The sequence below is a fragment of the Pseudomonas sp. AL03 genome (assembly GCF_029960815.1).
Classification (GTDB): Bacteria; Pseudomonadota; Gammaproteobacteria; order Pseudomonadales; family Pseudomonadaceae; genus Aquipseudomonas.
Genome location: NZ_JASBRE010000020.1, coordinates 1 through 57,671 on the forward strand (window position 1 = coordinate 1; position 57,671 = coordinate 57,671).

Annotated in this window: 49 protein-coding genes and 3 pseudogenes (1 of these 52 running past the window's edge); 34 read left to right on the forward strand and 18 right to left on the reverse strand. The window is 60.0% G+C overall.

The window, feature by feature from the left end; all coding sequences use genetic code 11:
* The 4 genes and pseudogenes from QK293_RS19025 to putP form a co-directional block, all read right to left on the reverse strand.
* A pseudogene (locus QK293_RS19025) lies at positions 1-1,204 on the reverse strand (type IV secretion protein Rhs); the annotation flags it as partial.
* A complete protein-coding gene (locus QK293_RS19030) occupies positions 1,204-1,941 on the reverse strand; it encodes a DUF4123 domain-containing protein (RefSeq protein ID WP_282379964.1) in 738 nt (245 codons plus the stop codon). The pseudogene QK293_RS19025 and the gene QK293_RS19030, both read right to left, overlap by 1 nt.
* Complete coding sequence (locus QK293_RS19035) at positions 1,931-3,949, reverse strand: type VI secretion system tip protein VgrG (RefSeq protein ID WP_282379801.1); 2,019 nt, start codon at positions 3,947-3,949, stop codon at positions 1,931-1,933. Before QK293_RS19035 ends, QK293_RS19030 begins: the two co-directional genes overlap by 11 nt.
* A gap of 239 nt (positions 3,950-4,188) precedes the next feature.
* The gene (putP, locus tag QK293_RS19040; protein WP_282379803.1) at positions 4,189-5,673 is read right to left on the reverse strand and encodes a sodium/proline symporter PutP; all 1,485 of its coding nucleotides are present in this window, start codon (positions 5,671-5,673) and stop codon (positions 4,189-4,191) included.
* 462 nt (positions 5,674-6,135) lie between these two features.
* Here putP and putA point away from each other — a divergent pair, with 462 nt between their 5' ends.
* The gene (putA, locus tag QK293_RS19045) at positions 6,136-10,086 is read left to right on the forward strand and encodes a trifunctional transcriptional regulator/proline dehydrogenase/L-glutamate gamma-semialdehyde dehydrogenase (RefSeq protein WP_282379805.1); all 3,951 of its coding nucleotides are present in this window, start codon (positions 6,136-6,138) and stop codon (positions 10,084-10,086) included.
* 226 nt (positions 10,087-10,312) lie between these two features.
* A complete protein-coding gene (locus QK293_RS19050) occupies positions 10,313-12,115 on the forward strand; it encodes an acyl-CoA dehydrogenase (RefSeq protein ID WP_282379807.1) in 1,803 nt (600 codons plus the stop codon).
* 127 nt (positions 12,116-12,242) lie between these two features.
* On the opposite strand, the gene QK293_RS19055 is transcribed toward QK293_RS19050, so the two are convergent.
* The 3 genes from QK293_RS19055 to QK293_RS19065 form a co-directional block, all read right to left on the reverse strand.
* Positions 12,243-14,180 carry a methyl-accepting chemotaxis protein gene (locus QK293_RS19055; protein WP_282379809.1) on the reverse strand — a complete coding sequence of 646 codons (1,938 nt, stop codon included), beginning with the start codon at positions 14,178-14,180 and terminating at the stop codon, positions 12,243-12,245.
* 100 nt (positions 14,181-14,280) lie between these two features.
* Positions 14,281-14,583, reverse strand: a complete 303-nt coding sequence (locus QK293_RS19060; protein WP_282379811.1) for a cell division protein ZapA — start codon at positions 14,581-14,583, stop codon at positions 14,281-14,283.
* Positions 14,580-14,810, reverse strand: coding sequence for a hypothetical protein (locus QK293_RS19065; RefSeq protein ID WP_282379813.1), 231 nt, complete (start codon positions 14,808-14,810; stop codon positions 14,580-14,582). The genes QK293_RS19060 and QK293_RS19065 overlap by 4 nt, the downstream gene beginning before the upstream one ends.
* A 275-nt stretch (positions 14,811-15,085) precedes the next feature.
* Between QK293_RS19065 and QK293_RS19070 the strand changes: the two genes are divergently transcribed.
* From QK293_RS19070 to selO, 4 genes are all read left to right on the forward strand, one after another.
* Complete coding sequence (locus tag QK293_RS19070; RefSeq protein ID WP_282379815.1) at positions 15,086-16,711, forward strand: methyl-accepting chemotaxis protein; 1,626 nt, start codon at positions 15,086-15,088, stop codon at positions 16,709-16,711.
* 246 nt (positions 16,712-16,957) lie between these two features.
* Complete coding sequence (locus QK293_RS19075; RefSeq protein WP_282379817.1) at positions 16,958-18,700, forward strand: potassium/proton antiporter; 1,743 nt, start codon at positions 16,958-16,960, stop codon at positions 18,698-18,700.
* A 34-nt stretch (positions 18,701-18,734) separates the two neighbouring features.
* Entirely contained in the window at positions 18,735-22,085 is a 3,351-nt protein-coding gene (mscK, locus tag QK293_RS19080; RefSeq protein ID WP_282379819.1) for a mechanosensitive channel MscK, read from the forward strand.
* Positions 22,086-22,133: 48 nt separating this feature from the next.
* Positions 22,134-23,597, forward strand: a complete 1,464-nt coding sequence (selO, locus tag QK293_RS19085; protein WP_282379821.1) for a protein adenylyltransferase SelO — start codon at positions 22,134-22,136, stop codon at positions 23,595-23,597.
* A gap of 6 nt (positions 23,598-23,603) precedes the next feature.
* Here selO and QK293_RS19090 read toward each other — a convergent pair whose 3' ends face one another.
* Together QK293_RS19090 and QK293_RS19095 are read right to left on the reverse strand one after the other, a co-directional pair.
* The gene (locus QK293_RS19090; RefSeq protein WP_282379823.1) at positions 23,604-24,005 is read right to left on the reverse strand and encodes a transcriptional regulator; all 402 of its coding nucleotides are present in this window, start codon (positions 24,003-24,005) and stop codon (positions 23,604-23,606) included.
* Complete coding sequence (locus QK293_RS19095; RefSeq protein ID WP_282379825.1) at positions 24,002-24,298, reverse strand: type II toxin-antitoxin system HigB family toxin; 297 nt, start codon at positions 24,296-24,298, stop codon at positions 24,002-24,004. Before QK293_RS19095 ends, QK293_RS19090 begins: the two co-directional genes overlap by 4 nt.
* Positions 24,299-24,493: 195 nt before the next feature.
* Here QK293_RS19095 and trxC point away from each other — a divergent pair, with 195 nt between their 5' ends.
* The gene (gene trxC / locus QK293_RS19100; protein ID WP_282379827.1) at positions 24,494-24,928 is read left to right on the forward strand and encodes a thioredoxin TrxC; all 435 of its coding nucleotides are present in this window, start codon (positions 24,494-24,496) and stop codon (positions 24,926-24,928) included.
* 7 nt (positions 24,929-24,935) lie between these two features.
* Here trxC and QK293_RS19105 read toward each other — a convergent pair whose 3' ends face one another.
* Entirely contained in the window at positions 24,936-25,706 is a 771-nt protein-coding gene (locus tag QK293_RS19105) for a ParA family protein (protein ID WP_282379829.1), read from the reverse strand.
* Between the two features lie 360 nt (positions 25,707-26,066).
* Here QK293_RS19105 and QK293_RS19110 point away from each other — a divergent pair, with 360 nt between their 5' ends.
* From QK293_RS19110 to QK293_RS19205, 20 genes are read left to right on the forward strand one after another with little or no spacing between them, the layout of a single operon-like run.
* Positions 26,067-26,786 carry a beta-ketoacyl synthase chain length factor gene (locus QK293_RS19110; protein WP_282379830.1) on the forward strand — a complete coding sequence of 240 codons (720 nt, stop codon included), beginning with the start codon at positions 26,067-26,069 and terminating at the stop codon, positions 26,784-26,786.
* Positions 26,762-27,574, forward strand: a complete 813-nt coding sequence (locus tag QK293_RS19115; RefSeq protein WP_282379832.1) for a lysophospholipid acyltransferase family protein — start codon at positions 26,762-26,764, stop codon at positions 27,572-27,574. Before QK293_RS19110 ends, QK293_RS19115 begins: the two co-directional genes overlap by 25 nt.
* Positions 27,552-27,827, forward strand: a complete 276-nt coding sequence (locus tag QK293_RS19120; RefSeq protein ID WP_282379834.1) for a phosphopantetheine-binding protein — start codon at positions 27,552-27,554, stop codon at positions 27,825-27,827. The genes QK293_RS19115 and QK293_RS19120 overlap by 23 nt, the downstream gene beginning before the upstream one ends.
* Positions 27,828-27,836: 9 nt before the next feature.
* Positions 27,837-28,091, forward strand: a complete 255-nt coding sequence (locus QK293_RS19125) for an acyl carrier protein (RefSeq protein ID WP_017336166.1) — start codon at positions 27,837-27,839, stop codon at positions 28,089-28,091.
* Positions 28,088-28,633, forward strand: coding sequence for a hypothetical protein (locus QK293_RS19130; protein WP_282379837.1), 546 nt, complete (start codon positions 28,088-28,090; stop codon positions 28,631-28,633). The genes QK293_RS19125 and QK293_RS19130 overlap by 4 nt, the downstream gene beginning before the upstream one ends.
* A complete protein-coding gene (locus QK293_RS19135; protein WP_282379839.1) occupies positions 28,630-30,312 on the forward strand; it encodes an acyl-CoA synthetase family protein in 1,683 nt (560 codons plus the stop codon). Before QK293_RS19130 ends, QK293_RS19135 begins: the two co-directional genes overlap by 4 nt.
* Positions 30,305-31,039 carry a glycosyltransferase family 2 protein gene (locus tag QK293_RS19140; protein ID WP_282379842.1) on the forward strand — a complete coding sequence of 245 codons (735 nt, stop codon included), beginning with the start codon at positions 30,305-30,307 and terminating at the stop codon, positions 31,037-31,039. The genes QK293_RS19135 and QK293_RS19140 overlap by 8 nt, the downstream gene beginning before the upstream one ends.
* Positions 31,036-31,983 carry a glycosyl transferase gene (locus QK293_RS19145; RefSeq protein ID WP_282379844.1) on the forward strand — a complete coding sequence of 316 codons (948 nt, stop codon included), beginning with the start codon at positions 31,036-31,038 and terminating at the stop codon, positions 31,981-31,983. Before QK293_RS19140 ends, QK293_RS19145 begins: the two co-directional genes overlap by 4 nt.
* Complete coding sequence (locus tag QK293_RS19150) at positions 31,964-33,508, forward strand: aromatic amino acid ammonia-lyase (protein WP_129439122.1); 1,545 nt, start codon at positions 31,964-31,966, stop codon at positions 33,506-33,508. Before QK293_RS19145 ends, QK293_RS19150 begins: the two co-directional genes overlap by 20 nt.
* On the forward strand, positions 33,501-33,926 hold the full coding sequence (locus QK293_RS19155; protein WP_282379849.1) for an acyl-CoA thioesterase: 426 nt from the start codon (positions 33,501-33,503) through the stop codon (positions 33,924-33,926). Before QK293_RS19150 ends, QK293_RS19155 begins: the two co-directional genes overlap by 8 nt.
* Positions 33,923-34,663, forward strand: a complete 741-nt coding sequence (locus QK293_RS19160; protein WP_282379851.1) for an outer membrane lipoprotein carrier protein LolA — start codon at positions 33,923-33,925, stop codon at positions 34,661-34,663. The genes QK293_RS19155 and QK293_RS19160 overlap by 4 nt, the downstream gene beginning before the upstream one ends.
* Complete coding sequence (locus QK293_RS19165) at positions 34,647-36,986, forward strand: MMPL family transporter (protein WP_282379853.1); 2,340 nt, start codon at positions 34,647-34,649, stop codon at positions 36,984-36,986. The genes QK293_RS19160 and QK293_RS19165 overlap by 17 nt, the downstream gene beginning before the upstream one ends.
* The gene (locus QK293_RS19170) at positions 36,983-38,143 is read left to right on the forward strand and encodes a sodium:proton antiporter (protein WP_282379855.1); all 1,161 of its coding nucleotides are present in this window, start codon (positions 36,983-36,985) and stop codon (positions 38,141-38,143) included. The genes QK293_RS19165 and QK293_RS19170 overlap by 4 nt, the downstream gene beginning before the upstream one ends.
* Positions 38,130-39,377, forward strand: coding sequence for an NAD(P)/FAD-dependent oxidoreductase (locus tag QK293_RS19175; protein ID WP_282379857.1), 1,248 nt, complete (start codon positions 38,130-38,132; stop codon positions 39,375-39,377). Before QK293_RS19170 ends, QK293_RS19175 begins: the two co-directional genes overlap by 14 nt.
* Positions 39,374-40,099: a class I SAM-dependent methyltransferase gene (locus QK293_RS19180; RefSeq protein ID WP_282379859.1), complete on the forward strand. Its 726-nt coding sequence runs from the start codon at positions 39,374-39,376 to the stop codon at positions 40,097-40,099. Before QK293_RS19175 ends, QK293_RS19180 begins: the two co-directional genes overlap by 4 nt.
* Positions 40,099-40,581, forward strand: a complete 483-nt coding sequence (locus QK293_RS19185) for a hypothetical protein (protein ID WP_282379861.1) — start codon at positions 40,099-40,101, stop codon at positions 40,579-40,581. The genes QK293_RS19180 and QK293_RS19185 overlap by 1 nt, the downstream gene beginning before the upstream one ends.
* Entirely contained in the window at positions 40,578-41,774 is a 1,197-nt protein-coding gene (locus tag QK293_RS19190) for a beta-ketoacyl-[acyl-carrier-protein] synthase family protein (protein WP_282379863.1), read from the forward strand. Before QK293_RS19185 ends, QK293_RS19190 begins: the two co-directional genes overlap by 4 nt.
* Complete coding sequence (locus QK293_RS19195) at positions 41,771-42,232, forward strand: hotdog family protein (protein WP_282379865.1); 462 nt, start codon at positions 41,771-41,773, stop codon at positions 42,230-42,232. Before QK293_RS19190 ends, QK293_RS19195 begins: the two co-directional genes overlap by 4 nt.
* Entirely contained in the window at positions 42,229-42,957 is a 729-nt protein-coding gene (fabG, locus tag QK293_RS19200; protein WP_282379867.1) for a 3-oxoacyl-ACP reductase FabG, read from the forward strand. Before QK293_RS19195 ends, fabG begins: the two co-directional genes overlap by 4 nt.
* Positions 42,957-44,183 carry a beta-ketoacyl-ACP synthase gene (locus QK293_RS19205; RefSeq protein WP_282379868.1) on the forward strand — a complete coding sequence of 409 codons (1,227 nt, stop codon included), beginning with the start codon at positions 42,957-42,959 and terminating at the stop codon, positions 44,181-44,183. Before fabG ends, QK293_RS19205 begins: the two co-directional genes overlap by 1 nt.
* 93 nt (positions 44,184-44,276) lie before the next feature.
* Here QK293_RS19205 and QK293_RS19210 read toward each other — a convergent pair whose 3' ends face one another.
* Positions 44,277-45,191, reverse strand: a complete 915-nt coding sequence (locus QK293_RS19210) for a LysR family transcriptional regulator (protein WP_282379870.1) — start codon at positions 45,189-45,191, stop codon at positions 44,277-44,279.
* A 132-nt stretch (positions 45,192-45,323) separates the two neighbouring features.
* On the opposite strand from QK293_RS19210, the gene QK293_RS19215 reads away from it, so the two are divergent.
* The 6 genes and pseudogenes from QK293_RS19215 (at position 45,324) to QK293_RS19240 (ending at position 48,512) form a co-directional block, all read left to right on the forward strand.
* Positions 45,324-46,091, forward strand: coding sequence for an iron-containing redox enzyme family protein (locus tag QK293_RS19215; protein WP_282379872.1), 768 nt, complete (start codon positions 45,324-45,326; stop codon positions 46,089-46,091).
* A complete protein-coding gene (locus QK293_RS19220; RefSeq protein WP_282379874.1) occupies positions 46,091-46,987 on the forward strand; it encodes an EamA family transporter in 897 nt (298 codons plus the stop codon). The genes QK293_RS19215 and QK293_RS19220 overlap by 1 nt, the downstream gene beginning before the upstream one ends.
* 19 nt (positions 46,988-47,006) lie before the next feature.
* Positions 47,007-47,318 carry a (2Fe-2S) ferredoxin domain-containing protein gene (locus tag QK293_RS19225; protein WP_282379876.1) on the forward strand — a complete coding sequence of 104 codons (312 nt, stop codon included), beginning with the start codon at positions 47,007-47,009 and terminating at the stop codon, positions 47,316-47,318.
* Between the two features lie 29 nt (positions 47,319-47,347).
* On the forward strand, positions 47,348-47,626 hold the full coding sequence (locus QK293_RS19230) for a hypothetical protein (protein ID WP_282379878.1): 279 nt from the start codon (positions 47,348-47,350) through the stop codon (positions 47,624-47,626).
* Between the two features lie 61 nt (positions 47,627-47,687).
* A pseudogene (locus QK293_RS19235) lies at positions 47,688-47,909 on the forward strand (beta-ketoacyl-ACP synthase); the annotation flags it as partial.
* Positions 47,910-48,074: 165 nt separating this feature from the next.
* Positions 48,075-48,512: an excinuclease gene (locus QK293_RS19240; RefSeq protein ID WP_282379880.1), complete on the forward strand. Its 438-nt coding sequence runs from the start codon at positions 48,075-48,077 to the stop codon at positions 48,510-48,512.
* Between the two features lie 42 nt (positions 48,513-48,554).
* On the opposite strand, the gene QK293_RS19245 is transcribed toward QK293_RS19240, so the two are convergent.
* The 4 genes and pseudogenes from QK293_RS19245 to QK293_RS19260 all read right to left on the reverse strand — a co-directional run bounded on the left by QK293_RS19245 (position 48,555) and on the right by QK293_RS19260 (position 51,291).
* Positions 48,555-48,998, reverse strand: coding sequence for a DUF2846 domain-containing protein (locus QK293_RS19245; protein WP_282379882.1), 444 nt, complete (start codon positions 48,996-48,998; stop codon positions 48,555-48,557).
* 324 nt (positions 48,999-49,322) lie between these two features.
* Positions 49,323-49,611: pseudogene (locus QK293_RS19250) on the reverse strand (addiction module antidote protein).
* Positions 49,612-49,759: 148 nt separating this feature from the next.
* A complete protein-coding gene (locus QK293_RS19255; RefSeq protein WP_282379886.1) occupies positions 49,760-50,026 on the reverse strand; it encodes a DUF6124 family protein in 267 nt (88 codons plus the stop codon).
* 362 nt (positions 50,027-50,388) lie between these two features.
* The gene (locus QK293_RS19260; protein WP_282379888.1) at positions 50,389-51,291 is read right to left on the reverse strand and encodes a LysR family transcriptional regulator; all 903 of its coding nucleotides are present in this window, start codon (positions 51,289-51,291) and stop codon (positions 50,389-50,391) included.
* 118 nt (positions 51,292-51,409) lie between these two features.
* Between QK293_RS19260 and QK293_RS19265 the strand changes: the two genes are divergently transcribed.
* Positions 51,410-52,684 (forward strand): MFS transporter, encoded by a 1,275-nt coding sequence (locus QK293_RS19265; RefSeq protein WP_282379890.1) that lies wholly within the window; start codon positions 51,410-51,412, stop codon positions 52,682-52,684.
* Positions 52,685-52,733: 49 nt separating this feature from the next.
* Here the strand turns inward: QK293_RS19265 and hemE are convergent, their stop codons facing one another.
* The 3 genes from hemE to gltB form a co-directional block, all read right to left on the reverse strand.
* A complete protein-coding gene (gene hemE / locus QK293_RS19270) occupies positions 52,734-53,801 on the reverse strand; it encodes a uroporphyrinogen decarboxylase (RefSeq protein WP_282379892.1) in 1,068 nt (355 codons plus the stop codon).
* 238 nt (positions 53,802-54,039) lie between these two features.
* Positions 54,040-55,458: an FAD-dependent oxidoreductase gene (locus tag QK293_RS19275; protein ID WP_282379893.1), complete on the reverse strand. Its 1,419-nt coding sequence runs from the start codon at positions 55,456-55,458 to the stop codon at positions 54,040-54,042.
* Between the two features lie 33 nt (positions 55,459-55,491).
* Positions 55,492-57,671: the 3' end of a glutamate synthase large subunit gene (gene gltB, locus QK293_RS19280; RefSeq protein ID WP_282379895.1), read on the reverse strand. The gene runs 2,266 nt beyond the window's last position; the window shows 2,180 of its 4,446 coding nt (coding positions 2,267-4,446); the start codon falls outside the window, past its right edge; it ends in the stop codon at positions 55,492-55,494.

Genomic DNA, 57,671 nt, shown 5'->3' on the forward strand with positions numbered 1-57,671 from the left:
TGTGAGTGGCGGTTTTATCGGCGGAATCGGCGCTGTCGCCGTTGGGGTTTTTCGCTTGGTCCGGGACGTTGTCGTGGTGTTCGTTTTGCTTGAGCGTGGTGTTGCGCTTGGCGTCCCAACGTAGTTGCATCCGACCTTGTTTCAGGCCCGCAGCCACACCGCGCGCGGCGACCGATTTGTATTGGTCGACGTACTTCATGAAGGTGTTGAGGATATTGAAAACAGCCTCGACGAAGCGCGTAGCCAGACCGGCGAGCACCATTCCGTACTTGATTCCACGAAGCTTCAAATAGGCTACGGCAGCGGGCATGCCGACACCCGTGAGAGCCAGCGCCGAAGCAATCAGAATGTCGATCAGTACCGAGACAATGGCATGGCTGGCGGCCTCTGCTGTGGTACCCGCAATTTCGCTAGACGGTAACGCCGAAAACCAAAGAGTCGCGGCACGAAACAGCAGGCAAAGCGCCGCTTCATCGCTGGCCAGCAACATGGCTTTTTCCATCGCGGCGGGTGATTGCTCCGCCAGATCGATAAGTTGCTGCGCACTGCTGCCGAGCCGTTCAAGGTGGGCGCCAGGATTTTTAAGGATTTCAAAGACGAGGTTCAGGCCATCCCAAACACCCATGACTGCTGCCCAACTTCCCGCCAGCATTCCGTTCCCAGCGGCCGCAAAAGTCGACTGCGACCATTGCGGTTTAAAGCCTTCCCATTCTTTGCGCAGCCACCCTTCCAACTCTTTGGTCAGGCCATCGTAGGAAGAGAAAAGATCATCAACTTGCTGCGGTGTGACTTCGTTGTGGACGTGAATGCGGTAGAACTTGCCCTCGTCCCCCTTGAACGTCCCTTTGCCATTTTCATCAAGCGTGACAGGCGTTGTTTTACCGCCGTCGATAGCAATCACATCAACCTGGATACTCCCAACGGGAACGTCATAAACCGATTCGAACTTGCTCTCGATTTCCAGCATCCCACCCTTCGGGCACTGCACGACGGTGGAGAGAAAATCGTCATCGCCACTGCTCACAGTGGTGCTGGTATTGCCGAACCGAATGATCCGCTCCATCCCCATTAGCGAAGGCAAATCAGTCGCGTGACTGGCCTTGTCTGCCGCCCGGCTCAACCAATGCTTAAGCTGTTCACGGTAGAGGGAAAGGGTGTTCGGGAAACTGTCGAGCTCCTGCTCGATACGCTCGATCTGATCCATCAGTTCAGCTCCGCCATCAGGTAGTCCAGCAAGGCGGTTTTGGGTGCTTGAGGCAGGTCCGGTGTCTCAAGAAAGATCGCGACCTTGTGCCGCAATACGCTTATCGAAAACCCTTCATAAAGATCAGGGCGTTCCTCGCTCAACCACTTCACCAAGTTGTTGATGCGGGTTGTTGCGGACTCCGCAGCGAGGTGTTTAAGCAGCGATTCAGAAACTTCCCACCAAGGAAAAACTCTTGCGGTTTTCAACGCACTGCCACCCATGGCGAGCGGCTGGCCATTGATCAAACAGCGGTCGATCACAGGCATTAACTGCGTGGCGTTAACTTCGGGAGACTTAAGGATCGACAGCAAATAACGCCCATCCCAAAAGCGGAAAAACACCGCGTTGCCGTTGGGCAAAAGGACTTGGGTAAGGCTGCGCAAATGCTCGACCAGCACTTCTTGAGAGGCCGAAGAAACCGCCAGCCAACCCCAATCGCTTGATTCGGTCGTGGCGACCCACTCCAGAAACTCACTGCAAGCGGCGACGATTCCGACATAGGGCATCACCGGTTCCCACTCGGCGTAAGCGCTGTCGGCCCAAATCGGGCTGGGTGCTTGAGCGATGCTCGAACGCTGCCAAGCTTTAAACGGTTCAGCGGAGCTCGCGTTGCTGAAAATGGCGAAGAGTTGCTCAGAAGATTTGAGGGGTTGGCTTACCAGCCAGTCGTGGGGCGACAAGCGATCAGGCTGCACAGACACCCTCCTTGCAACGCTCACATTCCTCACAGAACGGCGCATCACTTTTCAGGCTTAGAATCTGTGCAGCACTCAGCAGCGCCGCCGGAGCGGCAACGAGATTCAACAGCGTATCCGGCGAGGCTGGCGCAGCAGTCATGGCCGGCATCAACGCACCACCGACCTGAATCGGCACGCTGCTGAAAATCCCACCGGGACCAATGTTGATCCACTGCCCACCCGCCTGAATCGTCGCGCTGGCCCCGCCGTCGATCACCACTTGCTGGCCGGCGCTGACATGGAATTGCTGACTGGCATTCAGCGCCTGGCTGGTCACGCGAATGTGCCGGTCACCGACCACCACCAGGTGATCATCCAGCTTCACTTCGGTCTGGCGCTGGCCATGGGTGATGCGTTGCTCGTCGGCCTTCAGCTCATGGCGAGCGGTGCCGGTGACGACGATGCTGCGCTGGTTATCGACCTGCACCTGTTGATCGTTCAACACGTGTTGAGTCCAGTTTCGCTGGGCGCGCAGGTAGATTTCCTCGGCGCCTTTGCGATCCTCGATGCGCAATTCGTTGTAACCGCCGCCACCGGGACTACTTTGGCTGCGAAAAATGCTGCGGGTCTTGTCGGCGGGCAAGTCGAGCGGCACCGGTGTCGCCGCGTTTGGCAGGCAACCCATCACCAGCGGTTTATCCGCATCGGCGTCGATGAACCCGACCAGCACTTCCATGCCGACTCGCGGGATCAGCACGCTGCCGTAACGGTCGTGCGCCCAGCCGGTGGCCACGCGCAGCCAGCAACTGGAGTGTTCATTGAGCTGACCGTCACGGTCCCAGGCGAGCTGAACCTTGACCCGGCCGAACTCGTCGCAATGGATTTCGCTGTCGGTCGGACCGGTGACCACGGCAGGTTGATAGCCGAGCATGCGTGGCTTTTCCGGCCCGAGCGGCGGACGAAACGAAACGTCCCACGGGATTGCCAGAAAGGTATTGCGATAGCCCTGGAAATCTTCCGGGCTGTCGCTGGTGACCGACTCTTCCAGCACTTGCGGCTGGCGTCCACGGTGCTCAATTTCGGTGATCAACCACAGATCATTCCACGACTGACGCGGGTGCTCGGCGAGATGTAGGAAGTGCCCGCAGACCAACGCAGATTCGTCGCCCCGACCTTCGGCCTGACGGAAGTCGGCGTTGTGGCGTTCGAGTGCTCGTTGAGCCAGATGTTTGCCGTGTTCGCGATCAGTGAACTGGCCAGGAAAGTGATAATCCTCCAGCACCGGTCGCTGTTCGCTGTCGAGGCGGCTTTCAAGTTGCAGGCGCGGTTTGCGGAAGTCGTAATCGCGACGGGTTACCGCTGTCGTCCGGGTTTCCAGCCGCACGTTGAAACGCTTGACGGCTGGCGCATCCGCCGCCATTCCGCTGCCCGGCAGGTATAACGTCGGCTCGGACAGACGAGGGAAAACCGTCTGGTCATCACCAAACACCAGCAGGTGCCCGTCGAGGCTGTGCTGAAAGTGGTAGTGAATGCCGATCTCGGCACACAGCCGCTGGATGAACCCCAGATCGCTCTCGGCGTATTGCACACAGTACTCGCGCGCTGGGTAGTCGCTGCCGAGCCGAAACTCGAAGGCATCGCGCTGGATGCCATGGTCCTTGAGGATTTGCGCGACGATCGTCGGCACGCTTTTGTGCTGAAAGATCCGCTGATTGATGCGCTGGCCCAGGTACGCCAGTCGCGGTACGAGACTGATTTGGTAACCCGTGAGGCGTTGTCCGGAATCGCTTTGGCCGACCCGAAAAATCTGACCATGAATGCCGGAACCTTGAGCATCAAAACTCAGAAATGCCTGACGATGCAGCAAGCTTTCGAGTTCGATGTCCGGCCGTTCGCTGACCAGTTCCAGGTCAAAACGGTAGGGCTGGCTGATGGCTTCCTTGCCCGTGAACTCAAGCACTTTGAGCTCATTCTGGACGCCGTCGAGGGTCAACGTGAAACGCGGTTGATTGGCAGGAGCGAACATCCGATGTGTCTCTGCAGATTGAAGGCGGGCGATTCTGCATGAGCGGATAGGGGTGTTGAGGGAGGGACAGGAAAATCAGATTTGCCCTACTTTTTTAGGGAATCGTCCTTCAAAAATCGGAACAGTGACCTACAGACATACCCGTCAGATTGGTCGCACAGACAAAAAAAGGCCCGCGTCCATGAGGAAGCGGGCCTTTTTCATGTTCGGCGAAAGGTCAGAGCATCAGCTCATCCCCATCACTTGTTCAGGCGGAAATCTGCCTCGGCAGCAGCGAAGCGCTGAAGCATGCCTTTGGTAGGCTCGCCCATTTTACTGACGATGTAGATCGCCAGGCTGGCGAAGATGAAACCAGGGATGATTTCGTACAGACCCAGCAGTTCGAAGTGTTTCCAGACGATCACGGTGATCGCACCGACCAGGATGCCGGCCAATGCGCCGTTACGGGTCATGTCTTTCCAGATCACGGAGATCAGGACAACCGGACCGAACGCAGCACCGAAACCAGCCCAGGCGTAGCTGACCAGGCCCAGTACGCGGTTTTCCGGGTTAGCGGCCATCGCGATGGCGATCAGGGCAACCAGCAGCACCATGGCACGACCGACCCAAACCAGCTCCAGTTGGGACGCCGATTTACGCAGGAAGGTCTTGTAGAAGTCTTCGGTCAGGGCGCTCGAGCACACCAGAAGCTGGCAGCTCAGGGTACTCATTACCGCCGCCAGAATGGCCGACAGCAGTACACCGGCGATCCATGGGTTGAACAGGATTTTGGCCAGTTCGATGAACACGCGCTCTGGGTTTTCGGTCACAGGACCGGCCAGCTCCGGGTGCGCCGAAAAGTAAGCGATACCGAAGAAGCCTACAGCGACGGTGCCGCCCAGGCACAGGATCATCCAAGTCATGGAGATACGACGAGCGTTAGCGATCGACTTGACCGAATCCGCCGCCATGAAACGCGCGAGGATGTGCGGCTGGCCGAAGTAGCCCAGGCCCCAGCCCATCAGCGAAATCACGCCGATGAAAGTGGTGTTTTTCAGCATGTCGAAGTTGCTTGGATCTTGTGCTTCGATGGCCAGGAACGTGGTGTCGACGCCGCCAGTGGCCAGCAGCACAATGATCGGCGTCAGCAACAGAGCGAAGATCATCAGCGTGGCTTGTACGGTGTCAGTCCAGCTCACTGCCAGGAAACCACCGACGAAGGTGTAGGCAATCGTCGCTGCAGCACCGGCCCACAGCGCCGTCTCGTAGGACATGCCGAAGGTGCTTTCAAACAGACGGGCGCCGGCCACGATGCCGGAGGCGCAGTAGATGGTGAAGAACACCAGAATCACGACCGCAGAGATGATCCGCAGCAGGCCGCTTTTGTCTTCGAAACGGCTGGAGAAGTAATCCGGCAGGGTCAACGCATCACCGTTGTGCTCGGTCTGCACCCGCAGACGGCCGGCGACGAATAGCCAGTTCAGGTAAGCACCGACGATCAGGCCGATGGCGATCCAGCTTTCGGAGAGACCGGACATGTAGATGGCGCCCGGCAGGCCCATCAACAACCAGCCGCTCATGTCGGAGGCGCCGGCGGACAATGCAGTCACGACGCTGCCCAGGCTACGACCGCCCAGAATGTAGTCAGAAAGGTTATTGGTGGAGCGATAGGCCATGAAGCCGATCAGCACCATTGCTGCGATGTAGATCACGAAAGTGATCAGGGTTGGATTGCTAACGCTCATTAAGTTACGCCCTGGCTTTGTTTTTATGTAGCGGCGGCTGGTGAACCGCACGCAAACGACGACGTTTGACAGACGATTTCGGGTCCCGCGCATTTATGACTGATGTTTCCCCAGGAAAGCCATCAGCCGGGGCACCTGTCTTTTTTGACTGGTTGCACCTTGGGCGCGAATGCTATTCAACAAAGCAAATAAGGTGCAACCAGTTTCGTGAGAATAAGTTGCACCTAGTCGGATTTATCTGAAAAAGTCCTGTTTTTGCTCCCTTTTAGCGCAGTCCACGCGATTTACTAGAAGCAAAAGCACCAAGCAGGAGCGGTACGTTCGTACCGGAATTTAATTCCTGACGAACTGCTTATTATTCCGACAAAAAAAGGGTTGCACCCGGTTGCACCTCGAGAGTTGCGCAGCTAATCTTGCCGCCAGCTGATGCCACGCGGTCGTGGCAAACATGAGGATAAAAATATGGCTACCACCACCCTTGGGGTCAAACTTGACGACCCGACCCGCGAGCGCCTCAAGGCCGCCGCGACCTCGATTGATCGCACGCCGCACTGGCTGATCAAGCAGGCAATTTTCAATTACCTGGAAAAACTCGAGGGTGGTGCAACCCTGACCGAGCTGAGCGGTTTGACCAAGGATTCCGACGACGTCGTCGATGCGCCTCTGGATCACGCCCACCAATGCTTCCTCGAATTCGCCGAAAGCATCCTGCCGCAATCGGTGCTGCGCGCTTCGATCACGGCTGCTTACCGTCGCCCTGAGCCGGAAGTGGTGCCGATGCTTATCGAACAGGCGCGTCTGCCTGCTGCGATGGCCGAAGCCACTAACAAACTCGCCTCTTCGATTGCCGAAAAACTGCGCAATCAGAAAAGCGCCGGCGGCCGTGCCGGGATTGTTCAGGGCCTGTTGCAGGAATTTTCCCTGTCGTCCCAGGAAGGCGTGGCGTTGATGTGCCTGGCCGAAGCGCTGCTGCGCATCCCGGACAAAGGCACGCGTGACGCGCTGATCCGCGACAAGATCAGCACCGGCAACTGGCACCCGCACTTGGGCAACAGCCCGTCGCTGTTCGTCAACGCCGCTACGTGGGGCTTGCTGCTGACCGGCAAACTGGTCGCCACCCACAACGAAGCCGGCCTGACTTCATCGCTGAGCCGCATCATTGGCAAGAGCGGCGAACCGATGATCCGCAAGGGCGTCGACATGGCGATGCGCCTGATGGGCGAGCAGTTCGTCACCGGTGAAACCATCGCCGAAGCCCTGGCCAACGCCAGCAAGTTCGAAGCCAAAGGCTTCCGCTATTCCTACGACATGCTGGGTGAAGCCGCACTCACCGAGCACGATGCCCAGAAGTACCTGGCCTCGTACGAACAAGCCATCCACTCGATCGGCAAAGCGTCTCACGGCCGCGGGATTTATGAAGGCCCGGGCATTTCCATCAAGCTTTCGGCCCTGCACCCGCGCTACAGCCGTGCCCAGTACGAACGTGTGATGGACGAGTTGTACCCGCGCCTGCTGTCGCTGACCCTGCTGGCCAAGCAATACGATATCGGCCTGAACATCGACGCCGAAGAAGCCGACCGTCTCGAGCTGTCGCTGGATCTGCTGGAGCGTCTGTGCTTCGAGCCGCAACTGACCGGCTGGAACGGCATCGGTTTCGTGATCCAGGCTTATCAAAAGCGTTGCCCGTACGTGATCGATTACGTAATCGACCTGGCGCGTCGCAGCCGTCATCGCCTGATGATTCGCCTGGTGAAAGGCGCGTACTGGGACAGCGAGATCAAGCGCGCCCAGGTCGAAGGCCTGGAAGGCTATCCGGTCTACACCCGCAAGGTGTACACCGACGTTTCCTACATCGCCTGCGCCCGCAAACTGTTGTCGGTACCGGAAGTCATCTACCCGCAGTTCGCCACGCACAACGCCCACACCCTGTCGGCCATTTACCACATCGCCGGTCAGAACTATTACCCCGGCCAGTACGAGTTCCAGTGCCTGCACGGCATGGGCGAACCGCTGTACGAACAGGTTGTAGGCAAAGTTTCCGAAGGCAAGTTGAACCGTCCGTGCCGCGTGTACGCACCGGTCGGCACTCACGAAACATTGCTGGCGTACCTGGTGCGTCGCCTGCTGGAAAACGGCGCGAACACCTCGTTCGTCAACCAGATCGCCGATCAGTCCATCTCGATTCAGGCGCTGGTGGCCGATCCAGTGGCCAGCATCGAGCAGATGGCGACGCTGGAAGGCGGCTTCGGCCTACCGCACCCGCGTATCCCGCTGCCGCGTGATCTTTATGGTGCCGAGCGCGCCAACTCCAGCGGCATCGACATGGCCAACGAACATCGTCTGGCTTCCCTGTCCTGCGCCCTGCTGGCGACCGCTCATAACCACTGGAAAGCTGCGCCGATGCTCGGTTGCGCGTCCAGCACTGAAACGCCGGCGCCGGTGCTGAACCCGTCCGATCTGCGTGATGTGGTCGGCCATGTGCAGGAAGCCACCGTCGAAGACGTCGACAATGCGATCCAGTGCGCCTTGAGCGCCGCGCCGATCTGGCAGGCCACTCCGCCCGCCGAACGCGCCGCGATTCTGGAACGTGCCGCCGATTTGATGGAGGGCGAGATCCAGCCGCTGATGGGCCTGTTGGCTCGCGAAGCCGGCAAGACCTTCGCCAACGCCATCGCCGAAGTGCGTGAAGCCGTGGACTTCCTGCGTTATTACGCAGTGCAGGCTCGCAACGATTTCACCAACGACGCCCACCGCCCACTGGGTCCGGTGGTCTGCATCAGCCCGTGGAACTTCCCGCTGGCGATTTTCAGTGGTCAAGTCGCTGCCGCACTGGCCGCCGGTAACCCGGTATTGGCCAAGCCTGCGGAACAAACCCCGCTGGTCGCCGCTCAGGCCGTGCGCTTGCTGCTTGAAGCCGGGATTCCGGAAGGTGTGCTGCAACTGCTGCCGGGTCGCGGCGAAACCGTCGGTGCCCGTCTGGTTGGTGACGATCGGGTCAAAGGTGTGATGTTCACAGGCTCCACCGAAGTCGCTCGCTTGCTGCAACGCAACGTCGCCGGTCGCCTGGATGCTCAAGGTCGCCCGATTCCGCTGATCGCCGAAACCGGTGGCCAAAACGCGATGATCGTCGACTCCTCGGCACTCACCGAACAAGTGGTGATCGATGTTGTGTCCTCGGCGTTCGACAGCGCCGGTCAACGTTGCTCGGCGCTGCGCGTCTTGTGCTTGCAGGAAGACTCCGCTGACCGTGTCATCGAAATGCTCAAAGGCGCCATGGCTGAATGCCGTCTCGGCAATCCTGAGCGCCTGTCCGTGGACATCGGCCCGGTGATCGACGCCGAAGCCAAGGCGGGCATCGAGAAGCACATCCAGGCCATGCGCGACAAAGGTCGCAGCGTGTACCAGGTGGCAATCGCCAATACCGAAGAAGTCAAACGCGGCACCTTCGTGATGCCGACGTTGATCGAGCTGGAAAGCTTCGATGAGCTGCAACGGGAGATCTTCGGCCCGGTGCTGCACGTGGTTCGCTACAAGCGCAAAGACATCGATCAGCTGATTGGCCAGATCAACGCTTCCGGTTACGGCCTGACGCTCGGCGTGCACACGCGCATCGACGAGACCATCGCCAAGGTGATCGACAACGTCAACGCCGGTAACGTCTACGTAAACCGCAACATTGTGGGTGCCGTGGTCGGCGTGCAGCCGTTCGGCGGCGAAGGTTTGTCGGGCACGGGGCCGAAGGCGGGTGGTCCGCTGTACCTGTACCGTCTGTTGTCGACGCGCCCTACCGGTGCGATCGAACAGTCCTTCGCTCGCGGTGATGCTATCGCGGCCCCGGATGTTCGTCTGCGTGATGCCATGAGCAAGCCGCTGAAGGCTCTGCAAGCCTGGGCTGACAGCAACAAGTTTGCCGACCTAAGCGCCCTGTGCGTGCAGTTCGCGGCGCAATCGCAAAGCGGGATCACCCGTGTTCTGGCGGGCCCGACCGGCGAGCGCAACAGCTACGCCATCCTGCCGCGCGAACACGTGCTGTGCCTGGCGGAAGTCGAAGGCGATCTGCTGACGCAACTGGCGGCGGTATTGGCCGTCGGCGGTTCGGCGGTATGGCCGGAAGCTGAATTGACCAAGGCGTTGTTCGCACGTCTGCCGAAGGAAGTTCAGGCAAGGATCAAGCTGGTTTCCGACTGGAGTAAGGACGAAGTGCTGTTTGATGCGGCTCTGCATCACGGCCATTCCGATCAGCTGCGTGCGGTCTGCCAGCAGGTGGCCAAGCGTGCCGGTGCAATTGTCGGGGTTCATGGTTTGTCGCAAGGCGAGACCAACATTGCGTTGGAGCGTCTGGTGATCGAGCGGGCATTGAGTGTTAACACTGCTGCTGCGGGTGGTAATGCCAGCCTGATGACTATTGGCTAAACCCTCCTCGTGATCGTTCCCACGCTCTGCGTGGGAATGCCTCCTGTGACGCTCTGCGTCACGCCGTTTGGGGACGCGGAGCGTCCCGGGCTGCATTCCCACGCGGAGCGTGGGAACGATCATGTCCTACCCTCGTTTTGCCCCTCCATCACGCTCATCAATCATCCTGTTCACCCCGCCCTTCCCACGCCTAGACTCGGTCCATTCCAAAAAAAGGTAGGCCGACATGTCCGAGACGCTGCTCAGTTCCCGCAATCTGGCTTTCGAGCTGTATGAAGTCCTCGATGCCGAGGGCCTGACTCAGCGCGAGCGTTTCGCCGAGCACAACCGCGAGACTTTCGACGCCGCCATCGGCACCGCCCGCAACATCGCCGAGAAGTTCTTCGCCCCGCACAACCGCAAGGGTGACGAGAACGAGCCGCGCTATGAAGACGGCCAGGCGATTCTGATTCCGGAGGTGAAACCGGCGGTGGATGCCTTCCTTGAAGCCGGTTTCCTCAACGCCGCGCGCAGTTTCGACGCCGGCGGCATGCAACTTCCTACGCTGTTGTCCCAAGCCTGCTTCGCGCACTTTCAGTCGGCCAACGCGGCGTCGACCTCTTATCCGTTCCTGACCATGGGCGCGGCGAACCTGATCGAAAGCTTCGGCACCGAGGAGCAGAAACAGCGCTTCCTGCAACCGATGATCGACGGTCGCTTCTTCGGCACCATGGCCCTGACCGAGCCGCATGCTGGATCGTCGCTGTCGGATATTCGTACCCGCGCCGAGCCTGCGTCTGACGGCACCTATCGCTTGAAGGGCAACAAGATCTTCATCTCCGGCGGCGATCACCCGTTGTCGGAAAACATCGTGCACATGGTGCTGGCGAAATTGCCGGACGCACCGGCCGGGGTAAAAGGTATTTCGCTGTTCATCGCGCCCAAGTTTTTGGTCAACGATGACGGCAGTCTCGGCAAGCGCAACGACGTGCTGCTGGCCGGCTTGTTTCACAAAATGGGCTGGCGCGGCACCACCTCCACTGCACTGAATTTCGGCGATAACGGCGAGTGTGTCGGCTACCTTGTGGGCAAGCCGCACCATGGCCTGAGCTACATGTTCCAGATGATGAACGAAGCGCGGATCGGCGTCGGCATGGGCGCGGTGATGCTCGGTTACGCCGGCTATCTGTATTCCCTGGAGTACGCCCGCGAGCGTCCGCAGGGTCGCGTGCCGGACAGCAAAGACCCGAACACTGCACCGGTGGCGATCATTCAGCACGCCGACGTCAAACGCATGTTGCTGACTCAGAAAGCCTACGTCGAAGGCTCGTTCGACCTCGGGCTGTACGCGGCACGGCTGTTCGATGACACCACGACCCTTGAGACTGAAGCCGAGCGTAAACAGGCCCATGAGCTGCTGGATTTGCTGACACCGATCGTCAAGTCCTGGCCGTCGGAGTTTTGCCTGAAGGCCAACGAACTGGCGATCCAGATTCTTGGCGGTCACGGTTACACCCGCGAATACCCGGTTGAGCAGTACTACCGCGACAACCGTTTGAACCCGATTCATGAAGGCACGCACGGTATTCAGTCGCTGGACCTGTTGGGCCGCAAACTGGCGCAGAACGGTGGCGCAGGGCTCAAGCAACTGATTCGACTGATCGCCGACACTGCTGAGCGAGCGCAGGCGCATGAGTCGTTGACCGCGCTGCGTGAACCGCTGGAGAAACTGGTGGCACGCCTGCAAACAGTGACGATTGGTTTGCTGACGGATTTGGGGCAAGGCAAGGTCAACAGCAGCCTGGCGAACTCGGCGCTGTACCTGAAGGTGTTCGGGCACACGGTGATTGGCTGGCGCTGGCTGGAACAGGCGATTCGCGCCGAAGAAGGGTTGGCCAAAGGGAATGCGGCGGATGCGAGCTTCTATAAGGGCAAGCTGCAGGCGGCGCGGTATTTCCTGACGTGGGAAGTGCCGGGTTGCCACCATGAGCTGGCGATTCTTGAGGCTCGGGATGATGTGTGCCTGGGGATGCAGGATGAGTGGTTCTGATCCCTCACACTGATCGTTCCCACGCTCTGCGTGGGAATGCCTCAGGGGACGCTCCGCGTTCCAATGGGACGCGGAGCGTCCCGGGTTGCATTCCCACGCAGAGCGTGGGAACGATCAGTCACAAGTATCAGCTCAGTTTGAAACCACCCATCTGCCGCGCCAGATCATCCGCCAACCGCTGCAACGTCTGGCAATCCTCACGACAAGCCCTGACCTCCCCAGCCGTTGCCCGAGCCAAATCGGAAATCCCCTGCACGTTGCGGTTGATCTCTTCGGTCACCGCCGACTGCTCTTCCGTCGCGGTCGCTACTTGATGGTTCATGTCGCTGATCCGCTCGACCTGCCCGGTGATCGCCGTCAACGACGCCCCGGTGCGCTGGCTCGACTCAACCCCAGTGCCCGTCGCCGCCTGCCCCGAATGCATCGACGAGACCGCATTCTCCGCGCCTTGCTTGAGGCTGCCGATCATCTGCTGAATCTCATCAGTCGACGACTGAGTCCGCCGCGCCAACGTGCGCACCTCATCCGCCACCACGGCAAACCCACGGCCCATGTCCCCGGCTCGCGCCGCTTCAATGGCCGCGTTAAGCGCCAGCAAATTGGTCTGCTCGGAAATCCCGCGAATCACCGCCAACACCTGATCAATGGACGCCACTTGATGGGCCAGCTCACCCACCGCACTCGCGGCGAGGCCGATTTCGGCAGACATGCTTTCAATATGCCGGATCGATCCGCCCACCACTTCCCGCGCCTGCATCGCCTCATCACGGGCGTTTTGCGAAGCCATCGCGGCGTTACCGGCGTTTTGGGCGATTTCCTGCACCGTCAGGCCCATTTCGTGGACGGCGGTGGCGACCATGTCGGTCATTTCCTGCTGACGGCCGGAGCGTTCGGCGGTGTTGTCCACCACCCGCGCCACTTGGCCGACTGCCGTGCGCAAACGCTCGCTGGTGGTCAGCACTTCGCCAATCATGTCGCGCTGACTTTCCAGGAACCGATTGAAGCCACGCGCCAGGTCACCCAGCTCATCGGCGCGACTGGAATCTAACCTGTGGGTCAAATCTCCCCCACCGCTACCGATGGCTACAAGCGCCGCTGTTACCTGACGAATCGGGCGCACCAATCCGCGGGCCAGCAACACCACCAGCAACAGGCACACCAGCGCCACCGCCAGGCCGATGGCGCTGCTGGTCCACATGGCGCGGCGGGCTTCGGCGTAGATTTGCGACTGCGGCACTTCGGCCACCAGGGTCCAGCCCAAGTCCCTCAGCGGCAGGCTCAGCGCCAGATAATCTTCGCCGTCGCGGACAAAGCTACTGTTGGTGGCAACTTTTTGACCCATCACCGCTTGTGCGGCAGTTGCACCAATTTGCTCGGCCAACGTGCGTTTGCCGCTGAATTGCGCCTCGGGATGAACCTGGATCAAACCGTCGGAACGCACGAGATAGACCTTGCCGCGCTCACCGAAGTTGAAGTTGTGGATCAACTCCGACAGCTCTTTCATGCTCAGGCCAAGCCCGGCAACGCCCACGACTTTGCCGGCCTGCTCGACTTTGAGGTCGATGAACAGCGCCAATTCTCCGGTCGCGGTGTCATTGTCGATATTGAGGGTTCGCGGCTGATTGCTGTCGAGAAACGAGTAGAACCAGGCGTCTTTGGGGTTGGAGCGGCTGAGGGTCCGGTCCAGACCTTTTTCAGTGAAGTAATTGCTTGAGGGAGTGCCGACGATCAGCGCGGTAAAGGCCTTGTGCTCGGCGCGGATGCCTTCCAGATACCGCACGAACGTGGCGGTCTGGGCGCTGTTTTCGCCCCCGGCCAACCAGTCGCGCACCATGCTATTGCTGGCGATGTCCTTGGCGGCGGTGAGGGGTTGAACGAGGATTCGCTCGATGTCGTTGCGCATCGCTTCGATGCTCGACGGCAGCGCTTGTTCGACCAGATAGCGCTGGGCGAGACGGTTGACCACGAGGGTATAAACGCCAACCACGATCAGAATGCTGACCAGCAGGGCGGTGCCCATACTCAGGATCAACTGCCATTGAATACTGCGTCGCCAGAACTGCATGGAGCACCCCCAAAGAATAAGAGGCTGAAACACTGCAACAGCCGTGCCGATTGTATACAATGCAAACGACAATTTATTCCTTGGTTGTGCGCAAAGCCGATCAGGCCTGATTGATCGTCTTGGAGATCACTTCAACCGTGGCGCTGACTTGCTCTTGGTAACGGTCGAGTTCCTGCTTGTGCCGTTTCTGCATTTCGATCTGCTGGGAGCACAGATTCATCGCCGCCAGCACCAGCAAGCGGTCACCGATCAGCGTCGGGTACTTCTTTTTGGTGTCGGCCAGGGCAGCCTTCAGCATTAATGCGGCGTCCAGCAGGGTTTGCTCTTCCCCGGCCGGCGCCTTGATCGAATAGTCCTCCCCCAGGATCGAGACGACTTTTACCCCTGCGGCGCCGTGACTCATGCGCTGACTGGGCCGGCGCTGACGCGCTCAACCAGGGCCTGGATGCGTGCCGCAGTGGCACCTTGCTTCTCTTCCTGCTCCATCAGACTCAGCTGCAGGCTTTCGTTTTCATCCTTGGCCTGGGCCAATTCTGCGCTCAGGGTTTGGTGGGTGCCGAGCAGGGTCTGGTTCTGTTGCACCAGGTCGCTGACCAGCTGTTCCAATTGGCTTAGGGATGCTTCCAACATTTTGATTTTCCAAGCATTTTCAAGGGGCGCGTACGATAAAGAAAAGTCACCATGGATGCCAGGGTTATCCAGGCGCAAGGCCTTGATTTTGCTGGCGGGCGACCTTCCTCGCGAACTTTAAAGACTGTGATTGGCGGATCTGGTTCCTGCACTTCGTCGCCCGGGCGGTTGTGCGACAAATACGCGCAGAGGCTCAAGACTTTAGTCGTATGACCGATAAGTCACCCATACGTCAGTCTCAGCGCCGCACGGATGCGCTTTTTTCGGTAAACACCATGTCCCTTCGCAATATGAATATCGCACCGCGGGCGTTCCTCGGCTTCACCCTGATTGGCGCCATGCTGCTGATCCTGGGGGTGTTCGCCCTGAACCAGATGAGCAAGATTCGCGGCGCCGCCGAGGAGATTACCTCGAACAGCGTACCGAGCATCAAAAGCCTCGACGAGTTCACTCAACTGACCCTGCGCTTGCGCGTCTTGTCTTATCGCCTATTAGTGAACCGCGAGCCAGAAGTCCAGCAAAAAACCCTGGACCTGCTGGAAACACGTAATCAGCAGATCCGAGTGGCTCAGACGGTCTACGAAAAACTGATCGCCAGCCCACAGGAGCGTGCGGCCTATGATCAGTACGTGCAACTGCTGGGGCAGTACCGCCAGATCGAAGACCGCATGAAGAGCCTGTCGCGCAACAATCAAGTGGATGAACTGCGCACCCTGCTCAACACTGATTTGCTGACCAATTCCGAAGCAGTCAACACCGTGCTCAACCGTTTGCTGGAGATCAACACTCAGCAGACCGTCGACACCAATCAGCAAGCTGCCGACCAGTACGCCTCAGCATTCAATCTTGTGGTCACGCTGCTGGTGATCGCTACCGGCCTGACCCTGCTTTTCGCCTGGTTGCTGACCAACAGCATCACCAAGCCGATCGCCAATGCCCTGAGCGCCGCCGAAGAAATTGCCGAAGGCAACCTGACTCGCCCGATCACTGTCGACGGTGAGGACGAAGCCGGTCGTTTGCTGCTGGCCATGTCGAAGATGCAGGACAAGCTGCGCGACACCCTGCAACGGATTTCCGGCTCTGCCACGCAACTGGCGTCCGCCGCTGAAGAACTCAACAGTGTCACTGACGAAAGCGCCCGTGGCCTGACCCAGCAGAACAACGAAATTGAACAGGCCGCCACCGCCGTCAATGAAATGACCAGCGCCGTGGAAGAAGTCGCGCGCAATGCCGTCAGCACGTCCGAAGCCTCGAAGAACGCCACCACCTCTGCCGGTGATGGCCGTGACCTGGTGCAGGAAACCGTCAGCGCCATCGAACGCATGAGCGCCGATGTGCAGAGCACCGCGACCCTGATCGGCGACCTGGCCAATGAGTCCCGTGACATTGGCAAAGTGCTGGACGTGATTCGCGGCCTGGCTGACCAGACCAACCTGCTGGCGTTGAACGCGGCCATCGAAGCAGCCCGTGCCGGTGAAGCCGGTCGTGGTTTCGCCGTGGTAGCTGACGAAGTTCGTGCCCTGGCCCATCGTACTCAGCAGTCGACCAGCGAAATCGAACGCATGATCGGCAGCATCCAGAGCGGCACCGAGCACGCGGTGGATTCGATGCGCAACAGCACCGAGCGCGCCGAGTCGACGCTGAACATTGCCCGTGGTGCTGGCATGTCGCTGGACACTATTAACAGTGCGATCGTCGAAATCAACGAACGCAACCTGGTGATCGCCAGCGCCGCCGAAGAGCAGGCGCAGGTGGCCCGCGAAGTGGACCGCAATCTGGTGAACATTCGTGATCTGTCGGTGCAGTCGGCAACCGGGGCGAATCAGACGAGTGCTGCCAGCAATGAGTTGTCGCGGTTGGCGTTGGATCTGAACAATATGGTTGGGCGGTTTAGCCTCTAACCCGTAACTGATCGTTCCCACGCTCCCGCGTGGGAATGCAGCCCGGGACGCTCTGCGTCCCAGAAGCCGAACGCGGAGCGTCCGTTGAAGCATTCCCACGCAGAGCGTGGGAACGATCACCCTCCCTGTGCCTCCCGCTGCTGCAAAACCTTTTTGACAGCATCACATTTCAACAGGTTAGAATCGCTGGCACGCAGACTGCATGGTCAGTTTGTGCCCGCCTTTCAGCTTCCTGGAGTACTGCCTTTGAATGCGACGACCATCAACAGCCTGTTCTTGATCGGCGCGTTGCTGGTAGGTGCGAGCATTCTGGTGAGCTCACTTTCATCGCGCCTCGGTATCCCGATTCTGGTGATCATCCTCGCGGTGGGCATGTCGGCCGGTGTCGACGGTGCCGGCATTGTTTTTGATAACTACCCAACGGCTTATCTGGTCGGCAACCTCGCCCTGGCAGTCATCCTGCTCGACGGCGGCTTGCGCACCCGGGTTACCAGCTTCCGCGTGGCGTTATGGCCGGCGCTGTCGCTCGCGACGGTCGGGGTGTTGATTACCACCGGGCTGACCGGCATGGCAGCCGCCTGGCTGTTCAACCTGAACCTGATTCAGGGCCTGCTGATCGGCGCGATCGTCGGCTCCACCGACGCCGCGGCGGTGTTCTCGCTGCTCGGCGGCAAAGGCTTGAACGAACGGGTCACCGCCACCCTCGAGATCGAGTCCGGCAGCAACGACCCGATGGCGGTGTTCCTCACCGTAACCCTGATCGACATGCTCGCCAGCGGCCAGACCGGTCTGCACTGGAGTCTGCTCGGGCACTTTATTCGTGAATTCGGTATCGGTGCCGTCATCGGCCTGGGTGGCGGCTGGGTCATGCTGCAACTGGTCAACCGTATCCACTTGGCCACCGGCCTTTATCCGATTTTGGTCATTGCCGGCGGATTGGTCGTGTTTGCCCTGACCAACGCCTTGCACGGCAGCGGCTTTTTGGCGGTGTACCTGTGCGGCCTGGTTATCGGCAACCGCCCGGTGCGCAGCCGCCACGGCATTTTGCACATGCTCGATGGCATGGCCTGGCTGGCGCAAATCGGCATGTTCCTGGTGCTGGGGTTGCTGGTGACGCCCCATGACTTGTTGCCGATTGCCCTGCCCGCTCTGGGTCTGGCGCTGTGGATGATTCTGTTTGCCCGGCCGTTGTCGGTGATGGTCGGTCTGCTGCCGTTCAAGGCGTTCCATGGGCGCGAGAAAACGTTCATTTCCTGGGTCGGGTTACGCGGCGCGGTCCCGATCATTCTGGCGGTGTTCCCGCTGATGGCCGGCCTGCCCAACGCCCAGCTCTACTTCAACCTCGCGTTCTTTATCGTGTTGGTGTCGCTGCTGGTGCAGGGCACGAGCCTGCCATGGGTGGCGAAGCTTTTGAAAGTGACCGTTCCGCCGGAGCCTGCGCCGATCTCCCGCGCCGCCCTGGAAGTGCACGTCACCAGTGAGTGGGAGCTGTTCGTTTATCGCCTCGGCGCCGAGAAATGGTGCATCGGCTCGCCCCTTCGCGAACTGAAAATGCCCGAAGGTACTCGCATTGCAGCCCTGTTTCGTGGCCAGCAACTGCTCCATCCGTCGGGTAGTACGGTGCTCGAAGTCGATGATTTGCTGTGTGTAATCGGCCATGAACACAACCTTCCGGCCCTCGGAAAACTCTTCAGTCAGGCACCGCAACGAGGCCTCGATTTGCGCTTCTTCGGCGACTTCGTGCTCGAAGGAGACGCCCAGCTGGCCGCGGTTGCTGCGTTGTACGGATTGAAAGTGGAAGGCATCGATCCGGACATGTCCCTGGGCCATTTCATTGCCCAGAAAGTGGGCGGCGCACCCGTGGTCGGCGACCAGGTGGAGTGGAACAACACCATTTGGACCGTCGCGGTCATGGAGGGGAACAAGATCGGTAAAGTGGGCGTCAGATTCCCCGAAGGAAGTCGCCCCGGTCCGGGCTTGTTCCTCTAAACTCCATTCTTCGTCTCGCTTTCGATCGGTCTCTATGTCAACCCTGCGCACCTTTTTCATCATCGCCCTGCTGGGCTTGAGTCTTTCTGTCGGTACATTGCAAGCGGCCGAACCTCCGTCCAGCGAAGCCGTGCAGGCGAACCTGAACAAGATCGCCGACCGCAAACTGCCGGAAGCCGATCAGAAAGCCCTGCAAACCATCCTGCAAAACACGCTGACACAACTCAACAACCAGCGTGATTACGAGCAGAAGCTGGCCGATCTCAAACGGCAACTGGCCAGCGCCCCGAAGCAGAACATCGAGAACCAGCGAGAACTGACCAAGCTCAAAGCCACCAACGTGTTGCCGGTGCCGCAACGCTATGCCAAAGAGCCTATTCAGCAACTGGAGCAGATGCTCACTGAGCGCTCCACCCAGCAAAGCGATCTGCAGAAGGCCCTGGCCGACGCCAACAGCCTGGTCACTACCGCCCAAACCCGCCCCGAGCGCGCCCAAGCCGAAATTTCTACCAGCCAGACGCGCATCCAGCAGATCAACAACATCCTCAAGGCCGGCAAGGACAACGGCAAGACCGTGACCCCCGAGCAACGCGACCTGCTCAACGCCGAGCTCGCGGCGCTGAATGCCCTGATCCCGTTGCGGCGCCAGGAACTGGCCGGCAACAACCAACTGCAGGACCTGGGCAACAGCCAGCATGACTTGCTCTCGGAAAAATCCGATCGCCTGGATAAGGAAATCCAGGCGCTACAAACCTTGATCAACCAGAAGCGTCTGGCGCAGTCCCAAGAGACCGTGACGCAGCAGTCCATCGAAGCGCAGAAGTCTGGCGGCAGCACGCTGCTGGCCACCGAAAGCGCGGCTAATCTGAAGCTCTCGGACTACCTGCTCAAAAGCACTGACCGCCTCAACGAAGTCACTCAGCAGAACCTGCAGACCAAGCAGCAGCTGGACAACGTGACCCAAAGCGATTCGGCGCTGGACGAGCAAATCAACGTGCTCAAGGGCAGCCTGCTGCTCTCCAAGATTCTCTACAAACAGAAACAGGCCCTGCCACTCCTCAAGCTCGACCGCGACCTGGCCGACCAGATCGCCGACATTCGCCTCTATCAATTCGAAGTCAGCCAGCAACGGGAACTGCTCAGCAACCCGGCCACTTACGTCGACAATCTGCTGGCTACCCAGCCGCCGGAGCAGGTCACCCCGCCGCTGCGCAAAAGCCTGCTGGAACTGGCCACGACCCGCGCCGATCTGCTGGAGCGCCTGAACCGCGAACTGAGCGCGGTGCTCAACGAATCCATCACGTTGCAACTCAATCAGAAACAATTACTCAGCACTGCCCAAAGCCTGCGGGCGACCCTCGATGAGCAAATGTTCTGGATTCCCAGCAACAAGCCGCTGGACCTGGAATGGATGCGCGCCGTGCCGGAACGCTTGGAGCGTCAGGTCACCACCCTGCCCTGGGCCTCGAGCCTGAGCGAATTGAGTGACGGGCTGACCCAGCGGCCGTTGTTGTTCCTGCCGCTGGCGTTGCTGATCGGTGCCCTGTTGTGGCGGCGCAAGAACCTCTATGCCCGACTGAACAAGGTTCACCAGGACATCGGTCACTTCAAGCGCGACAGCCAGTGGCACACGCCGCAGGCGATTCTGATCAACATTTTGCTGGCGATGCCGGTGTCTCTGGGCCTGGCCTTGTGTGGCCTGGCCTTGCAAATCGACGCCCGCGGACAGAACGCGAACATGGGCGCGGCGTTGCTGCAAATGGCTCAGGCCTGGCTGGTGTTCTACACCGCTTACCGGATCCTCGCGCCAGGCGGCGTGGCCGAACTGCATTTCCGCTGGGAAAAACCCCAGGTCGAATTCCTTCAAGGTTGGGTCCGCCGGCTCGGGCTGGTGGTGATGGCCCTCGTCGCGGTGGTGGCGGTTGCCGAACTGCAACCCGCGACCCTGGCCGATGACGTGCTCGGCATGCCGGTGGTGTTGACCTGCTACGCCTTGATGGCCTGGCTGCTCAGCCGCTTGCTGATCAGCAGCCCGACTCACCAGAACGCTTCGCTGTTCCGCAAGGCCGTGGGGATCATGTTCACCGTCCTGCCGGTCGCGTTATTCGTGGCGGTGTGCTTCGGCTATTACTACACCGCGCTGAAGCTCAGCGACCGGTTGATCAACACCCTGTACCTGCTGATGTTCTGGCTGGTGATCGAAGCCACTTTCGTCCGAGGCCTTAGCGTGGCGGCACGGCGTCTGGCCTACCAGCGCGCCCTGGCCAAACGCCAGGCCGCGAAAGAGGCCGGCGACGGCGAAGCGGTGATCGAAGAGCCGACGCTGGATATCGAGAAGGTTAACGAACAGTCCCTGCGCCTGATCCGTCTGGCGCTGCTCGGCGGCTTCATCGCGGCGCTGTATTGGGCCTGGTCCGACTTGATCTCGGTGTTCTCGTACCTGGACAACGTCACCCTCTACGAATACACCAGCGGCACCGGCGCCAACATGAGCATGGTGCCGATCAGCATTGGCGACATGCTCGGCGCGCTGATCATCATCGGCATCACCTTCGCCCTCGCCCGCAACTTGCCGGGCCTGCTGGAAGTGTTGGTGTTGTCAAAGCTGAACCTGGCTCAGGGCAGTGCGTACGCCACCACCACGTTGCTGTCTTACGTGATCGCTGGCGTCGGTTTTGTCTCGACCCTGTCGACGCTTGGCGTGAGCTGGGACAAGTTGCAATGGCTGGTGGCGGCGCTATCGGTAGGTCTCGGTTTCGGGATGCAGGAAATTTTCGCGAACTTCATCTCCGGGATCATGATCCTGTTCGAACGCCCGGTGCGGATCGGCGACACGATCACCATCGGCAACCTGTCGGGCACGGTGAGCAAGATCCGTATCCGCGCCACGACCATCACCGACTTCGACCGCAAGGACATCATTGTCCCGAACAAGACGTTCATCACCGGGCAACTGATCAACTGGTCCCTGACCGACACCATCACCCGAGTGACCCTCAAACTCGGCGTCGATTACGGCTCGGACCTGGACCTGGTCAAGGAATTGCTGCTCAAGGCTGCCCGTGAAAACCCGCGTGTGCTGAAGGATCCCGAGCCTCACGTGTACTTCCTGAACTTCGGCGAAAGCACCCTCGATCATGAACTGCGCATGCATGTGCGCGACCTCGGCGACCGTAACCCGGTGCTCGATGAAGTCAACCGCTTCATCAACCGCGAGTTCAAGAAGCAGCACATCAACATCTCGTTCCGGCAGATGGAGGTTTATCTCAAGAACCTTCACGGCCAGGAATACAAAATGGTACCCATCGAGCCTGAAGCCAAAACCATCGTGCCGCTGGTTGACGGCAAATCACCGCTAGAGCCACCACCGGCCAAGCTCGACTAAGCGGCTTATCCCTAGCAGAATGCTCGGACATTCTGCTGGAGATGGCCCTTGAAAGCCCTCGACGAACTGACCTTCGATAATCGTTTCGCCCGCCTGGGCGATACGTTTTCCGCCCACGTGCTGCCCGAACCCATCGACAACCCGCGTCTGGTGGTGGCAAGCCCCGCCGCCATGGCGCTGCTCGACCTCGACCCTGCCGTGGCCGAAACCCCGGAGTTCGCCGAACTGTTCAGCGGCCATAAGCTCTGGGCCGACGCGGTCCCGAGGGCGATGGTCTATTCCGGTCATCAGTTTGGTTCCTACAACCCGCAGTTGGGCGATGGTCGCGGTCTGCTGCTGGGCGAGGTCTACAACGAGGCCGGCGAGCATTGGGACCTGCACCTCAAGGGTGCCGGCCAGACACCCTTTTCGCGCATGGGTGATGGGCGGGCGGTCCTGCGATCCTCGATCCGCGAGTTCCTCGCCTCCGAAGCGCTGAATGCCCTGAACATCCCGACCACCCGCGCGCTGTGCGTGATCGGCTCCGACACGCCGGTCTGGCGCGAGAAACAGGAGCGCGCGGCCATGGTCCTGCGCCTGGCGCCGAGCCATGTGCGTTTCGGGCATTTCGAGTATTTCTACTACACTAAACGTCCCGAGAAGCAGAAAGAGCTCGGCGAGCACGTGCTGGCCATGCATTTCCCGGAATGCCTGGAACAGCCTGAACCGTACCTGGCGATGTTCCGTGAAATCGTTGAGCGCAACGCTGAACTGATCGCCAAATGGCAGGCCTATGGGTTCTGCCATGGGGTGATGAACACCGACAACATGTCGATCCTCGGCATTACCTTCGACTACGGCCCGTTCGCCTTCCTCGATGATTTCGACGCTAACTTCATCTGCAACCACTCCGATGACCAGGGTCGTTACTCCTTCAGCAACCAGGTGCCGATCGGCCAGTGGAACCTCAGCGCCCTGGCCCAGGCCCTGACGCCCTTTATCAGCGTCGAAGCCCTGCGCGAAACCCTCGGCCTGTATTTGCCGCTGTACCAGGCCCATTACCTGGACCTGATGCGCCGCCGCCTCGGCTTCACCACGGCCGAAGACGATGACCAAAAACTGCTGGAACAGCTGCTGCAACTGATGCAGAACAGCGGCGTCGACTACAGCCTGTTCTTCCGCCGCTTGGGCGATGAGTCACCTGAACTGGCCGTCGCCCGTTTGCGTGATGACTTCGTCGACATCAAGGGATTCGATGCCTGGGGTGAGCGCTACATCGCCCGGGTTGCTCGTGACGGCGAGGTTGATCAGACACAGCGCCGCAAACGGATGCACGCCGTCAATCCGCTGTACATCCTGCGTAACTACCTGGCGCAGAAAGCCATCGATGCGGCGCAGAGTGGCGACTATTCCGAGGTACGTCGGCTGCACGCAGTGCTGAGCAATCCGTTCGAGGAGCAACCAGGGATGGAGAGCTATGCCGAACGGCCGCCGGAGTGGGGCAAGCATCTGGAGATCAGTTGTTCGTCGTGAGGCTGGTCAGATAAAGGTCTCCACTGACACACCGAAGCGCTCGGCCAACCAGCGGATCTGCCGCAGGTTGAGTTGACGCTTTCCGCTCAGAATCTCGGAGACAACAGACTGGGCGCCGACACCGGGCAAGTCGCTTTGGCTCAGACCGTGCTCGCGCATCAAGTAGCCGAGGACGTCGACACCGCTGGGCTTCGGCATTGGGTGATGCTTGTGATCCCATTCCTCGATCCAGTCACCGATGATATCCACAAGACTCATCAGCGGATGGGACTCGTCATCACCGGTCATCTCGAGCAACTCGTCCAGCGCCCGCGCCAACATGTCATAGTCGTCTTCATTTTTTGGTTTGCGCAGCACAGGCGAGACAAACTCCCAATGCTCGGCAGCTCTTTTGATCAGAACACTCATGCTCTTTCCTCCTTCCATTTTCCGCGATCATATTCGCGGTGATCCAGCACATGCTTGATATAAAGCTTTTGCGATCGATACCTGACAAAAGCGATCAGCCGCAATTTATTGCCACCGATATCGAAAACGTGATGCTCACCCACCTTGTCGACAGCAGGAAAGATGGCTCTCATCGCCGCAAAATCCGATGGCTTACTTCCTTTGGCCAATTGATACCAATAATCCAATGCGGTGGCTGTATTTGGCCATTTGGTCTTGGCTTCACGTATTCGTTTTTCGGAAATGACATGCATGCAACATCCTTATCGCATTCTGCTATGGGTAGTTAATCACAGACCAAAAATATCGCAAGTTGCGATAGTAGTGCGCAGACCAACGGTCTCGCCCAGCACGACTCAGCCTAGTTTTATCGCCTGACGCTGCACGATTGAAATATGAGCAAACGTCTCCAAATAGGAGTGATCGGCTTCTTTAACAGGACCATCCGCATGACTGACCCACTCCTCATCCCCTGCCCCCACTGCAACGGCCTCAACCGCATCCCCGCCGAGCGCCTCAACGACCACCCAAAATGCGGCCGCTGCAAGGCCGAGGTCTTGCTGAACAAACCGTTCGAGTTGAAGCAAAGCGATTACGCCAGCCAGATCAAAGGCGATCTACCGTTGCTGGTGGACGTTTGGGCGAATTGGTGTGGGCCGTGCAAGTCGTTTGCGCCAGTGTTTGAGCAGGCGGCGGTGCAATTGGCGGGCAAGTGTCGGCTGGCCAAGCTGGACAGCGAGGCGAACCAGCAGCTCTCGACGCAGCTAGGGATCCGTTCGATCCCGAGTCTGATTCTGTTCAAGGACGGCCGGGAAGTCGCACGCCAGAGCGGGGCCTTCCCGTTGCCGCAGTTGATGAGCTGGTTGCGTAGCCAAGGGATCTGACGAACAGTCAGGTGTTTTCCAGCAGGTTGTGCAGATCGACGAATTGCTGCGTCAGTTTATGACGCGGATCGAGGTGGATCAGCGGCGTGTTGGCCTGGTGGGATTCACGCATGCGCACCGAACTACCCAGGTACACCGGCAACACCGGCAGGCCTTCGGCGATCAGTTCGTCGAGGATTTGCTGGGGCAGACTGGCGCGAGCCTGGAACTGGTTAACGACAATCCCTTCGACTTCCAGCCCTTCGTTGTGGTCCTCCTTCAATTCTTCGATCTCTGCCAACAGGCCGTACAGCGCCTGACGCGAGAAGCTGTCGCAATCGAAGGGGATCAGCACACGATCAGCGGCAATCAAGGCTGAAACGGCATAGAAATTCAGCGCTGGCGGAGTATCGAGGTAGATCCGGTCGTAATCGCCGTCCAGTTCCTCAAGCAATTTGCGCAGCTTGTTGATCTTGTGTTTGGCCTCAAGCTTGGGCTGCAAGTCAGCCAGTTCGGCGGTAGCGGTGATGACGTGGAGGTTGTCGAACGGGGTTTCGTAGATATCGACCTGGTTTTTCTTCGAGAACGGTCCGGAAGACAGGGTTTGTTTGAAAAAGTCCGCAATGCCCATCGGAATATCATAACCGGTGAGCCCTGTCAGGTACTGAGTGGAGTTGGCCTGAGCATCGAGATCCACCAATAGGGTGCGATAGCCCTCGCTCGCGCTAACCGCCGCCAGATTGCAGGCAATGCTGGATTTGCCTACGCCACCTTTCTGATTGAACACCACGCGCCGCATGTCAAAACCTCCGTGTATCAAAGAATGACCGAGTGTAGTAGTCCACGGCGCTGCTTAGCTACCTCGCCGGCATCGGGACTACACAGTCAGGTGTGATCTCACGCGGAAAAAACCATGAACTCATGCATTCCTTGCTGGCAAAGCCGACAAACAGGCCGGCCCCTGTGTGGATAATGGCCAAATGACAGCCGCGCACGAACTAGCCAGTACATTTCATTGAGCAAAATGTAACCATCATTTGCTACACGCTCGCCGCAACGGGATAATGCGCGCCACTCGGCGCCAAGCGCCACGAAAGGTAGTTCGCTTTTTTTGCGTCTCACCGCGTCAAGGAAGCCCGCAGGGGCGGGATGAGTTTCTGTGATCAACTTCAACATCGCCCAATGGCGCGCGTGGGCCCCTGGGCTCGAAAGCGTGGACGATTGGCAGGCCTGGAGCCGACAACCGGTCGTGCTTGCGAGCAGCGATGCCGCCCCCGACGTCTCGTTTCTGCCGGCCATGCAGCGCCGTCGACTCAGTCGTCTGGCGCGGATGGCATTCAGTGTCGGCTGGCCTTTGGCCGATGGTCGGCAGGACCTACCGTTGGTCTTTATTTCTCGCCACGGCGAAACACCACGCACCTTCGATATTCTCAGCGATCTGGCTGCCGATCAGCCGCTGTCGCCGACTCAATTCAGCTTGTCCGTGCACAACGCGATCATCGGCCTGTGGTCGATCATGCGGGGTGAAACCAGCGAAATGACTGCCCTCGCAGCAGCCGGCGATGGCCTTGAACACGGCATGCTAGAGGCCGCGGCTTTGCTTGGCGAAGGCGCACCCGCGGTACTGCTGATCGTCACCGAAGAGCAACCGCCCGAAGCCTACTCGACCTGGATCGACGACGTGCCGTTCCCTTACGCGGTCGGTCTGCTGATCACCCCCGGCAACGACTGGCAGCTGTCCCTGAACAGCACCTCGGATGAGTTGTCCAAAGCCCACTGGCCCCATGCCCTGAACCTATTGAGTACCCTGCTCGGCCAGCAGACAACCTGCCAACATGCCTGGAAAAATCGTGTATGGACCTGGCAACGCAACCTGTAGTCGATAAAAACCGCGACGCCTATTACTGGCGCCTGCTGGCTACCGCCGCAAGCTTCACCCTGTTCGGGTTGGGTGGGCTGTGCCTGCGCCTGGTGGTTTTCCCGCTGCTGAACTGCCTGCCCGGCGATGCCCGGACACACCGGCGGCGAGCACGGCAGACCGTCGCTCGCCTGTTCTGGTTTTTTGTGCGATTCATGGCTCGCACCGGCGTGCTGACTTACGACATCCAGGGCGCCGAAAAACTCGGTCGGCCCGGGCAAATGATCATCGCCAATCACCCGTCGCTGATCGATGTGGTGTTCCTGATCGGCCTGGTGCGCCACGCCAACTGCGTGGTCAAGAAAAGCCTCTGGGAGAACCCTTTTACCCGCGGCCCGCTAGGCAGCACCGAATACATCAGCAACGACGGCAGCATGGACATGCTCGATGCCGCTGCCGATGCGCTTAAAAGCGGCCAGACCCTGATCATCTTTCCCGAAGGCACGCGCACCCAACCGGGTCAGCCGCCGGCGTTCCATCGGGGTGCTGCGGCGATCGCGCTGCGCGGTGCGAAAATCCTTACCCCAGTAATCATCAAGGTCAGTCCGACCACATTGACCAAGGCCGAACCCTGGTATCGGATCCCCAAACGTCGCGTGCACTTCAGTTTCCGTGTCGGGGCCGATATAGACCCACAAGCCTTCGCCGCGCTGGGCCCTGCTCCACAGGCCTCGCGCAAGCTCAATGACTATTTGCACACTTACTTTATTAAGGAGCTCGCCGAAGATGAGCGATCTGCACACTGTTAGCCTAATGCAGGAAATAAAACTGCTGATCATCGACGCCCTCGGCCTGGAAGACATCAGCGTCGAAGACATCGGCGACGACCAGACGCTGTTCGGCGAAGGCTTGGGCCTGGATTCGGTAGACGCCCTGGAACTCGGCCTGGCGATCCAGAAGAAATACGGCATCAAAATCGACGCCGACGCCAAAGACACCCGCAATCATTTCAGCAACGTGACGAGCCTTGCGGCGTTCGTCACTGCAAAACAGGCAGCTTGAGACCGGACCATGCAAACTCGTGACGACATTTTCAACACTCTGCGCGATGCTCTGGTCGAGCTCTTCGAGCTGGACCCCGAGCGCGTGAGCCTCGAATCCAACCTGTATCAGGACCTGGAAATTGACAGCATTGACGCGGTCGACCTGATCGATCACATCAAACGCCAGACCGGCAAGAAAATCGCCGCCGAAGAATTCAAAACGGTGCGCACGGTCAGCGACGTGGTCGAGGCGGTCTACCGTCTGGTTCAGCCGGCCGCATGAGTCGATTGATCGGCCTTGGCCTGCTGCTGGCGGGTCTGCTGTACCCCTTCGCGGTGTATTTCGGCCTGGAGCATTTCGCCCCATGGCAGTTCGGTCTGCTGCTGGGCAGTCTGTGGCTGGCTCGGGCACTGCTCGGCGCGCGTCGTCCTGGCAGCTTGTGGATGGCGATCACCGCGATCGTTTTTTGCCTGTTGCTGGCGCTGTTCGACAGCCCGCTCTTGCTGCGCTGGTACCCGGTGCTGATCAGCGCTTTCATGCTCGGGCTGTTTGGCCTGAGCCTGAAATACGGCCCACCGATGATCGAGCGTCTGGCGCGTATGCATGAACCGCAACTGCCGGCCAAGGCGATTGTTTATACGCGCCAGGTGACGATCGTCTGGAGCGTGTTTTTCCTCTGTAACGGTTTGCTCGCCGCCGCCCTGACCCTCTGGGCGCCGCTAAGTTGGTGGATGTTGTACACCGGTCTGATTTCCTACGGATTGATGGGCCTGCTGTTTGCCATTGAATGGCTTATACGACAACGGGTACGAGGCCACCCATGAATTGGATAAAACTTGAGCACCTGTTGCTCAAGGCGCAACCCGAACGTGCCGTGACGGCCGAACCGACGCTGAATCACGCGCAACTGTGCGTAAAGGCGTTGAGCCTCGCCGCGGGCCTGCAAGCCCAGGGTGTGCGGCGCATTGCCGTGCACCTTGAGGACGCCACCGACCTGGCGATTGCCCTGCTGGGTGCCTGGCGTGCCGGGGTCAGCGTGCTGCTACCCGCGGACCTGCAAGCCCAGACTCGACAGCGCTGGTCGACCGAAGTCGATCTGTGGCTGACCGATCAGGCCGATGACGCGCACCTGAGCGATTACCGGCATCCGCCGTTGATGGCCGCTGCACTGGATCTGGATCGCTGTTCGCTGAGCCTGTGCACCTCCGGTTCCAGTGGCGAGCCCAAGCGCATCGACAAAACCCTGCGCCAACTGGCCAATGAAGTCGAAGCGCTGGAGCGGCTCTGGGGCGCCGATCTTGGCGCGGCTTGCATCATCGGCAGCGTCGCCACTCAGCATATTTACGGATTGTTGTTTCGAGTGCTGTGGCCGCTGTGCGCCGGGCGCTCGTTTATGCGCAAGCAGCTGGCATTCCCTGAAGACCTGCAGCGCGCCAGCCGCGAACACCCGGCGTTTGCCTGGGTCGCCAGCCCGGCGCTGCTCAAGCGCATGGGCGACAACCTCGACTGGCCCGCATTAAGCGCGGTTCGCCGAGTATTTTCCTCCGGCGGTGCATTGCCGGCCGAGGCCGCGCAAAGCCTTCAACAACGCCTTCAGCAATGGCCGACGGAAATCCTCGGCAGCTCGGAAACCGGCGGCATCGCCTGGCGTCAGGGTAACGATCTCTGGCAGCCCTTTGCCGACATTGAATTGAGCCAGGACATAGACGGCGCTCTGCTCATTGCTTCGCCGTACTTGCCGCACGGCCATATCGAACACACTGCGGACGCCGCGCGAATCGCTGCCGACGGCCGATTCGAACTGCTCGGGCGGCTGGACCGGATCGTCAAACTGGAAGAAAAACGTATCTCGCTACCGATGCTTGAACAGGCCCTGATGGCCCACGGCTGGGTCGCCGAAGCGCGTCTTGGCGTGGTTCAGGAAAACCGCGCTTCGTTGGGTGTGCTGCTGGTGCTGACCGAGTCAGGCCTGCATGCCTTGCGTAATCAGGGTCGGCGCACCCTCACGCAAGAACTGCGGCAGCATCTGAGCCAGCATTGCGAGGCCTTGGCCTTGCCACGCCGTTGGCGCCTGCTGCGGCATCTGCCGCTGAACGCTCAGGGCAAACTGCCCCAGGCCACCGTTGAAGCCCTGCTGCTGGCGCCGCGCCCCAAGGCCCCGCAAGTGCTGGAGCAGATCGAAGTCGATGGCGAGTGGAGCCTGCAACTGGCGGTACCTCCCGACCTCGCTTACTTCAGCGGCCACTTTCCCCAGGCGCCGGTATTGCCCGGTGTGGTTCAAGTGGAATGGGCGTTAACGCTGGGCCAGCAATTGATGGACCTGCCTGCAAGATTCGCCGGCATGGAAGTGCTGAAATTCCAGCAACTGGTGCGCCCCGGCGATGAAATCCAGCTGCACTTGCGCTTCGATCCGACGCGCAGCAAGTTGTATTTCACCTATCGCAACGAGACCGCGACCTGCTCCAGTGGGCGGATTTTGCTGGAGGCAGCAGGCGATGCATAACCCCTGCGCCGTGGTCCCGGTCTACAACCATGAAACCGCCATCACCACCGTGGTTGATGCGCTGCTCGCAAGCCGACTGCCGTGCATTCTCGTGGACGATGCCAGCAGCCCGGCCTGTGCAAAGGTGCTCGATCAACTGGCCCGGCGCGACAAGGTGTTCCTGATCCGTCTCGCCACCAATCAAGGCAAGGGCGCCGCCGTCATGACCGGCATGCGCGAAGCCTCGCGCCTGGGCTTCAGCCATACCTTGCAGGTGGACGCCGACGGTCAGCATGATCTGCAAGACGTCCAGACCTTCATCGAACAGTCACGCGCCCATCCCGAAGCGGTGATCTGCGGCTATCCGCAATACGACGCCAGCGTGCCGAAAGGTCGCTTGTACGCCCGCTACCTGACTCACGTCATGGTCTGGATCAACACCCTGTCGTTGCAGATTCGCGATTCCATGTGCGGCTTCCGCGTCTATCCGTTGCCACCGACCCTGGCGCTGATTGATTCGGCGAAGATCGGCAAGCGCATGGACTTCGACTCGGACATTCTCGTGCGACTGGCCTGGCGCAATCTCCCCATGCAATGGCTGCAAACCAAAGTCCATTACCCATTGGATGGCGTCTCGCATTTCCGCCTGTTCCACGACAATGTGCTGATCACGAGCATGCACACCCGGCTGTTCTTCGGCATGTTGCTACGGGCACCGGTGATTCTCTGGCGACGGTGGCGAGCATGAGCAGCAACGTGGACAAAAAGCACTGGGCTGACCGCCAGGAGCGCGGCAGTTTCTGGCTAATGAAGCTCACGGCGTTCGGTGCAAAGGTGCTGGGCCGTCGGCTGCTAAGCCCGCTGCTGTACGGCATCGTTCTGTACTTTTTCCTGTTCGGTCGCAGCGCTCGCCGCAGCGCCTGGCAATACCAGCAACGGCTCGCCGACTGGAGTGGTCGCAACGAATTGCGCCCGACCCATTGGCGGGTGTTCGGCCAGTTCATGGCCTTCGCCGATTCCATGCTCGACAAACTCGACGTGTGGAACGGCAAGCTGAGCATCGAGCAGATCGAAATCATCGACCCGGCATTGCTGCGCAATCAACTGCGCGGCACCCGCGGGCAGATGCTGGTGGGCGCGCACCTGGGCAATCTCGAGGTCTGCCGTGCGTTGGCCGAGATCGGTGAAAAAGTCACGATGAACGTGTTGGTGCACACCAAGCACGCCGAGCAATTCAACCGTTTGCTGGGCGAAGCCGGCGCGACCAATCTGCGACTGATCCAGGTCAGCGAGCTGGACCCGCTGATCATGCTGCAACTCCATGAGCGCCTGGAACGCGGCGAGTGGCTGGCGATTGCCGGCGACCGCGTGCCGCTGCATGGCGGGCGTAGCGTGACCGTGGATTTCCTCGGCCATCAAGCCGCGTTCCCTCAGGGGCCATGGTTGCTGGCCGGCCTGCTGAAATGCCCGATCAACCTGATGCTGTGCCTGAAAAAACCGACGGGCGATTATCGACTGACCCTCGAACCGTTCGCCGAGGCCGTGGTGTGGAAACGCAGCGACCGCGAGCAGGTCATTCATCAGTGGGCCTCCCGCTATGCCGAACGCTTGGGTCACTATTGCCTTGAAGCGCCTCAACAATGGTTCAACTTTTACCCTTTCTGGAAGACCGATGACGACGCCAACGCTTGAGCCGGTAACCTTCGGCGAACTCCCTTTGCGCATCGAAGACGTGCTGGCCCTGGCCAATCGTCAGGTGCCGACGCAGTTGCAAGGCGACCCTGCGTACCGCGAGCGTATCGCCAAGGGCGCGCGATTCCTCGACTCCCTGCTGGACAAGGAAGGCGTGATCTATGGCGTGACCACCGGTTACGGCGATTCCTGCGTGGTCGCGGTGCCGCTGCATCACGTCGAGGCGTTGCCCCGTCATCTGTACACGTTCCACGGCTGCGGCCTGGGCAAACTGCTCGATGCACAAGCCACTCGCGCGGTATTGGCGGCACGTTTGCAGTCGCTGTGCCACGGCGTATCCGGGGTGCGCGTGGAACTGTTGGAACGCCTGCAAGCCTTCCTCGAACACGACATTCTGCCGCTGATTCCGGAAGAAGGTTCGGTGGGCGCCAGTGGTGATCTGACGCCGCTGTCCTACGTCGCCGCGACCTTGTCCGGCGAGCGTGAAGTGATGTTCCGGGGTGAACGCTGGCAAGCCGCCGACGTGCACCGCGAACTGGGTTGGGAGCCGCTGGTACTGCGCCCGAAAGAAGCCCTGGCCTTGATGAATGGCACCGCTGTCATGACCGGCCTCGCCTGTCTGGCCTATGCCCGCGCCGATTACCTGCTGCAATTGGCCACCCGCATCACCGCGTTGAACGTGGTCGCGCTGCAAGGCAACCCCGAGCACTTCGACGAGCGCCTGTTCGCCACCAAGCCGCATCCGGGACAAATGCAAGTCGCCGCGTGGTTGCGCAAGGATCTGGCGATCGACGCGCCGACCGCGCCTCTGCATCGCCTGCAAGACCGCTATTCCCTGCGTTGCGCGCCCCACGTCCTCGGCGTGCTGGCCGACAGCCTGAACTGGCTGCGCTCGTTCATCGAGATCGAACTCAACAGTGCCAACGACAACCCGATCATCGATGCCGAAGCCGAGCGCGTGCTGCACGGCGGGCACTTCTATGGCGGCCACATTGCGTTCGCCATGGACAGCCTGAAGAACCTGGTGGCCAACGTCGCCGACCTGCTCGACCGTCAACTCGCGTTGCTGGTGGACGAGCGTTACAACCACGGTTTGCCAAGCAACCTGTCCGGCGCCACCGCGGATCGCGCGATGCTCAACCACGGCTTCAAAGCCGTGCAGATCGGCACCAGTGCCTGGACCGCCGAAGCGCTGAAAAACACTATGCCGGCCAGCGTCTTCTCGCGCTCCACCGAGTGCCACAACCAGGACAAAGTGAGCATGGGCACCATCGCCGCTCGCGATGCGATCCGCGTGCTGGAGCTGACCGAACAGGTCGCCGCCGCCACCCTGCTGGCCGCCAACCAAGGCGTCTGGCTGCGCAGCAAGGCCGAGGATGCCCGACCATTGCCGCCAGCCCTGGCCGCCATGCACGAAGAGCTGGCGAAAGACTTCCCGCCGGTCATCGAAGACCGAGCGCTGGAAGGCGAATTGCGCCTGTGCCTGAAGCGTATTGCCGAGCAACACTGGAGGCTGCATGCGTAGCAAGGGCGTGCTTCACACCGATACGGAAATCCTCGTGCCGTTCTTTGACGTCGACACCATGAACGTCGTCTGGCACGGCCATTACGTCAAATACCTGGAAGTCGCCCGCTGCGCGCTGCTGGACAAGATCGGCCACAACTACGACGCCATGGTCGAGTCCGGTTTCGCATGGCCGGTGATCGATCTGCAATTGCGTTATGTGCGCGGCGCAGTGTTCGGCCAGAAGTTGAATGTGCGCGCCAACCTGGTCGAGTGGGAGAACCGCCTGAAGATCAGCTACCTGATCAGCGATCTGGAAACCGGCGAGCGCTTGACCCGCGCCAGTTCCGTGCAGGTCGCCGTCGACATGAGCCGCCGCGAAATGCAGTTGGCCTCACCCAAGGTCTTCACCGACGCTGTTGAAAGGATGCTCGCATGACCCCGCTGATAACCCTCTGTAGCAGCTGCCGAGCCGGCGAGGCTGCGTTCGGCGGCGAAGCCGTCGCAAAACCTGCACATGCGGTACATCAGAAGAAACCCAGGGCGACTGCTGCGCAGCCGAACGCAGGCTTCGCCAGCTGCTACAGGTTCGTGGTGGCGCTGGTATTAGCGCTGGGATTTACTTCATTGGCGCAGGCTTTTGATTTGCAACAGCTCAGCGATCAATTGGCCAAACCCGATGTGATCCACGGCAACTTCATCCAGGAAAAACACCTGCGCGCCCTGCCACAGCCGTTGACCAGCAAGGGCACCTTCGTCCTCGCTAAAAACCATGGCTTGCTCTGGCTGCTGAAAACCCCGCTGCAACAGGATTACCGCATCAGCGACAAAGGCATTGCCCGGCGTGACGCCACCGGTTGGCAAATGCTCCCGAGCAAGAGTGCCGGCGCTGAGCAGAACCGCTTGTTCCTCGCCGTACTGCAAGGTGACAGCAGCGGGCTGCAACGGGATTTCGAGCTTTCGCTGAGCGGCGATGCGCAGAACTGGAAGCTGACGCTGACCCCGCGTTCAATGCTGCTCAAGCAGGTGTTCACTCAGATCAACATTGCCGGCGGCGAACTGGTGCACAGCATCGAGCTGCTCGAAACCCAGGGCGACAGCACGCTTTTACGCATGCAAGACAGCACCAGCGCCCAACCGTTGAGTGATGCGGAGCAACATGACTTTGCCCAGTGAACGGAGGCTTCCACGGCTGTTTCTGATCCTGCTGCTGGCGGTGCTCGCGCTCGCCGGTTGGCAATGGCGTGACGGCGCCCCGCTGTCGGCCAACCTGATGGAGCTGGTGCCGGGCACGGCGCCCGACGCGCTGGAACTGCGCGCCGAACAACGCATGCAAGAACCGCTGAACCGCGAAATGCTGGTGTTGGTGGGTCATACGGATCGCCAGCAAGCCGTCGCCATGGCCCAGAAACTGGGTGAGCAATGGCAGGCCAGCGGCTTGTTCGAAAAGGTCCAATGGAACCTGCAAGCCGACCTCCCGGCGCTGCGCACGCAATTGCTGCAAGGCCGACTGGCGATGCTCTCGGCGGCCGACCGGCAGCAACTGATCGAGCATCCCGACGCGTTTATCCAGCAACGGGTGCAAGCGCTGTTCGATCCCTTCACCGGTTTCAGCCTGGTGCCGAGCCAGGATGACTGGCTGGGCCTGACCGGGCGCATCCAGAACAGCCAGCCGCAACACGGCGCCGTGCAACTGGACATCGGCAGCGGTGCGCTGGTCGCCGAGGCCGACGGCAAAAGTTGGGTGTTGCTGCGCTCGCGAACCACGGGCAACGCCTTCGACATGAACCTGCCGCTGCAAGTGGCCGATCTGCTCAAGCACAGCCGCGAAGAGGCCGCCCAAGCCGACGTGCAGCTGATTGCTGCCAGCGGCCTGCTCTACGCTGCAGCCGGTCAACAGCAAGCGACGAGAGAAATGACCTGGGTCGGTGGTGGCGCCACGGTGGGCATTCTATTGCTGTTGCTGCTGGCCTTCCGGCGCTGGCGCGTGTTGCTGGCCTTCGTCCCGGTGCTGGTGGGCATGCTCTTCGGCGCGGTGGCCTGCGTGGCGCTGTTCGGCCATATGCACGTGATGACGCTGGTGCTCGGTTCGAGCCTGATCGGCGTGGCGGTCGATTACCCGCTGCATTACCTGTCCAAGAGCTGGAGCCTGAAACCCTGGCACAGCTGGCCGGCCCTGCGCCTGACGTTGCCGGGCCTGACGCTGAGCCTGATCACCAGTTGCATCGGTTACCTGGCACTGGCCTGGACCCCGTTCCCGGCGCTGACCCAAATTGCCGTGTTCTCGGCCGCCGGCCTGCTCGGTGCTTATTTGTCCGCGGTGTGCCTGCTGCCGGCACTGCTCAAAGGCGTAGATCTACGTCCGGCGCAATGGCCACTGCGGGTTTCCGAGTATTTGCTGGGGCGCCGTGAGGCGTTGCTCAAACGCGCCAGTACGCCGGTGTTGCTGGCGCTGCTGATTGCCTTTTGTGTGGGCGGTCTGTTGCAGCTCGACACCAAAAACGACATTCGCCAGTGGGTCGGAGCACCGCAGCAACTGACTGACGAAGCACAAACCATTGCGCGCATCACGGGCTATCAACCCACCAGCCAGTTCTTCCTGGTGCGCGCAGCCAATCAGCAGGAACTGCTGGAACGCCAAACCGCGTTGAGCGAGCGCCTGGATCAGTTGGTCAACCTGGAAAAACTCCAGGGTTATCTGTCACTCAATCAACTGGTCAGCCAACCGACCGAACAGCGGCAAGTGCGCGAAGCGCTGAACAAGTTGCCGCAGTTCTGGCAGCCGCTGCTCGATGTCGGCGTGCCGGCCGCGGCGCTGCAAGCAGAGCTCACGAAGTTGCAGGCACTGCCCACCGAAGACATCGACTCGGCGTTGGTCGGTCCGTTGGCCGAACCCTATCGCGCACTGTGGCTGGGGCCGACCGATGACGGCGTAGCGGCGATGGTCAGTCTGCAAGGCCTGAACAACCCTGCCCTGTTGCGAGTCCAGGCGCTGGATTTGCCGGGAGTAGAACTGGTGGACCGCCTCGGTGAGTTGAACAAGGTGTTCGCCGACACCCAGATCAGCGCCGCCGAGTTGAAACTCGCTTCCTGTGTGCTGATCGTGCTGGTGCTGATCCTGCCGTTCGGCGTCGGCGGCGCGCTGCGAATCGTCGCCCTGCCGCTGCTGGCCGCGCTGTGCAGCCTGGCCAGTCTCGGCTGGCTGGGGCAACCGCTGACGCTGTTCAGCCTGTTCGGCCTGCTGCTGGTGACGGCCATCAGCGTCGATTACGCGATCCTCATGCGCGAACAGGTCGGCGGCGCTGCGGTGAGCCTGCTGGGCACCTTGCTGGCGGCGCTGACCACCTGGCTGTCGTTCGGTCTGCTGGCGGTGTCCAGCACACCGGCGGTGAGCAACTTCGGTCTGTCCGTTAGCCTGGGCCTGGCCTTCAGCTTCATGCTTGCGCCGTGGGCCGGACGCCAGGTTCACGCCACCCCTGTCGCGGAGTCTGCCGCATGATGATCGCCTTGTTTTGGGCAATGGCCCTGGCACTGTTCGCCGTGGCCACCCGTGTCGGTCGTCACTTCGGCGTGATCCCGATCGTCAGCCAGTTGCTGCTGGCCACCTTCGGCCTGCCGCTGCTGATGTACTTCTGGATCGAACCCCAGTGGCAATTGAGCGGCGCCGCGCTGGTCGCGCCGGTCTGGCTGAAAAACCTCTACAGCCTGAGTTTTGCCTTGTTGCTGGGGCACATTCTCAGTGACGTGATCGACCTGCGACTCGACCGTCAGAGCCTGAAAATCGCCCTGCCGAGTTTCTCCATTCCGTTTGCCTGCGGGCTAGCAACCGCGGTGTGGCTGTTGCCACCGCAACCGTGGATCAGTTCCCTGGCGGTCGGCTTGCTGTTCGCCATCACCGCGATTCCGGTGTTGTATTTGTACCTGCGGCACATCAACTACCCGCCCGCCGCCACTCGGCGACTGGTGCAAACCGCCATCTTCATCGACCTCACGTGCTGGACCCTGTTCGCCATCGCCCAGGGCAGCCTGCACCTGAGCAGCCTCCTGCTGCCACTGGCCGGCGCCTGCTTGCCGTTGCTGCTGCGCCTGCTTGGCTTGCGCCAGCCGTTGCTGCACAGCGGGTGCTTCTTCGCACTGTTGGTCGTGGCGGAACACTTCAAGCTCAACGCGCTGATTTTCGGCATCGGTTACCTGCTGTGGATGGCAATGCTCAAAGTGCCGTTGGTGCTGCCGTTGCCGGTGATCTGGATGAGTCACTTGCAGACGTACATCGCGATCCCGCTGATCCTCACGTTCGGCATCGTGCAAATCAACGTACACGCGGCCATGGCCAGTCTCAGCTGGGTGCAACTAAGCGCACTGCTGCTGTTCCCGATTGCCAGTAAACTGCTGGGCAACTGGCTGGGCCTCGGCTGGGCCGACGCCTCGTTTGAAGGCGCGAGTCGCTGGCGCGAAAGTGTCTTGCTGAATATTCGTGGCTTGAGCGAGATCGTCTTTCTCAACCTGCTGCTGCAACAACACCTCATCAGCCCGGCGCTGTACTTCGCGCTGATGGTGATGGGCCTGATCGCGACACTGCTGCCGGCACTCGCCGGCATGCACCGAACCCCTTTGATCATCGCCGTCCCGGCAAGGAGCCCCCGTGCCAACAGTTGAAATGGAACATCGCCAGGTCGTGGTGATCGGTGCAGGTCCATCGGGCGCCATCGCCGCTGCGCTGCTCAAGCGCAAAGGTCACGACGTGTTGATGATCGAACGCCAGCATTTCCCAAGGTTTTCCATCGGTGAAAGCCTGCTGTCCCACTGCCTGGATTTCGTCGAAGAAGCCGGCATGCTCGAGGCCGTGAACGCCGCTGGATTCCAGTTGAAAAACGGTGCGGCATTCGCCTGGGGCGAGCAATACAGCGCCTTTGATTTTGGCGACACCTTCAGCAACGGCAAGCCGACCACCTTCCAGGTCCAACGTGCCGATTTCGACAAACTGCTGGCCGATCAGGCCGCGCTGCAAGGCGTGGACGTTCGCTACGGCGAAGCCATCGTCAGCGTCGATTTCACCCTGCCGAAACCACAGCTCGATGTGCTTCGCGAAGACGGTAGCCAGTACCGCGTTGAAGCCGATTTCGTGCTGGATGCCAGCGGCTACGGCCGCGTGCTGCCGCGCTTGCTCGACCTTGAAGCACCGTCGAATTTCCCGGTGCGCCAGGCTGTGTTCACCCACGTCGAAGACCACATCGATAACCCGACCTTCGAGCGGGAAAAGATCCTCATCACCACCCATCCGATCCACCGCGATATCTGGTTCTGGACCATCCCGTTCAGCCAAGGTCGTTGCTCGGTGGGCGTGGTCGCGGCAGCCGAACACTTCGAAGGCCGCATGGAAAACCTGGACGAATGCCTGCGTGGGTTTATCGCTGAAACTCCAAGCCTGGCCGGTGTGCTGAACAACGCCGTGTGGGATACGCCTGCGCGAACCATCGGCGGCTACTCGGCCAACGTCAAAACCCTCCATGGGCCAGGCTTTGCACTGCTCGGCAACGCGGCGGAATTTCTTGACCCAGTGTTCTCCTCCGGCGTGACCATCGCCATGCGCTCGGCGAGCATGGCCGCCGGGGTTCTACATCGCCAGCTGCAAGGCGAACGTGTCGATTGGCAGACTGAGTTCGCCCTCCCGCTCAAGCGCGGCGTCGACACGTTCCGTTGCTACGTCGAAGGCTGGTACGCCGGGACGTTCCAGGACGTGATCTATCACGTGGGCGGCTCTGCGGATATTCGCCGCATGATCAGTTCGATTCTGGCCGGGTATGCCTGGGACGAGCGTAATCCGTTCGTCGCCGAACCCAAGCGTCGACTGCGAATGCTCTCGGAGCTCTGCGCAAGGGATGCCACATGAGCTACTTGAGCGACACCTACGTCGAAGAAACCCGTTTCGGTTTGTGGTTCCTGCGCAGCCACACCTGGCAGCATCATGTCCTGCGAGTGGCAATCAACGATTTGCGCGGCCTGTTCAGCGAAACACCGCCGAGCAACCCGGTGCTGCTCGATGCCGGTTGCGGTCAGGGCAAGTCGTTCCAGTACGTGCGCCAGACCTTTGCGCCCCAGCGCCTGATTGGTCTGGACGCCGACCCTCACAGCCTGAACCTGGCCGGCGAAGAAGCCGTCCGTCAGGGCGTGGAGGTGGAGTTGATCGGCAGCGATTGCGCGAGCATCAACGTCCCGGACGCCAGCGTCGATCTGCTGTTCTGTCACCAGACCTTCCATCATCTGGTGCAGCAGGAACAGGCACTGGCCGAGTTCTACCGCGTGCTCAAGCCCGGTGGCTATCTGCTGTTCGCCGAATCCACCGAGGCTTACATTGATACCTGGGTGATCCGCTGGTTGTTCCGCCACCCGATGCACGTGCAGAAGAGCGCCGCCGGGTATCTGGAAATGATTCGCCAGCAGGGTTTCGAATTCGGCCCGAAAAACGTGTCTTATCCGTACTTGTGGTGGAGCCGCGCCAAGGATTTCGGCCTGCTTGAACGCTTTGGTCTGCGCCAGCCAAAACCCATTGGCCAACGGGAAGAAACCCTGGTCAATGTGGTCGCGCGCAAACCCCTTGAAAGGTGTGCCTGATGATCCGTTTTCTGCTCCTGGGTTGCGTCCTGTTGCTGAGCGCTTGTGCCAGCCGGGTGCCGCTGCCTGAGCAAACCCCGAACCTGTCGTTGCCGCTGCAATTGCACATCCAGCGCCTGGTGGCTGACCAACGGCAGGACTGGGTGCTGGTGATCCAGCGTGAAGGCTTAGGCATTCGCTGGTCGATGATGGACTTGCTGGGCATTCCACAGGCACGCCAGAAACTGGTCGATGGCGAGTGGCAGGCTGACGGCCTGCTGCCACCCAATCCAGAAGCGCGAGAGCTGTTCGCCGCGCTGCTGTTTGCGCTGACCCCCAAAGATGAACTGTCGGGCAACTATCCCGCCGCTTGGCAGCATGGCTCGCAACGGTCCTTGCCAGCGCACTGGGACGTCCGTTACTCACAACCCATGAGTTTTGAATTGAACCTGCCCAAAGGCCCGAAATATCGCGTCACGCCGCTCAGTGGGGACGCGCCATGACGGCCTACCTGAACGCCCTCGGGGTGATCTGCGCCCTGGGCCGTGACAAGCACGAAGTCGCCCGCAACCTGTTTGCCGGTGACTGCTCGGGCATGCGCAATGAGGCCGGCTGGGTGGCGGAACGGTCGCTGCCCGTGGCCGCAGTCCAAGGCGAACTGGCACCGATCCCGGCTGAGCTTGCGCAGCAAAGCAGCCGTAATAATCAATTGCTGCTGGAAGCCGCGCTGCAAATTCGCGAAGACATCGACCAGGCGATCCAGACTTACGGTCGCAGCCGCATCGGTATCGTTCTGGGCACCAGCACTTCGGGCATCGACGAAGCCAGTCGCGGCCTGGCCCATTACATCCGCGAGCATCAGTTTCCGGCCGATTACGACTATCAGCAACAGGAACTCGGCGCTCCGGCGAACTTCCTCGCCGACTGGCTGCAACTGAGTGGCCCGGCCTATGTGATTTCCACGGCCTGCACCTCCAGCGCCCGAGCGCTGATGAGTGCTCAGCGGCTGCTGAACCTGGGCTTGTGCGACGCGGTGCTGTGCGGCGGTGTCGACAGCCTGTGCAAGCTGACCCTCAATGGGTTCTCGGCGCTGGAAGCGGTGTCCGGGCAACGTTGCAACCCGTTTTCGGTGAACCGTAACGGCATCAACATTGGCGAAGCGGCGGTGCTGTTTTTGATGAGCAACAGTGTTGGCGAGAGCCAGCCGATTGCCCTGCTCGGCAGTGGCGCCAGCTCCGATGCGCATCACATTTCCGCACCGGAACCCAGCGGCCGTGGCGCCCTGCAAGCAATGCACAAAGCCTTGAGTCGAGCAGACCTGCAACCGCAGCAGATCGATTACCTGAACCTGCACGGCACCGCCACCCAACACAACGACGCCATGGAAAGCCTGGCAGTGGCGACGTTGTTCCCGGCGGGTGTGCCGTGTTCGTCGACCAAACCCATGACCGGCCACACCCTCGGCGCGGCCGGCGCTCTGGAAGCGGCGTTCTGCTGGTTGAGCCTGAGTGCAGGCAACCGCGAGCACGCCCTGCCGCTCCACGTCTGGGACGGCCAACCGGACCCCGAACTGCCCGCCCTGAATTGGGTGACCCCGGCCGATCGCCTGGCGTCCATTGCACCTCGCTATCTGATGAGCAACTCCTTTGCCTTCGGTGGCAACAACGTCAGCCTGATTATCGGAGACGCCCCATGATTGACTGGCCGATCGCCGAACTGCTGCCGCACGCTGGCGACATGATCCTCATCGATCAGATCCTGGCGTTCGATGACGAGCAGATTCACACCCGCCTCACGGTCAAACCCGATGGCCTGTTCAACCGCCCGGACGGTAGCCTGCCGGCCTGGGTCGGCATCGAGTTAATGGCCCAGAGCGTCGCGGCCTACGCCGGTTGCCATGCGCGCCAGCGTGGCGATGCGGTGGAGCTGGGGTTTCTGCTCGGCACCCGTAAATTCGAATGCAACGTTGAGCACTTCCCCGCCGGCACCGAGCTGACCATCCATGGAATTCGCTCGCTGGAAGACGACAACGGCATGGGCGTGTTCGAATGCCACATCACCGCCCCCGGCATTCACGCCACCGCTCGTCTGAACGTGTTCCGTCCGCCTCAGGCCGCTCAATACCTTCATGAATCTCAAGGAACCCAGTCATGACTGAATCCGTACTGGTCACCGGTTCCAGCCGTGGCATCGGCCGCGCTATCGCTTTGCGCCTGGCCCAGGCCGGGCATGACATCGTGCTGCACTGCCGCACTGGCCTTGCGGACGCTGAAATCGTGAAGACCGAGATCGAAGCCTTGGGGCGTAAAGCGCGCATCCTGCAATTCGACGTATCCGACCGCGCCAGCTGCAAAGCCACTCTCGACGCCGACGTGGAAGCCCACGGCGCCTATTACGGCGTGGTGCTTAACGCCGGCCTGACGCGCGACGGTGCTTTTCCAGCCCTGAGCGAGGATGATTGGGATGTAGTGATGCGCACTAATCTCGACGGTTTCTACAACGTGCTGCACCCGGTCATGATGCCGATGATTCGTCGCCGCGCGGCCGGACGGATTGTTTGCATCACCTCGGTTTCCGGGTTGATCGGCAACCGTGGGCAGGTCAACTACAGCGCCTCCAAGGCCGGCTTGATCGGTGCGGCAAAGGCGTTGGCGATCGAATTGGGCAAGCGCAAAATAACCGTTAACTGTGTCGCACCCGGCTTGATCGACACCGCGATGCTCGATGAAAACGTGCCGGTGGAAGAACTGATGAAAATGATTCCCGCACAACGCATGGGCACACCTGAAGAGGTGGCCAGCGCTGTGAATTTCCTGATGTCGGCGGAAGCGTCGTACATCACCCGGCAGGTTCTGGCCGTCAACGGAGGCCTGTGCTGATGAAGCGCGTCGTCGTCACCGGCATGGCCGGCATCACCTCACTGGGCTGCGATTGGGACACCATCGCCAGCAACTTCGCGGCCAATCGCAGCGGCATCCGCCGGATGGACGAGTGGGATCGCTTCACCGAACTCAACACGCGCCTGGCGGGGCCGATCGATGACTTCAAAGTGCCGAGCCACTGGACCCGCAAGCAATTGCGCAGCATGGGCCGGGTCTCGCGCCTGGCGGTCGGTGCGGCGGAACGGGCATTGGCTGATGCCGGGCTGTTGGGTGACGAGTCGATCAAGGATGGGCGCATGGGCGTTTCCTGCGGCTCATCCACCGGCAGCACCGACGAGATCAAGGCGTTCGGCAACATGCTGCTCAACTCGGTGGCCGAGGGCCTGAACGCCAACTCCTATGTGCGCATGATGCCGCACACCACGGCGGCGAATATCAGCATCTTCTTCGGCCTCACCGGTCGGCTGATCCCGACCTCCAGCGCTTGCACCAGCGGCAGTCAGGGCATCGGTTACGCCTACGAATCGATCAAGTTCGGCCGCTTGCCGCTGATGCTCGCCGGCGGCGCCGAAGAACTGTGCCCGACCGAAGCCATGGTCTTCGACGCGCTCTACGCCACCAGCCTGAAAAACGATGCACCGCAGACGTCCCCACGCCCATACGACAGCGCCCGCGATGGCCTGGTGATCGGTGAAGGCGGCGGCATGCTGGTGCTTGAAGAACTCGAACACGCCTTGGCTCGCGGTGCGCACATCCACGCCGAACTCGTCGGTTTCGGCAGCAACGCCGACGGCCAGCACGCCACCCGGCCGGAGCAGGTCACCATGCGCCGGGCCATGGAACTGGCGCTGGAAGACGCCGGGTTACAGCCTTCTGACATTGGCTACGTGAATGGTCACGGCACGGCCACTGAACAGGGCGACATTGCCGAAACACTGGCAACGAGCGCGTTGTTCGGCGAACACATGCCGATCAGCTCACAGAAGAGTTTCCTCGGTCACACCCTCGGAGCCTGCGGCGCGCTGGAATCCTGGTTCAGCATCGAAATGCTGAACCGCGACCTGTACGTCCACACCCTCAACCTTGACGAGGTCGATCCGCACTGCGGCAAGCTCGATTACCTGCGCGGCGAGTTCCGAAAGATGAGCAACCAGTACGTGATGAACAACAACTTTGCGTTTGGTGGGGTTAATACGTCGCTGATCTTTCGGCGCTGGTCGTAACTTAAAACTTCAAAGACCCCAAGACCTATGAATGCCACGCCGGGACGATTATGGCCGGGTTGCGTTGAAGGGGATCTGGTGAAGGTGCAGTAATCAGTATGGTTCTACCTGAGGCGCACAAGCGCCTCCTTCCAACGCCGCTGGGCCCTCGAACTCAGTCTGCAGTAGCGCCAAAAATGCCTCCCGAGCCGGGTGTCGACCTGCGTTTTCATGCCAGTAAAAAAGGTTGTCGATACTTGTCAGTTCCGGGAATTCATATCCTTGCCAACCTGCACTGTGGCGGTATTGCTCATAGATACCGCGAGGTACCAGCGCAACGCCGGCACCGGCACTGACACAACCAACTATGGTGCCATAGCTTGCAATGCTGACGATCGGCAACACCTGATCATGGCGCAACAGCCACTGCTCCAGCGCCAACCGGTACGGACAGCCCGTGGGCCACATGAAAATTTCCTTACCTTGCAGATCTGCTGCTTTGCGTAATGGCCCATGCGACTCGGACGCGATGAGAATTAAATCTTCCCGGTACACCACTGCACGCTCAAGACCGGGGCGTTCAATGTTCACCGCCACGATCACCCCATCAAGTCGGTGATGTTGAGTATCGTCCAGCAATTGAGCCCAAGTGCCGGTGCTCAACTCCAGAGCCACCTGCGGGTACAGCGCATGGTACTTGGCCAATAAACGGGGCAGCCGTCCCGTAGCACTAGATTCAATGGCGCCAATGCGCAGTGGACCGCCTGGGGTGTTGGTGGGAGCTACCGCGCGCCGAGCTTCATCAGCCAAACCCAGGATCTTCGTCGCGTAATCAAGAAACACCTCCCCAGCAGGAGTGATCCGCAACCCTCGTCCGTCGCGGAAAAACAACGGTGTGCCGAGCTCACGCTCCAGGGACTTGAGACGTGCGGTGATATTGGACGGCACGCAGTGCAGCAACTCGGCGGCGCGCGCGATGCTGCCGAAGTCGTAAACCGTCTTGAACATGCGCAGTTGGGACAATTCCATAACTCACCCAGAGTGAATGCATAGATCAGTTTAAGTCACTTGTAGTGAGGCTGGGTGTTTTTGATACTTCAACCGGTGCACGTTGCAGTGACGCCGTCGCCCTTTCATATCCCTCGATAAGCAGGAGTTTTTATGGAGTTAGTTGAGCGAAAAATCCAGTCCCTCGCCGAAAGTGTTTTCACCCATAAAGCCTTGGATAACGCATTCTATCGACGCTGGATGGGTGGCTCACTCCCCCTCGCCGACGTTGAGGTGTTTGCTCGAAACTACCTGGCCCGTACCACACAGACTTCTCGTATGGTTGCCCTATCATTTGTGAGCACTGACGACCTGTACGCTCAAGTCGAAATCGTCAAAAACCTGTACTCCGAAATGGGCTACGGCAACCCGGAAAAGGCCCACCTTGCCCTGCTGGAAAGCTACCTCATCGACCTTCTCAGCCGTCTCGCTGATCGGCCGTACAGTATGGACGAACTCACGGCTTTGCCGGTGTTGGAAAGTAGCCACACGTTTAGTCGCGAACAATTGAGTCTCTACACCGACGGTGGCAACAACAATCCGCGCCATGTACTCGGCACATTGTTGGCTCAGGAATGGCTGGCCTATTCGATGCTTACCCGTTTGTACGAAGGGGCACGCAACTATAAGCACCTGTACGCCAACAACGACGACTTTCATGAGCACTGCGAGTACTTCTACATCCACATCGGGGATGCAGAAAAAGAACACAAGATCCAGGCGGTGAAAGCGGCCACTCAAGAATGCACCACCGACCAGCACATAGAGGAAGTCAAAGCTTCGTTCAACCGCTTCCTGATCATCACCGAGCAGTACTGGGACGGTATAGCCCGTGCCATGCCCAGCATGCAAAATCGGGCTGCGTCGAGGGTTACGACTTAATGAATACAAGGCCCGGCATAAAAATCGCTTTGGCGACGATTTTTGTAATCCTTTGCTGGGCCTATTCCCCCATTGGAATCCACATCGGGCTAAAGGCCTATGAGCCCGGTCATCTCGCGCTGATGCGATTTCTCATCGCATCAACGTTCATGGCTGGCGTCGCATTGGTGATGCGTATTTCCCTGCCTCGCCTGAACGACCTGCCTCTGCTGGCGGTGCTGGGATTCTTTGCCGTCAGCCTGCACCACATCGCCCTCAACTACGGCCAACGAGGTATTAGCGCTGGGGCCGCCAGCGTACTGGCACAATCCACCCCGCTGTTCAGCACGTTATTGGCGCATTTCGCGTTCAAAGATAGGGTCAACGGCTGGCAATGGATCTGCGTGCTATGCGGGCTACTCGGCGCCGCGGTGGTAGTCACCGGGGACCGTGGTTTTGGTGAGCTGGACGCGCATGGGCTGTTGATTCTGCTGGCGGCGTTATCTTGGAGTCTATATTTCGCCTTGCAAAAACGCCATTCCCATCGTTATGACGGGCTGACGATGGTGTGTTACACCATTTGGTCGGGCACGGTACTGCTGCTTGTATATATCCCGGGGCTGTGGGGCGAAGTACAAAATGCCTCAACTTCGGTCAACCTGGCGGTGCTCATTCTGGGCATCTTCCCCAGCGCCCTTGCGTACCTCGCCTGGGCATACGTACTGGCACAGAGCAACGTGAGCCGCGCGTCCATTTCGCTTTACCTGATACCACCCACAGCGATGTTGATGGCCTCGTTGGTTCTGAGTGAACGCCCTTCTGTCATGGTCATCGTAGGAACGGCCATTGTGCTGACGAGCGTACTCGCCCTCAATCTGGAACCATCGAAAGCCGCAGTTCCTGCCGACAAAGTTTGAACAGAGGTCGTGACCACCTATGAATGACGCAGAAGATCCGACCCTGGCTTACGAACACCATGTGCTGATTTGCACCAACCTGCGCTTCGATGGTCGCCGTAGTTGCTCAGGCTCAGGCGCTCATGAACTGCTCAGCGCAGCAAAACGCAAGCTCGCCAAAATGGGTGAACCGGGAACATCGCGCGCCAACGCATCGGGCTGCCTGGGCCGCTGCGACCACGGCCCGGTCATGGTGATTTATCCCGCTAACCTGTGGTTCTCGTGCAAGACGCCGCAACAGGTCGAACGCATTCTCGATCAACACCTCTTCCGCCCCGATCAGCAATTGTGAACCAAGGGTCTTCAGCAGGAATCCACGCCATGACTTGGACAGATGAAGACATGCGCATCGCCCAATGGATGTTGGCCGAATACCGTAAACAGAACTATCTACCACAAGCCCTCGCTGCGCGGGAAATCCGTCTGGTGTTCGGCGAAGCTCATGTGTACCTAAATCGCCACGGAAACTGGGCCGTAAACAAGCCGATACTCGAAGCTTTTAAAGCACTGACTGCTGAGTACGTGGTATGGAGCCGAAGCTTTCAACTATGGAGGCCAAGAACCGCACAAGATCCAGCTGGCATGCGCGTGAGCCGCTGACAAGATATCCCGACGGATGCCGTGCGGCGGGATTCCTGACCTCGCGTAACATCTGAGTGCAACCCTCGGCGCCTGCGGTGCACTGGAGTCCTGGTTCAGCATCGAAATGCTGAATCGCGACCTGTACGTCCACACCCTCAACCTAGACGACGTCGACCCGCACTGCGGCAAGCTCGATTACCTGCGCGGCGAGTTCGGAAAGATGAGCAACCAGTACGTGATGAACAACAATTTTGCGTTTGGTGGGGTTAATACGTCGCTGATCTTCCGGCGCTGGTCGTAACCAGTCATTGCCCGTCAGATTTGATCGTTCCCACGCGGGAGTGGGAACGATCAGTCAATCCCATCTACACTCGCTGAATCAGACCGCATGCACCCAACCTGCTCGAACCGCAAACGCTGATCCGTCACACGACTCGCGGTTCTCTTTCACGTCAAGGAGATGACCATGCAAGTGAAAGCCCTGATCGCCGCGTTACTGTTCGGCCTGCTGCCCGGTGCCAGCCAGGCGACCAATCTGATGTACATGCCTTTCGAGACAGTCCTGTCCAATGCGATCCGCGCCGGGCGGCTCGATGGCAGCGTGAGGTTCTACCTGGCCGGCAACGGACCGACGGAGTACCTTCAAGTGTTGCGCACGAATGTCGTCAGCGATTGGCCCACCAATGCCTCCAACAAGAGCGATTTCGATGCCTGTGAGTGGGCAGTGCAATCGACGTTGATCGAGTTGCAAGCAGAGGCAAAGCGGATCGGGGCGAATGCGGTGACCAACATCGTGAGTTATTACGATCAGCATGTGCGCAAAGACCTGAACACCTATGAATGCCGCGCCGGAGTGTTTGTGGCGCGAGTAGCGTTGCGCGGGGATTTGGTACGGGTGCAGTGAACGGGACCACCCCCGCGATTTACGCAGGGGTCGCCCAGTCATTTACTGAGCCTGAATCAACTTGCTTTCAGTGACGCCAGCGCGGCCTGTCTTGTCGTCGACGACTTGCAGGTTGTTGCGCGCCTTGATGAAGCCCACTTTCACCTCCTGCCAGACAAAGTAGTTCTTGCCGGCTTCTGCGGTGAGTTTCAGTTCAGAATCGTTTTCCGCCGAGGACACCAGGGTCTGTTGACCGGCTGGGACGGATAACATCAGGTAAGACTTGGCGACGGTCTGCCCTACCGGTTTGCCATTAAGTGCCACCGGTATTTTCACGCCTGCACCCATGCTCTCGTTGCGATAAACGTAGATATTGGCTTTGTCCGGGGTGACCTGGAAGGTCTTGGCCTGAGCGTCCTGGCTTTCATCCGCCATTTTTACCGAAGCACAACCACCGGTCAGAGCGGTCAATGCCAGCAACGCGGTGAAGGTTAACTGCTTGAACATCCTGTTTCTCCATTGTTTTGATGAGTCCAACGACGGTTATCGGCCGTCCCCAACAAAACCTTGAAGCTCAATGGGGTCGTAACCGTCCCACTGATCTTCCTGCGCTGGTCATAAATCGAGTCATTCAACGATTTCAGTAACGCTAGAACGACAAAGGGCGCCTTTCGGCGCCCCTTCACAAACAGGTCGGCTTGTCATCGCCCTGTACCGGTCTGGCTCTGCGATGGCTGGTTGCCCAGGATCCTCAGAGTCTCGCAAAGCCCCTTTCGGGAACGCAGGCAGTATTGCTCAAGACCATACCTTTATTTTTTCTTTTAATTTGGCTCAGGTACTGGCGTGTAACTTCAAGCCTAAAGCTTTCACGACTTTAAGGATGGTACCGAACTCTGGATTCCCTTCACCTGACAGGGCACGGTAAAGACTTTCCCGAGAAAAGCCCCGCGTCCCGCGCGACCTGAGTCATGCCGCGAGCACGTGCAATGGTCCCGAGAGCCTTGGCGATGAATGCTGGATCATCTCCCGCTTCTTCCATACAAGCGTCAAGATAATTGGCCATGTCCTCCTCGGTCTTGAGGTACTCGGCAGAGTCCCAGCGAGTGAATTGTTCGGTCATGGGTTTTGCTCCTGCCAGGAATTTTGATCGTTCCCACGCTCTGCGTTGGAATGCAGCCCGGGACGCTCTGCGCCCCCTCCAGAGCCGAACGCGGAGCGTCCGTTGAGGCATTCCCACGCGGGAGCGTGGGAACGATCAGTTACGTCGCTCAGCGTGGATCGAGGTTATCCAGCACGCGGTTTACTGCGAGTTCTCCCAGCATGATCGACTGTTGAATCCCCAGCAGTGTGTTGCTTTGCGATCCTTCCAGATACCTCGCGAAATCGCTCGCCATGACATTCGCTGATGCCAGCGATTCACAGGCGTATTCCAGTAGGGTGTGGTTGTCGATATTGGGGGCGATGAGGAAGATTTTGCTTGGTTGGCGTGGAGCATCCGGATCGATGTCCGGTAGGTTTGTTGTTGTATTCGTCATGTTTCGGCTACCTACAAAGTGGAGCCACCGAGTCGCTACTAATCAAAAGGGTGGCAGCCGTACGCAGGTTAGTAGACCGGGAAACACGAACCGGCGCGCCCGAGAGCGCCCTACGCACAGCTACCATCAAAGTGCAGGCATGAAATTACCTGACTGTCCGGCATGCAAATGCGCATCGTGTAAACACGGGCTACTAAACCCGATCACTGGAAATCAGTGACGCGAATCAAGTTACCGATGGCCCCCAAAGCGCACAAGCCGGCGGATTCTGGAGTAGTTGTAGGCAATGCCGCAAGGCGCTGTAGCCTGTTCAAGGTAGTTCGGAAATGTCCTACGCCCTTCAGCGAATGACTGCAAAGCAGTCACGCCTTCAACGGCTCAACCTTACTCGTCAACAACTCCACAAACGCCTTGGCCATCGGCGACTTCTGATCCTTGCGCTGCACCAGCCACACGGCCGACACCGCCTCAGGATCGAGCAGAGGCCGATAGACCACCCCTTCGATGCGCATCCGCTGATAGGACGCTGGCAGTACCGAAACACCCAACCCGGCCGCCACCAGACCAATGATCGTCATTGCCTCGCCCGCCTCCTGAGCGAAGTGCGGACTAAAGCCGGCATCCCGGGCCAGGCTGAGTAATTGTGCGTACAGACCACTGCCATAGCTGCGTGGGAAAAATACAAAGGGCTCGAGGGCCAGGGCTGACAGAAACAGGCCCTCTTCGCTGTCGTTCACCAATGGATGCTTGGAGCTGAGCACCGCCACCAGTGGTTCGCGCATCAGCTCCACCACGCTGAGCGAGTCCGGCAACCCAAGCGGCCGCATGATCCCGACTTCTATCGACTCATCCACCAGCGCCTCCGCCACCTGGGTGCTGCTCATCTCCCGCAGGTTGAGGTGCACTGCGGGGAAACGCTGGCGAAACGAAAAAATCGCCTGAGGGATCGTTGAGTTGAACGGAGCCGACGAGGTGAAGCCAATCTTCAATTCGCCCAACTCACCCAACTGCGCCCGCCGTGCCACGTCTGCCGCTTTATCAACCTGCGCCAGCACCAGCCGCGCCTCTTCCAGAAACAGCCGGCCAGCTTCACTGAGCTCGACCCGACGATTGGTCCGCTCGAACAACCGCGCACCCACCTCTTGCTCCAGCGCCTGAATCTGCTGGCTCAGCGGCGGTTGCGAGATGCCCAGCACTTGGGCGGCGCGGCCGAAGTGCAGCTCTTCGGCGACAGCAATGAAGTAGCGCAGGTGACGCAATTCCATGAAAACTCCATTAGGTCGCTAAACCTATCAAACAGGTCGAACAATATATTGGATTGAATCATTAGGCAGCTATATGCTTTTTTCATTGCCTGACCGGCTGCGTCCTCCGAGGTCCGAAGTGAAAACTGCTGTCGCTCCACTTGCCCATGAAGTTCCGCCCGCAGCGCTTGACGATGTAGTCGCCGAATTAAAGGAGATCTACATCGAAAAAGGCACGCCGATGTTCATGCGCACGGTGCTGGCGTTGTTCTCCGGCGGCTTCGCGACCTTCGCTCTGCTTTATTGCGTGCAACCGATGATGCCGCTGTTGTCCCATGAATATTCCATCAACGCGGCGCAGAGCAGCCTGATCCTCTCGGTGGCCACCGGCATGCTCGCCATCGGTCTGCTGATCACTGGCCCGATTTCCGATCGCGTCGGACGTAAGCCAGTGATGGTGACCGCGTTGTTCGCAGCGGCCTTGTGCACCATGGCCAGCGCGATGATGCCGAGTTGGGAAGGCGTATTGATCATGCGCGCGTTGATCGGGTTGTCGTTGAGCGGCCTGGCAGCGGTGGCCATGACCTATCTGAGCGAAGAGATTCATCCACAGCACATCGGCCTGGCCATGGGGCTGTACATCGGTGGTAACGCGATTGGCGGGATGAGCGGACGCCTGATCACCGGTGTATTGATCGACTTTGTCAGCTGGCACACGGCGATGCTGGTGATTGGCGGTCTGGCGCTAATCGCGGCGACGGTGTTCTGGAAGATCCTTCCCGAGTCGCGCAACTTCCGCGCCCGTTCATTGCACCCGCGCAGCTTGATTGACGGCTTCACCCTGCACTTTCGCGACGCCGGTCTACCGCTGCTGTTTCTCGAAGCCTTTGTGCTGATGGGCGCGTTCGTCACGCTGTTCAACTACATCGGCTATCGCTTGCTGGCCGAGCCGTACCACATGGATCAGGCCTTCGTCGGGCTGCTCTCGGTGGTGTACCTGTCGGGTATCTACAGCTCAGCGAAAATCGGCGCCCTGGCCGACCAACTCGGCCGTCGCAAAGTGCTGTGGGCGACCATCGTGCTGATGATCGCCGGCCTCGCCCTGACCATGTTCACGCCGCTGCCGGTGGTGATCATTGGCATGTTGATCTTTACCTTCGGCTTCTTCGGCGCGCACTCCGTAGCCAGCAGCTGGATCGGCCGTCGTGCGATCAAGGCCAAGGGGCAGGCGTCGTCGCTTTATCTGTTCAGCTACTACGCCGGGTCGAGTATTGCCGGCACTGCCGGGGGGGTGTTCTGGCACCTCGGCGGGTGGAACGGGATCGGACTGTTCATTGGCGGGTTGCTGGTGATTGCGCTGTTGGTGGCGTTGAAACTGGCGAAGTTGCCGCCGTTGACCGGCGTGAAAACCTGAAAACAAAAACGCCCGGCAAAAGCCGGGCGTTTTCGTTATTGGGCCACGATCACTCGTGATACTGCGCCGACAGTTCATGCACCGCGCGCAGGAAGGCGCCAGCGTGTTCCGGATCGACTTCAGGCGTGATGCCATGGCCGAGGTTGAACACGTGACCGCTGCCTTTGCCGTAGCTGGCGAGGATCCGGCCGACTTCGGTGCGAATGGCTTCTGGTTTCGCGTAGAGCACGGTGGGGTCCATGTTGCCTTGCAGGGCGACTTTGTTGCCGACGCGCTGGCGGGCTTCGCCAATGTCGCAAGTCCAGTCCAGGCCTAACGCATCAGCGCCAGCGTCGGCGATGCTTTCCAGCCACAGGCCGCCGTTCTTGGTGAACAGGATGACCGGTACCTTGCGGCCTTCGTGTTCACGGATCAGGCCGCTGACGATCTTGCGCATGTAGGCCAGGGAGAATTCCTGATACGCCGCAGACGAGAGGTTGCCGCCCCAGGTGTCGAAGATCTGCACCGCTTGCGCGCCAGCCATGATCTGGCCGTTGAGGTAGCTGGTGACCGACTGCGCGAGTTTGTCCAGCAGCAGGTGCATGGCTTGCGGGTTGTCGTAGAGCATGGCCTTGGTCTTGCGGAAGTCTTTCGACGAACCGCCTTCGACCATGTAAGTGGCCAGGGTCCATGGGCTGCCGGAGAAGCCGATCAGCGGCACGCGACCGTTCAGTTCGCGGCGGATGGTGCTGACCGCGTCCATGACGTAGCCGAGGTCTTTGTGCGGATCAGGGATTGGCAGGGCTTCGACGTCGGCCAGGGTGCTGACGACTTTCTTGAAGCGCGGACCTTCACCGGTTTCGAAGTACAGGCCTTGGCCCATAGCGTCCGGGATGGTCAGGATGTCGGAGAAAAGGATCGCCGCGTCCAGTTGTGGATAGCGGTCGAGCGGTTGCATCGTGACTTCGCAAGCGAACTCCGGGTTCATGCACAGGCTCATGAAGTCACCGGCCTTGGCACGGCTGGCGCGGTATTCAGGCAGGTAGCGGCCAGCCTGACGCATCATCCAGACAGGCGTGACGTCTACGGGTTGCTTGAGCAGGGCGCGAAGGAAACGGTCGTTCTTCAGGGCAGTCATGTCGGCATCCGGTAAAAAAGTGCGGGCATTTTCTCAGAGCGCGACGCAAAAGGCACGGCAAGAGCCGTGCCTTTTGTCTATCGGGTCAATTTGTCGCGGGTTCGCCCCCGAAAGATCGTTCCCACGCTCCGCGTGGTAACGCCTCCAGTGACGCTCCGCGTCACGCCTTTGGGACGCGGAGCGTCCCGGGCTGCATTCCCACGCAGAGCGTGGGAACGATCAGCGGGGCCGGCGTCAATCAGACGCCCAGGTAATCCAGAATCCCTTCGGCAGCGTTGCGGCCTTCGAAGATCGCCGTTACCACCAGGTCGGAACCGCGAACCATGTCGCCACCGGCGAAGATTTTAGGGTTGCTGGTCTGGTGCTTGTACTGACCTTGTTCCGGTGCCACGACGCGGCCCTGGCTGTCGGTCTGGATGCTGTGCTGTTCAAACCACGGCGCCGGGCTTGGACGGAAACCGAAGGCGATGACCACGGCGTCGGCCGGGATGATCTCTTCGGAACCCGGGATCGGCTCGGGGCTGCGACGGCCACGGGCGTCCGGTTCGCCGAGACGGGTCTCGACCACCTTCACGCCTTCGACGCGGTCTTCACCGACGATGGCGATCGGCTGGCGGTTGTAGAGGAATTTCACGCCTTCTTCCTTGGCGTTCTTCACCTCTTTACGCGAGCCCGGCATGTTCGCTTCGTCACGACGATAAGCGCAGGTCACCGACTTGGCACCCTGGCGAATCGAAGTACGGTTGCAGTCCATCGCCGTGTCGCCGCCGCCCAGTACCACGACCTTCTTGCCTTTCATGTCGACGAAATCTTCCGGCGACTTTTCAAAACCCAGGTTGCGGTTGACGTTGGCAATAAGGAAGTCGAGCGCGTCATGCACGCCCGGCAGGTCCTCACCGGCAAAACCGCCCTTCATGTAGGTGTAGGTGCCCATGCCCATGAACACAGCATCGTATTCTTCGAGCAGTTGCTCGACGGTCACGTCCTTGCCCACGTCGGTGTTCAGGCGGAACTCGATGCCCATGCCGGTGAAGACTTCGCGGCGATTACTCAGCACGGTCTTTTCCAGCTTGAACTCGGGGATACCGAAGGTCAGCAGACCACCGATTTCCGGGTTCTTGTCGAACACCACCGGCGTCACACCGCCGCGTACCAGCACGTCGGCACAACCCAGGCCAGCAGGCCCTGCGCCGATCACCGCAACACGCTTGCCGGTCGGAATGACCTTGGACATGTCCGGACGCCAGCCCATGGCGAACGCGGTGTCGGTGATGTACTTCTCGACCGAACCGATGGTCACTGCGCCAAAACCGTCGTTGAGGGTGCAGGCACCCTCGCACAGACGATCCTGCGGGCATACCCGGCCACAGACTTCCGGCAAGGTGTTGGTCTGGTGCGACAGCTCGGCGGCCTGAAGGATGTTGCCCTCGGCCACCAGTTTCAGCCAGTTGGGAATGAAGTTGTGCACCGGGCACTTCCATTCGCAATACGGGTTACCGCAACCCAGGCAGCGGTGGGCCTGATCGGCCGAATGCTGGGGTTTGAAGGGTTCGTAGATCTCCACGAACTCTTTCTTGCGTTGACGCAACAGTTTCTTCTTCGGATCTTTGCGCCCGACATCGATGAACTGGAAGTCGTTATTCAGACGTTCAGCCATTGTTAAAACCTCATCAAACTCTTCAGGCGCATATCACTGCGGGTTGGCACGGGTGCTGGAAAGCAACGATTTCAGGTTGGCAGCCTTGGGCTTGACCAGCCAGAAACGACGCAGATAGTCGTCGAGGTTTTCAGCGAGGTTACGGCCCCACTCGCTGTCGGTTTCCGCGACGTATTCGTTCAGCACGCGTTGCAGGTGGCTGCGATAGGCTTCCATCGTCTCACCGCTGATCCGCTGGATTTCCACCAGTTCGTGGTTGACCCGGTCAACGAAAGTGTTGTCCTGGTCGAGCACGTAGGCGAAACCGCCGGTCATGCCTGAGCCGAAGTTGTAACCGGTCTTGCCCAATACGCAGACGAAACCACCGGTCATGTACTCGCAGCAGTGATCGCCAGTGCCTTCCACCACGGTGTGAGCACCGGAGTTACGCACCGCGAAACGCTCGCCCGCGGTCCCGGCGGCGAACAGCTTGCCGCCGGTGGCGCCGTACAGGCAGGTGTTGCCGATGATGGCACTGTCCTGAGTTTTGTAGACGCTGCCCTTCGGCGGAACGATGACCAGCTTGCCGCCGGTCATGCCCTTGCCGACGTAGTCGTTGGCGTCGCCTTCCAGGTACATGTTCAGGCCACCGGCGTTCCACACACCGAAGCTCTGACCGGCCGTCCCGTTGAAGCGGAAGGTGATCGGCGCATTCGCCATGCCTTGGTTGCCGTGTTTGCGAGCGATTTCACCAGAGATCCGCGCGCCGATCGAACGGTCGCAGTTGCAGATATCCAGGGCGAAATCAGCGCCGCTCATGTCGTTGATGGCCGAGGTGGCCATATCGACCATTTTCTCGGCCAGCAGGCCTTTGTCGAACGGCGGGTTGCGCTCAACCTGGCAGAACTGAGGTTTGTCTGCCGGGATGTGATCGCTGCCGAGCAACGGCGTCAGGTCCAGGTGTTGCTGCTTGGCAGTCTGGCCTTCGAGGATGTCCAGCAGATCGGTACGACCGATCAGCTCTTCGAGGGAGCGCACGCCCAGCTTGGCCAGCCACTCACGGGTTTCTTCGGCGACGTAGGTGAAGAAATTCACCACCATGTCGACGGTCCCGATGTAGTGATCCTTACGCAGCTTTTCGTTCTGAGTCGCGACGCCGGTGGCGCAGTTGTTCAGGTGGCAGATGCGCAGGTATTTGCAGCCCAGCGCGATCATGGGCGCGGTGCCGAAGCCGAAGCTTTCAGCGCCGAGGATCGCTGCCTTGATCACGTCGAGACCGGTTTTCAGGCCGCCGTCGGTCTGCACCCGGACTTTGCCGCGCAGATCGTTGCCGCGCAGGGTCTGGTGGGTTTCGGCCAGGCCGAGTTCCCACGGAGCGCCCGCGTATTTGATCGACGTCAACGGCGATGCGCCGGTGCCGCCGTCGTAACCGGAGATGGTGATCAAGTCCGCGTAGGCCTTGGCCACACCGGCGGCGATGGTGCCGACGCCCGCCTCTGCAACCAGCTTCACCGAGACCAGCGCCTTCGGATTGACTTGTTTCAGGTCGAAAATCAGCTGCGACAAGTCTTCGATCGAGTAGATGTCGTGGTGCGGCGGCGGCGAAATCAGGGTCACGCCCGGTACTGCGTAACGCAGCTTGGCGATCAGACCGTTGACCTTGCCGCCTGGCAGTTGACCACCTTCGCCGGGCTTGGCGCCTTGGGCGACTTTGATCTGCAGCACTTCAGCGTTGACCAGGTATTCCGGGGTTACACCGAAACGGCCTGTCGCCACTTGCTTGATTTTCGAGCTTTTGATAGTGCCGTAACGCGCCGGGTCTTCACCGCCTTCGCCGGAGTTGGAACGCGCACCGAGGCGGTTCATGGCTTCGGCGAGGGCTTCGTGAGCTTCAGGCGACAGAGCACCGAGGGAGATGCCCGCGGAGTCGAAGCGCTTGAGCACCGATTCCAGCGGTTCGATCTCGCTGATGTCCAGCGGCGTGTCCAGGGTTTTGACCTTGAACAGGTCGCGGATCATCGACACCGGACGGTTGTCGACCAGCGCCGTGTATTCCTTGAACTTGCTGTAGTCGCCCTGCTGCACAGCGGCTTGCAGGGTGTTGACCACGTCCGGGTTGTACGCGTGATATTCGCCACCGTGGACGAACTTCAGCAAACCGCCCTGCTGGATCGGCTTGCGCGGGCTCCAGGCTTCGGCAGCCAGGGCTTTCTGCTCGGCTTCGATGTCGACGA

Coding starts and splice junctions, on each gene's coding strand:
- QK293_RS19035 (WP_282379801.1), bottom strand. CDS start 3,949: ATGTTCGCTCCTGCCAATCAACCGCGTTTCACGTTGACCCTCGACGGC.
- putP (WP_282379803.1), bottom strand. CDS start 5,673: ATGAGCGTTAGCAATCCAACCCTGATCACTTTCGTGATCTACATCGCA.
- putA (WP_282379805.1), top strand. CDS start 6,136: ATGGCTACCACCACCCTTGGGGTCAAACTTGACGACCCGACCCGCGAG.
- QK293_RS19050 (WP_282379807.1), top strand. CDS start 10,313: ATGTCCGAGACGCTGCTCAGTTCCCGCAATCTGGCTTTCGAGCTGTAT.
- QK293_RS19055 (WP_282379809.1), bottom strand. CDS start 14,180: ATGCAGTTCTGGCGACGCAGTATTCAATGGCAGTTGATCCTGAGTATG.
- QK293_RS19060 (WP_282379811.1), bottom strand. CDS start 14,583: ATGAGTCACGGCGCCGCAGGGGTAAAAGTCGTCTCGATCCTGGGGGAG.
- QK293_RS19065 (WP_282379813.1), bottom strand. CDS start 14,810: ATGTTGGAAGCATCCCTAAGCCAATTGGAACAGCTGGTCAGCGACCTG.
- QK293_RS19070 (WP_282379815.1), top strand. CDS start 15,086: ATGTCCCTTCGCAATATGAATATCGCACCGCGGGCGTTCCTCGGCTTC.
- mscK (WP_282379819.1), top strand. CDS start 18,735: ATGTCAACCCTGCGCACCTTTTTCATCATCGCCCTGCTGGGCTTGAGT.
- QK293_RS19090 (WP_282379823.1), bottom strand. CDS start 24,005: ATGAGTGTTCTGATCAAAAGAGCTGCCGAGCATTGGGAGTTTGTCTCG.
- QK293_RS19095 (WP_282379825.1), bottom strand. CDS start 24,298: ATGCATGTCATTTCCGAAAAACGAATACGTGAAGCCAAGACCAAATGG.
- trxC (WP_282379827.1), top strand. CDS start 24,494: ATGACTGACCCACTCCTCATCCCCTGCCCCCACTGCAACGGCCTCAAC.
- QK293_RS19105 (WP_282379829.1), bottom strand. CDS start 25,706: ATGCGGCGCGTGGTGTTCAATCAGAAAGGTGGCGTAGGCAAATCCAGC.
- QK293_RS19115 (WP_282379832.1), top strand. CDS start 26,762: ATGGACCTGGCAACGCAACCTGTAGTCGATAAAAACCGCGACGCCTAT.
- QK293_RS19120 (WP_282379834.1), top strand. CDS start 27,552: ATGAGCGATCTGCACACTGTTAGCCTAATGCAGGAAATAAAACTGCTG.
- QK293_RS19125 (WP_017336166.1), top strand. CDS start 27,837: ATGCAAACTCGTGACGACATTTTCAACACTCTGCGCGATGCTCTGGTC.
- QK293_RS19130 (WP_282379837.1), top strand. CDS start 28,088: ATGAGTCGATTGATCGGCCTTGGCCTGCTGCTGGCGGGTCTGCTGTAC.
- QK293_RS19135 (WP_282379839.1), top strand. CDS start 28,630: ATGAATTGGATAAAACTTGAGCACCTGTTGCTCAAGGCGCAACCCGAA.
- QK293_RS19140 (WP_282379842.1), top strand. CDS start 30,305: ATGCATAACCCCTGCGCCGTGGTCCCGGTCTACAACCATGAAACCGCC.
- QK293_RS19145 (WP_282379844.1), top strand. CDS start 31,036: ATGAGCAGCAACGTGGACAAAAAGCACTGGGCTGACCGCCAGGAGCGC.
- QK293_RS19150 (WP_129439122.1), top strand. CDS start 31,964: ATGACGACGCCAACGCTTGAGCCGGTAACCTTCGGCGAACTCCCTTTG.
- QK293_RS19155 (WP_282379849.1), top strand. CDS start 33,501: ATGCGTAGCAAGGGCGTGCTTCACACCGATACGGAAATCCTCGTGCCG.
- QK293_RS19160 (WP_282379851.1), top strand. CDS start 33,923: ATGACCCCGCTGATAACCCTCTGTAGCAGCTGCCGAGCCGGCGAGGCT.
- QK293_RS19165 (WP_282379853.1), top strand. CDS start 34,647: ATGACTTTGCCCAGTGAACGGAGGCTTCCACGGCTGTTTCTGATCCTG.
- QK293_RS19170 (WP_282379855.1), top strand. CDS start 36,983: ATGATGATCGCCTTGTTTTGGGCAATGGCCCTGGCACTGTTCGCCGTG.
- QK293_RS19180 (WP_282379859.1), top strand. CDS start 39,374: ATGAGCTACTTGAGCGACACCTACGTCGAAGAAACCCGTTTCGGTTTG.
- QK293_RS19185 (WP_282379861.1), top strand. CDS start 40,099: ATGATCCGTTTTCTGCTCCTGGGTTGCGTCCTGTTGCTGAGCGCTTGT.
- QK293_RS19190 (WP_282379863.1), top strand. CDS start 40,578: ATGACGGCCTACCTGAACGCCCTCGGGGTGATCTGCGCCCTGGGCCGT.
- QK293_RS19195 (WP_282379865.1), top strand. CDS start 41,771: ATGATTGACTGGCCGATCGCCGAACTGCTGCCGCACGCTGGCGACATG.
- fabG (WP_282379867.1), top strand. CDS start 42,229: ATGACTGAATCCGTACTGGTCACCGGTTCCAGCCGTGGCATCGGCCGC.
- QK293_RS19205 (WP_282379868.1), top strand. CDS start 42,957: ATGAAGCGCGTCGTCGTCACCGGCATGGCCGGCATCACCTCACTGGGC.
- QK293_RS19210 (WP_282379870.1), bottom strand. CDS start 45,191: ATGGAATTGTCCCAACTGCGCATGTTCAAGACGGTTTACGACTTCGGC.
- QK293_RS19215 (WP_282379872.1), top strand. CDS start 45,324: ATGGAGTTAGTTGAGCGAAAAATCCAGTCCCTCGCCGAAAGTGTTTTC.
- QK293_RS19220 (WP_282379874.1), top strand. CDS start 46,091: ATGAATACAAGGCCCGGCATAAAAATCGCTTTGGCGACGATTTTTGTA.
- QK293_RS19225 (WP_282379876.1), top strand. CDS start 47,007: ATGAATGACGCAGAAGATCCGACCCTGGCTTACGAACACCATGTGCTG.
- QK293_RS19230 (WP_282379878.1), top strand. CDS start 47,348: ATGACTTGGACAGATGAAGACATGCGCATCGCCCAATGGATGTTGGCC.
- QK293_RS19240 (WP_282379880.1), top strand. CDS start 48,075: ATGCAAGTGAAAGCCCTGATCGCCGCGTTACTGTTCGGCCTGCTGCCC.
- QK293_RS19245 (WP_282379882.1), bottom strand. CDS start 48,998: ATGTTCAAGCAGTTAACCTTCACCGCGTTGCTGGCATTGACCGCTCTG.
- QK293_RS19255 (WP_282379886.1), bottom strand. CDS start 50,026: ATGACGAATACAACAACAAACCTACCGGACATCGATCCGGATGCTCCA.
- QK293_RS19260 (WP_282379888.1), bottom strand. CDS start 51,291: ATGGAATTGCGTCACCTGCGCTACTTCATTGCTGTCGCCGAAGAGCTG.
- hemE (WP_282379892.1), bottom strand. CDS start 53,801: ATGACTGCCCTGAAGAACGACCGTTTCCTTCGCGCCCTGCTCAAGCAA.
- QK293_RS19275 (WP_282379893.1), bottom strand. CDS start 55,458: ATGGCTGAACGTCTGAATAACGACTTCCAGTTCATCGATGTCGGGCGC.